Raw genomic sequence first — 57,671 nt, forward strand, 5'->3', positions numbered from 1 at the left:
GAGCGCACATCGCCGCACAGCGTCCATCGGCAAAGCGGGACAGATACCCCCAGTCACACCCTCCCGAACAGCCGAGCACATCGAGCGACTAACATGCGGCGCCATGAGCTCCCCCACTGGGCCCGCGTCCGGCCTGCCTGTACGAATGCCGCGTCCCCGCCAGCCCGGACGGCACCGCCGGCCGGAGCCCGCCGCCGCGCCTCTCGGCGCACCTCCGCTGGTGCTGGCCGTCCCGGGCACCCCGGACGACGGTGCCCGGCGGCTGGCCGAGGAGCTTATGAGCATCGCCCGTTCCGAGATGCCCGGACTGGACGCCCAGATCGGTTTCCTGGACGGGGACGGCGAGGAGTACCCGCAGCTCGAGGCCGTGCTCACCCGCGCCGCCCAGGAGAACCCGGAGCGGCTGCGACAGGCGGCCGAGGCCGCCAAGGCGCTGGCCGACGAGGCGGCGGAGGCGATCGCCGCGGCCGAGGCCGCGGGCGAGGTGATCGACGAGGTCCCGCCCATTCCCACGGTCCCCACCGACGGCCCGGCGGCCGTCGTGGTCCCGTTGCTCGCGGGCCCGGACAGCTCACAGCTGCGCCGGATACGCCAGGCCGTCATGGGCAGCGGCTCCGCGGCCGAGCTCACCGATGTCCTGGGACCGCATCCGCTGCTCGCCGAGGCCCTGCACGTACGGCTGTCGGAGGCGGGCCTGGCCCGCGCCGACCGCGCCCGTCTCTTCACGGTCGCGACCGCCGCGGACGGCATCATCCTGGCCACGGTCGGCGGTGAGGAGGCGGCCCAGGCCGGCGGCATCACCGGCATGCTGCTCTCCGCGCGCCTCGCGCTGCCGGTGATGGCCGCCGCGCTGGACGAGGACGGGGCCGTGGTCCGCGTCGCCGAGCAGCTGCGCTCGGCCGGCTCCACCCGGCTCGCGCTCGCGCCGTACCTCATCGGCCCGGAGGTCTCCGCGGAGCTCATCTCGGCGGCCGCCGAGGAGGCGGGCTGCGCGGCGGCCGAGGCGCTGGGCGACTACCCGGCCGTGGGCAAGCTGGTGCTGGCGAAGTACGCGGCGGCGCTGGGCATCGCGCTCCAGCAGCCGTCACCGGCGATGCGCTGATCCGACGGACGACGCGGCGGGGGCGGTGACCGGCACGGTCACCGCCCCCGTTCGGCATCCGCCCGGCGCCGTTCAGCCGAAGACCACGCAGGACGCCGCCGGGACCGGGACCGAACCGCCGCGCCGCGGCACCCCCGTCGAGGGGTCGATGTCGAACCAGGTGACATCGCCCGAGCGCTCATGGGCCGCGTAGAGCCGGCGGCCCGAGGGGTCGAGCGTCAGATGGCGGGGCCAGTGGCCGCCGCAGGGCGTGGTGGTGACCAGCTCCATGCGGTCGCCGGGCGTGTCGAGCGCGAGGGTCGCGATGCTGTCGTGACCGCGGTTGGCGGCCCATACGAAGCGGCCGTCCCTGGAGACCACGACCTCGGAGGGGTAGCTCTGGCCGTCCGTGCCGTGCGGGAGCACACGGGTCTCGCCCAGCGGTTCGAGGGCGCCGGAGGCCGCGTCCCAGCGGCAGGTCGTGATCGTCGGGGCGAGCTCGTTGACGACATACGCGCGGTCGCCGCGCGGATGGAACGCCAGATGGCGCGGGCCGCTCCCCGGCCGCAGCCGGACCTCGCGGTGCGCCCGCGGTCCGGGCAGCGCGTACACCCGCACCGCGTCGATCCCCAGATCGACGGCGAGCAGCCAGCCGCCGGACGGATCGGGCGCCACCGCGTGCGCATGCGGTCCGCGCTGCCGCTCGGGGTCCGGCCCGCTGCCCTCGTGCCGCAGCACCGCCGTCGGCTCCCCGAGCCGGCCGTCCGCCAGGACCGGCAGCGCGCTGACACTGCCGGAACCGTAGTTGGCGGTCAGCAGCTGCCCGCCGGCGAGCGCGAGATGGGTGGGCGCCGCACCGCCCACCGGCACCGGCTCCCCGAGCAGCGCGGGCGGATCCTGGCCGACGTCCCAAGCGGCGGCCGCTCCGTCGTCGGTCTCGCTGACCGCGTACAGAACGCGCCCGCCGGGGGCGAGCGCCAGCCAGGACGGGTTGGCGACCACGTCCGTGGAGTTCCGGCTCCGCACCGCGCCGGTCTCGTCGTCGACCTCCGCGACGGTGATCCCGGCACCGCCCTCCGAGGTGAACGACCCGATGTAGGCCCGCCGCCCGCCGCCTGTCACAGCCACCGCACTCCCCTTCCACCGACTCCGGTTCCGGTTCCCGCTCGGGGCCGACGGTAACAGAGCGGTCTAGACCAACACGCCGTCACGCCGGGGCGACGCGGCCCCGTCGGCACGGCCGGCCGGGCTCTTGGCATGCTGTTCCCATGAGCAGCATGCCCGCCGTGATCTTCGACCTCGACGGCACCCTCGTGGACAGCGAGCCCCTCTACTACGAGGCGGGCCGACGGACCCTCGAGCGGTATGGGGTCACCGGCTTCACCTGGGAGGAGCACTGCCAGTTCATCGGGATCGGCACCCGCGAGACCCTGGAGGCCCTGCGCGACCGGTACGGCATCGACGCGCCGGTGGAGGAGCTGCTCGCCGTCAAGAACGGGCACTATCTGGAGCTGGCCGCCGCCACCGAGGTCTTTCCCGCGATGCGCGCCTTCGTGGAGCGGCTGAGCGCCGCCGGGCATCCGCTGGCCGTCGCCTCCGGGTCCTCCCGTTCCGCGATCGAGAGCGCGTTGAAGGCCACCGGACTGGACGCGCTGCTGTCCGTCCGTGTGTCCGCGGAGGACGTCGGCCGGGGCAAGCCGGAGCCGGATGTGTTCCTGGCCGCCGCACGGCTGCTGGCCGTCGATCCGGCCGACTGTGTGGTGGTCGAGGACGCCGGTCCCGGGGTGGAGGCGGCGCGGCGGGCCGGGATGCGGTGCATCGCCGTGCCGTACGCGGGCGGACCGGCGCCGGACACCGACGCGTTCGCCTCGGCGGGGATGGTCTTCCCTGGCGGGCAGCCGGAGTTCGACGCCCAGCGGGCCTACGAGTGGCTCCACACCGCGTAGTCGACACGATCCGCATCTCGCCACCGGCCCGTCTCCCCCTGGCGGTCGCCGTACCGGCCACAACGGCACCAACAAGACTGACCCCCGCTACCGGCGGCGCGCTCCGGAGGGGAGAGTCTTCGCAACCGCTTCACCACATGTCCACGGACCGCCGGGACGAAACTGATCAAGTGCGGTTAGAGTGTGTGCTTCGTTGCAGTACCTCTACCCGTTGTCCCTCTAGGCGCCACGGAGACCCCCCATGTCCAGCGCGTCCCCCTCCAATGGGCGTCATCGCAAACCCAAGCCCATGAGCCTCGCGGTCCGCCGCGCGTTCATCGTCGCGGCCATCCCGGTCACCGGCGCGCTGCTGTCCGCTCCGTCCGCGCTCGCCGCCGACAAGAGCGTCAAGTCCACCGGTACGACCCGGTCCGTGGCCGCCGAGGGACTCGATCCCGCCGAGCAGAAGATCGCGGACGAGCTCAACACCCGGTCCCAGGACCCGGACCTCGGCACCACCTTCAGTGGCATCGTGCTGGACTCCGCGTCCGACAAGGTCATCTGGGAGCACAACGCCGAGACCGCGCTCATGCCCGCGTCCAACGCGAAACTCGCCACCGCCACGGCGGCGTTGACCATTCTCGGCCCCGAGCACCGGTTCACCACCAAGGTCGTCTACGGCCACGGCACGCTCACCCTCATAGGCGGCGGCGACCGCATGCTGACCACCGCCGACCTCACCGAACTGGCCAAGTCCGCGGCCGCGGGGGTCAAGCTCGCGGGTCTGGACTCGGTGAAGGTGCGGATCGACGACAGCCTCTTCGCCGAGCCGACCCTCGCTCCCGGCTGGAACGACTCCTACTACGACGACCAGATCTCGCCGGTGCGTTCCCTGGTGGTGGACGGAAAGCTGTCCGCGGACACCTCCCTCGACGCGGGGAAGGTCTTCGCCCGGCAACTCGCCGACCAGGGCGTCACCGTGGACGGCGAGGTCACCCGCGGCACGGCCTCGGTGACGGACGTCCCGGTGGGACGGCATCTGTCCCCGCGGCTGTCCGAGACGGTCAAGAAGATGCTCAAGGAGAGCAACAACGACATCGCCGAGACGCTGCTGCGCATGACCGCGCTCGGCGCCGGCCAACCGGCCACCTTCGAGGGCGGCACCCAGGTGGTGCGGGACGTCCTCAGCCATCGGTACGGCGTCTCGATGGCCAACTTCGAGCTGTACGACGGCAGCGGGCTGTCCCGCTCGGACCGCATCCCGGCCCAGACCATCGCGGACATCGTCGATCTGCTCACCGATCCGCGCTACCGCGGTCTGCTGCGCTCCATCGACGAGGGACTGCCCGTGGCGGGCGAGGCGGGCAGCAGCCTGGGCCCCGAGTGGGGCCGCTTCGACACCCCGGACTCTGAATGCGCCGTCGGCCAGGTCAAGGCCAAGACGGGCACCCTGACCGGCGCCATCGCCCTCAGCGGCCTGACCAAGGCGCAGGACGGCCGGTGGAAGGTCTTCTCCTTCGTCGAGAACGGGTCCACCGCCGACCCGGCCGCGATCAAGGACACCGTCGACGGCCTCGCCGCCACGGTCAACGGCTGCCGGGCGTAGCCCCCGGCCCCACGGCCCCCACGTCCTCCCGGCTCCACGGCCGCCGGGTACGGCCCCCGATCACGGGGCATCGCCCGGCGGCCGCCTCGACGGCGACCGCCGCCGCATCCGCCGCATCGCGGCTCAGCGGGGCAGCAGCAGGTGGTCGGAGCGCGCCGAGGCCACGGATGACATGACGAGCGAGGCCGCCCCGATGGCGCCCCCGTTCTCGCCGAGCGTGGTGCCCCGAACGTCGACGGTGTGCACCTCGCCGACGGTCAGCAGGGACGCGGTGATCGACGGGATGACCCGCAGATAGGTCCCGGCGAGCGCCGGCCAGTTGGGGCCGCCGAGCACGATCGTGCCGAGGTCCAGGATGTTGGCGAGGTTGCCCGCGACGCGCGCGATGGCGCTCGCCGACTTGCCCACGATGGCGGCAGCGGTCTGGTCGCCGCCATCGGCCAGGGCGCAGAGCCTGCCGAGCGCGGTCTCCACGCTCAGGAAGTCGTCCAGATCCACGGGCGGCAGCGTTCCGGCGTCGACGGCCGCGGAGACGAGGTGAACGGGGGCACAGGTGATGGCGATACAACCCCGGCCCCCGCAGGGACATCGGGGGCCGTCGGGGTCGCCGCTCAAGTGCCCGATCTCCCCGAGGTTGTCGGACGAGCCGCGCTTCACCTCGCCGTCCAGCACGATGCCCGCGCCGATTCCGGTGCCGAGGTAGATGAAGGCGAAGTCCGAGAGCGCGCCGCCGCCCGCCCAGAGTTCGCCCGTGGCCGCGGCGATGGTGTCCTTCTCCAGGACGACGGGGAGTCCCATGCGGTTCTCCAGTTCCTCGCGGAGCCGCACCACGCCCCAGCCGCGGAGGTTGGGCGGCCCCACGACCGAGTCGGCCATCACAGGGCCCGGCGTCGAGACACCGAGCCCGGACACCCGGGGCAGCGGGATGCCGCCGCGGCGCACGAGGTCGCCGACGGCGTCGACGATCGCCTCCAGCGCGTCATCGGGGCCGTCGGTGGTGGGGGTGGCGATCGAGGTGTGGTCCTCCACCTCGCCCGCGAGGTTCATCAGCACCAGGGTCATCCGGGCGGGGTCGATGTGCAGACCGACGGAGTACTGTCCCCGGGCCACCACCTGGAACACCGTCCGGCGCGCTCCCGTGTCGGCCTCCTTGCGGCCGGTCTCCTCGATCAGTCCCGCGCCGACGAGGCGGCGGCAGATGTTGGAGACGGTCTGTGCCGTGAGACCGGTGCGCTGCGACAGTTCCACCCGGCTGATGTTGGGGCTGCGCCGCACCAGGTCCAGCACGAGCAACTGGTTGTAGTCGCCCACCCGAGGGAGGTTGGACCCTCGTCGCTCCATATGCCGCTGTTCCTCTCCGCTTCTGGCGACCCATGGGCGCGTGCCCGCCGTGGCGGTGCCCCTCCGGCGCGTGCCCGCGCGTATCGCAGGAGCAGAGTTTAAGCGATTTCTTCACACCGTAAATCAATTTGATTGTGTTAGCGTGCCAGCCAACTGGTGGGCCCTTCACATGCGGTGAGCCCGGTTCCGGTGATGCCTCCTGAGGAGAAGCAGCATGAAGTTGAGGAAGTGGAGCCTGGCCGCCCTGGCCACCTGCCTCGTCGTTCCGCTGGCCGCTTGCTCCGGCTCCGGCCCCCGGAACGGCGTGGTGAAGCTGGTCCTGCGGCAGTTCGATCCCGAGAGCGAGACCAAGGGGCTGGCCGCCGCGATCGACAAGTGGAACGACAAGCACCCGAAGATCCAGGTCGAGCTGGAGACGCTGAGCCCGAACAACGTGCAGCAGTTCGCCCGTGAGGCCAACGCGGAGGACGGCCCGGACATCGACACCATCGGCTACAGCGACGTGGCGTTCCTGGCCAAGCCGAGGATCCTGCTCCCGCTGGACGACTACATCAAGAAGGACCCGCCGGCCGACTACCAGGACCTGCTCGCGAAGGACACCATCTCCTTCGACGGCAAGACCTGGGCCATGCCGTGGACGGCCGACACCATGGCGCTCGTCTACAACCCGAAGGCGCTTGCCGAGGCGGGTGTCGACAGCCCGCCCACCACATGGGCGGAGCTGGCGGCCGACGCGAAGCGGATCAGCTCGGCGGGTTCGGGCGACACCACCGGTTTCTGCTTCCCCGCCTCCGGCTCCGCGACCAGCGCCCAATGGTTCCCCATCAACTACTACCTCTGGTCGCACGGCGGCACCCTCATCGAGAAGGACTCCTCCGGGAACTGGCGGACCGGGGTGTCGCAGAAGCGGCTCGCCGAGGTGATCGACTACTTCACGAGCCTGTTCTCCTCGGGCGCGGCGCCCAAGGCCGACCAGGCCGTGCAGGACTACAGCGACCCCAGCATCGTCAACAGCCTGGCGAACGGCTCGTGCGCGATGAGCTACCTGCCGCCGTCCACGTTCGCCCCGCTGGAGAAACAGGCGAAGTCCGCGGGCACGACGCTGACGACCGCGGTGATGCCCTCGGGCCTCACCGCTGGCGCCACCCATCTCGGCGGCCGGGCACTCGGCATCAACCGCAACACCGCCCATCCCGATCAGGCGTGGCGGGTCGTGAAGTACCTGATGAGCGCGGAGACCTTCGCGACCTACGGCCAGTTCCCGGCCTCCAAGGCGACACTCCGGCAGGTCGATGTGCCCGCCTCGCAGCGCGCGTACGTCCAACAGCTGCCGCACGCCCGCTCGTTCGGCCGCTACCTCGGTTCGGAGGCGACGATCGCCTCGATCGAGCAGATCGTCAACCAGAACTTCTCGGCCGTCTACTCGGGCCAGAAGTCCAGCTCGAAGGCTGCCGGGCAGATCCTCGACGGGCTGACCGAGGCACTGGAGGGCTGAGCGTCCGATGATTTCCCGTCCGGTCTCCCGTCCCACGGCCCGTCGGCCCTACGTACTGACGATCCCGGCGCTCGTCGTCATAGCCGTGCTCTTCCTCTTCCCGAGCGTCTACAACGTCGTGCTGGCGTTCCAGAAGCTCACGCCGTACGACCTGCCCAGCGACGCCGAGTGGGTGGGCTGGGACAACTTCGAGTCGATCTTCACCGACCCCGAGATCGGCTCCGCCGCCTTCAACACGGTCTTCTGGCTCACGGCCCTGACCGTGGTGGTCCGCCTCGTCCTCGGCCTCGCGCTCGCGCTGCTGCTCCAGAGCCGGGTGCTGCACCGCTGGCGGCTGCGCGGCATCGCCCGCACGCTGGTCCTGGTCCCGTGGATGGTGCCGCCGGTCGTCGCGGTGGCCTGCTGGAAGTGGATCTTCGACGCCAACACCGGTGTTCTCAACCAGTTCCTGGTCAGCATGCACATCCTGGACAAAGGCGAGGCCTTCCTCGCTCAGACCAGCACGGCGTGGTGGGCGGTGGCCGCCATCGTCGTCTGGCGCGAACTGCCCTTCGTCGTGATCGTCTTCATGGCGGGCCTGCAATCGATCCCGCAGGAGCAGTACGAGGCCGCCGCGCTCGACTCGGCCGGACGCCGGCAGTCCTTCCGGTACGTGACGCTGCCCCATCTGCGCCCCGTGATGATCGTCGTCGTCCTCATGACCGTGATCCAGACGTTCAACAACTTCGTCTACGTCTGGCTCACCACGGGCGGCGGCCCCGGCACCTACACACAGGTGCTCGCGACACAGCTGTACTCCTCCGCGTTCGTGAGCAACGAACTCGGCCAGGGAGCCGCCATCGGCATCGTGATGACCGCGGTGATGGGCGTCTTCGCGCTGGTGTACCTGCGCGTGACGAGCGACCGGGAAGGACGGTCCGCGTGACTGCCGACGTGACGACGAAGGCGGCCGGCCGGGCGGCCGGGGAGGAACAGGTCGTCCGGCGCGACCGGGATCGGCGGCGCGCACGGGACCTGCTGGTCATCGTGCCGACGTCTCTCATCCTCTTCGTGCTGGTCTTCCCCGTGCTGTGGATGGTCCTCACCTCGCTCCGGCCCACGACGGCGCTCGCGGCCAGGACCCCGTGGAGCCAGTACTTCGACGGGCTGGGATTCGGCGCGTACGGAAGGCTGTTCTCCGGTTCCCACTTCGGCCGGTACCTGCTGAACAGCCTGCTCGTCTCCGCCGTGAGCACGGCCTGCACGATCGTGCTCGCCTGTCTCGCGGCGTACGGCCTCTCGCGGTTCCGCTTCCGGCTGCGCGGCACCGTCCTGGCCGTCGTGCTCGCCACGCAGCTGCTGCCCTTCGTCGTGCTGATCACGCCGCTCTACATCGCCCTCGGCGAGGTCGGCCTGCTCAACTCCTATGTGGGCCTGGTCATCGTGTACGTCGCCATGACGCTGCCGCTCGCGATCTATCTGACGCTGGGCTACTTCAACACGATCCCCGTCGTGCTCGACGAGGCGGCGCGCGTCGACGGCTGCTCGACCGTGGGCATCGTCTTCCGCGTGATCTTCCCGATCGCGCTGCCGGGCATCGCCACGGTCGTCGTTACGACCTTCATCGCGACCTGGGAGGAGTACTTCTTCGCGAGCGTGCTGATGACCAGCGACGACCTGAAGACCGTCCAGGTCGGACTGTCGTCGTTCTTCGGGGAGTACGCGAGCGACTGGGGCATGATCATGGCCGCCGCGACCGTGTCGACGATCCCCACCATCGTGCTCTTCTCCGTTGTCCAGAAACGTCTCGTCGCCGGAATGGCCGCTGGGAGCGTCAAGGAATGAATCCGATCAACACCCGACCGACCGCAGTTCCCCCACGTGCCGACCGGCCGAACGTGGTCATCATCTACGCCGACGATCTGGGCTGGGGCGACCTCGGCTGTTTCGGTGCCGAGGACTTCGACACCCCGGCACTCGACGGGCTCGCCGCCTCCGGTGTCCGCCTGCCGCAGTGGTACTCCAACTCGCCGGTCTGCTCACCGTCGCGGGCGGCGTTGCTCACCGGCAGGCACCCCGCCCACGCCGGTGTGGAGTCGATCCTCGGTGGGTCGCGGCACACCGCCGGACTACCGCCGCAGTCGACGCTCGCCAGTTCCCTGGGCGAACGCGGCTACGCCACCGGCATCTTCGGCAAGTGGCACCTCGGCGTCGACCCCGACTACGGGCCGCTCAAGCGCGGTTTCGACGAGCACTTCGGCTTCCTCGCCGGCTGCGTCGACTACTACTCGCACATCTACTACTGGGGCGAGCAGCACAACCCCCTGCACGATCTGTGGGAGGGCGAGGACGAGGTCTGGCTCAACGGCGAGTACCTCACCACCGTCATCGCACGCCGGGCCGCCGACTTCATCACGCGCAACGCCGACCGGCCGTTCTTCTGCTACGTGCCGTTCAACGCGCCGCACTACCCGATGCACGCGCCCGCCGAATACGTCGCGCAGTTCGCCCACCTCCCGGAGGGACGGCAGATGATGGCGGCCATGGTGAAGGCCATGGACGACGGCATCGCCGAGATCCTCGGCACGCTCGCATCGCTCGGCCTGCGGGAGAACACGATCGTCCTCTTCTCCTCCGACAACGGCCCCTCGATCGAGGAACGCAATTGGCTGAACGGGGAAGAGATCTCCTACAACGGCGGTTCGGCGGGCGGCCTGCGCGGCCACAAGGGCTCGCTCCTCGAAGGCGGCATCCGGGTGCCCACGATCATCTCGTGGCCGGCTCGACTGCCCGCGGGGCAGTCCAGCGACCTCGTCGGCTTCATGGCCGACGTCGTGCCCACCGTCCTGGAGGCTGTCGACGGAACGGCGCCGGCGGACGAGACGATCGACGGCCGTTCCCTGCTGCCGCAGCTGGCCAGTGGCACGACCGGGCCCGACCGCCGGCTGTTCTGGAAGCACGACGGCCAACTGGCGGTGCGCCACGGCCGCTGGAAGGTCGTACTGAACGCCTGCGACAGCCTGGAGGCGGACGTCGTCGTGCCCGAAGGGCTCTACGACCTCGACGAGGACCCCGGCGAGCAGCGCGACCTGTCGCGGACCCACCCGGAACGCTTCCAGCGGATGCGCGCGGAACTCACGGACTGGGCGGCACGCTGGACCGGCTGACACACCGCGCACCGGGGGGCCGGCCCGGCTCCCCCGCCTCGCCACCCCGCCCTGGGACAGCTTTCCCCACCGCACGGCCGGCACCGGCCGGCGGCAGCCCGCACAGACCGTGAAGCCCGTCGGGAGGACATATGCACGACACCACCGCCCAGATCGAGATGCGCATCGAGCGCTTCGTGCGGGAGCGCGTGGCACCCGCCGTAGAGCGCCGTCATATCGCGCTCGACGTGACGGCGTGGGAGGTGCCCGACGAGCCGGCGCCCTTCGCCGAGGGCGCAGCGGTCGTGGTCGAGGCGGTCAAGCTCGCCGAGGATCGCTCCGGGGACCTCGTGGTACGCCTCTATGAGGCCAGGGGCGGCCGTGCGCGGGCCCGCGTCGAGGTGTCCGAGCCCTACGCCCGCGCCTGGACGACCGACCTCCTGGAGCGCGAGCCCGCCACCGTGGGCAACTCCGCGGTGCGGTCCGCTTCCTGGGACGCGGGGGAGCCGGTGGACATCACGTTCCGACCGTTCGAGATCGTGACCTTGCGGGTGCGGCGGGCCTAGGGCGTGGTTCGAAAGTCCCGCCTGCCCGCGACGCCTGGCACGCGCGCTCGCCGCGTTGTCGCCCTAGCCGGTGGCCGGCGGGCCGACCGGCCCGTCGGCCACCGTCCTCCCACGCATCACGGGAAAACATGATGACCCCATCCACCTCATAACCGAAATGGCCTATTTCGCGCTTCTTGGCGCCAAGGGCCGTCAATAGGATGGCGCAGATCATCAATCAGGGGGGAAATGTGTTGCGTAAGCGATCGACATTGACCTTTGCGGGAATCGTGCCCGCCTTCAGTGAGATCGCAGCACCCGCGGTCGCCGATGGTCGAAGAGGTCCTGGTGGCCCCGTGGTGTACGCGGATTGCGCGACGCCGCCGTCTGGCGCCCTGAGTATGGCCGTGCAGGGCGCCGACCGCTAAAGCCCGTCGCGGGAGACCCTGGTCGGGAAATCTCCCGCGCTGATGGCTGCTGCTTCCGGACGAACCTCACCCCGCGGTAGCTCGCGCCGCCCGTGGAGACGATGACCGCGGCACAGGCCGCGCCGGACCCTTCCTGCGGACGGTGCCAACGCGCCTGGCCAGGACCACGGGCGGAAAGAGAACGGTCCATCGATCCGGACCGGACGGCAAGGTCGGCAAAACACCAAGCGAGGAGGGGACGTGCAGCCTGAACGTGTGTCGGAACTCGCGGATCTGTTATCACGCGCGCGCAGTGCCAGGGCGGGCATGGGCAATGCCGTCCTGGTCCGGTCCGTCTCGGGAATGCGCTGTTCCGCGCTCCTGGGCGAGGTGGCCGAACGCGTGCGGCGCTTGGGCAGCATGGTCTGGAGCCTGTCGTGTTCCCCTTCGGACGCCCACCGTCGGTTCGCGGTCGTCCGCCAGCTGCGGGCCGCCTCGCTCAAGGTCGCCGGCCGGGACGAGAACATCGAGGGCGAGGAACCGCTCAGCGGAATATCCGACGGCACCGGCCCCTTCGACCATCAGCTCTTCGAAGCCCTGTGGGAAGGCTTCACACAGGGCGCCCGCCGGCATCCGCTGGTCGTCATCGTCGATCACATCCAGTGGATGGACGAGACCTCGCTGCGCTGTTTCGGCTTTCTGGTACGCCGCCTGCACCATCTGCCGGTCTTGCTGATCCTGGCCTACCGTACGGACGAAACCCCGGTCGACCGCACACTGATCGACGACATCTCCAAGTGCGACCGATGTCAGTCCCTCACCCTCTCCCCGCTCTCCGCTCACAGCGTGCGCGACATGGTCGAGACCGCCTATTCCGGGCAGGGCTGCGACGACGAGTTCGTACAGGCCTGTGCCGAGGCCACCCACGGGCGTCCCTCCCGTCTGGAAAAGCTGCTGGCGTCCCTGACCGCCGACGCCGTGCCCCCTCGGGCGTCGCAGGTCGACCGGGTGCGGCGATGCGGTGAGCGGCTACAGGCCGAGGCCGCCGCCGCCCGGCTGCTACGCCAGCCCGCCACCCTCCGCGAGGTCGCCGAGGTCGCCGCGGTACTCGGCGAAGAAGGCGATTGCGCGGTGATCGCGGACATGCTCAACCTGTACGGGGACACGATCTGGGGACTCACCGCCGAGCTGACCCGGGTGGGGGTCTTTCGCCCGACGGGCACCCCCGAGCGGTACCGCTTCACCAATGCCGAGCTGTGGAGGCTGATCCACCGGGACATGTCCGCCGATGCGCGGCGCGCGCTGCACATGCGGGCCGCCCGGCGGCTGAACGACCTGGGGGCGCCGCTGCCGCAGGTCGCCGAGCACCTGCTGCAGGCCGACGTGGCCGAGGACGCGTGGGCGTGCGGTGTCCTGAAGAACGCCGCGGACGACGCCCTGAAGGCGGGCGACCCCAAGACGTGTGCCGAGTACGCGTGGCGGGTGCTCCGGGACTGGATCCCGGAGGAAGAGCGCGCGGAGGTGCTCTGGCTGCTGGGCCGCGCCGAGGTGCTCTTCGCGCCCGCGGCCGCCGACCGCCATCTGGACGAGGCGGTCCGCCTCTTCTCCGATCCGGCGCGCCAGGCGGCGGCGATCGTGGAACGCGCCTACGCACGGGTCCTGCGGCAGGGCAGCGCCGAGTCGGCGCTGCGCCCGCCCCGCACCGTACTCGCCCATGTCGACGAGAAGGCGTTCGCCGAGCTCGCCGATACGGAGCTGAGCCTGAGCGTGCAGTCCCTGACCAGTACGGTGCCCGAGGGGGGAAGGGCGCCGGTCGTGGCGGCGCCCGACCGGCCCGCCCTGAGCCACACACTCGGCGTCACTCCCGGCGAGCGGGAGCTGCTGGCAGCCATCGCCGGCGATCTGGCCTGCCGGTCCGAGCCCCGCGACGTCCCGCTGGAGCTGGTGCACCGGGCGCTGGCGGGCGAGCGGCCGGCGGACAGCGCCTCGCTGGTGCTGCTGCTGCGATGTATCACCGTACTGACGTGGGCAGGGCATCTGCGTGAGGCGCAGCGCTGGGCCGATCACATGCTGACCACAGCGCTGGACCAGGACGCGCTCTTCCCCCGGGTGATCGCTCATTGCCAGCGCGCCGAGATCGCGGTGCGGCTGGGAGATCTGTCCCTGGCGCTCACCGAGGCCAAGTGGGCGCTGGCCCTCACCACCGCCCATCATGAGGTGAAGAGCTGCCATGCCGTCGCGGTGACCGAGGTCGCCCGGGTGCGCGGGGCCATGGGTCACTGCGAGGAGTCCGTCGGCCTCCTCCAAGGGCTCCACGATCTGCCCGCAAGCGCCCTGGGCATCCGGGGTATGTTGCGCCTGCACTCGGGTGACCTCCGGGGCGCACTCGCCGACCTGCTGGAGTGCGGGCACCGGCTGGAGGCACTGGAGATCGTCAACCCCGCTCTGAGTGCCTGGCGCGGCTGCGCCGCGCTGGCGTGGAAACGGCTCGGAAACGACGCGGAGGCCCGTCGGCTCGCGGAGACGGAGGTCGAACTGGCCCGGCGCTGGGGCAATCCGGCGGTCATCGGCCAGTCGTTGCGCTCGCTGGGGGCAGTGAGCTCGGGGGCGGCGGCGGAGCGCGCGCTGGCCGAGTCCGTGTCCCTGCTCGAGCAGACCGACGCCCGGCTCCAGCTGGCGCTTTCCCTCGTCGCGGCGGGCCAGGCGCAGGGGCGCAACGGTGCTTACGCCCATGCCCGGCAGGCGCTGCACAGGGGAATGCTGCTCGCCGAGGAGTCGGGCGCGCGGTCGCTCACCGCCGAGGCGCACCAATCGCTGCTCGCCTCGGGGGGACGGCTTCGGCGCACCCCGGTGTCCGGGCTCCCGGCCCTCACACCGACCGAGCGTCGTATCGCCATACACGCTGCCCGGGGGAGAACCAACAAGAGCATCGCCGATCTGCTGCACATCACCCCGCGCACCGTCGAGGTCCATCTCACGCATGTCTACAGCAAATTGTCCATCCGCGGACGGAACGCCCTGCCCGACGCCCTGGGCGCGGTGCTGCGCCACGAGTGCTGAGGCGTGCGCCCGGCCGGCCGGTGGAGACGTCCGGGCCTAGGGCGTGTTTCGAAAGTAGCGCCGTCCGCCCGGAGGGCGGGCCCCGCGGCGTCTGGTGCGTGTGATCGCAAGGCGGAGGGTCGTCCTCGTAGTGGGCCTACTCGGACGATCCCGACAACGCGGCGAGCGCGCGTGCCAGGCGTCGCGGGGCAGGCGGGACTTTCGCAACACGCCCTAGCGGCGCCCCACCACGGCGAACCCCAGCAGCAGCACGAAGCCGTCACCGGCCACGAAGCTCTGCCAGGCGGTCATCGCCCGGAGATACGCCGTCATGCCGACCGCGCCCCGCTCGACCAGCGGCAGCAGCCGCTCCGGGGACAATTGCGGCGCCAGGGCCGCGAGCCCCACTTCGTCGCTGGTGTAGGCGAACGGCCGCACGGTCACGTCGGTGAAGCCGGCGTCCCTGAGCACGCGGGGCAGGCGCCGGGCGATCAGCCGGTCCCCGCCGGCCGCGGACTGCGCCGCGCCGAGTGCGCGGTACGCCTCTTGGGCCAAGCCCGACAGGTCGGGCTCCGCCGTCCCCCACAACCCGGCATCGACGTCGATCACGACGAGGTGCCCGCCCGGCCGCAGGACCCGGCGCAGCTCCCGTGCCGCGGCGACCGGCTCCCGCAGGTGCTGGAAGACGTACCTGGACAGCACCATGTCGAACGTCGCGTCCGCGAACGGTGTGTCGCCGATGTCGCCCAGGAGCAGCTCCAGTTCCGCTCCGGCCGCCGCGCGGGCGCGCGCCCGGTCCAGGAGTCCGGGGTGCGCGTCCAGTCCGACGACTCGGGATTCCGGCAGCGCGGCGCTCAGTTCGGCGGTCACCGCGCCGTTTCCGCAGCCCGCGTCCAGCACCGCCCCACCGCCGGAGGGCGCCAGCGGCTGGAGGATGCGCCACTCGTGCGCCCAGGTCAGCGTGGCCTGGTGGGCCAAGCGCTCGACCTCCTGCTCGAATCCGCCCAGTTCCCTTTCGGGGCGGTAGCTGTGAGCGCCTGGCGTCACCGGCTGTCCCGCCTCACCCATGGCGCCGCTCCACCCGCATCAGCAGACCGTCCCGCGGACGCAAGGTGACCAGCGCCTCGGGGACGACCGTGGTGCCGGGTGCCCGGGTCAGCCGGAGCCGCTGGAGGACGACCGTGAGGACGAGCATCGCCTCCGTCGTGGCGAAGGCCTGTCCGATGCAGACCCGGGGGCCACCGCCGAACGGCAGGTACGAGTGCCCCGCCCGGCTGTGCCGGCGCTCGGGCCGGTACTCCTCGGGCGCCTCCCAGTACTCCGGATGCCGGTGCAGCGTCCAGGGGCTGATGCACACCAGCGTGCCGGCGGGGATACGGAACCCGCCGAGGAGGTCGTCGTTCACCGCGAGCCGGGAGATCAGCCACACCGGCGGGAACAGGCGGATGGCCTCGTCCAGACACTGCCGGGTATGGACCAGCTCGGACAGGTCCGCGGCGGTCGGCAGCCGGGTACCCAGGACCCGGTCGATCTCGGTGCGCACCCGCGCCGCGTGCTCGGGGTACCGGTCGAGCAGGTGGAGCGTCCAGCTGAGGGCCTTCGCGGTGGTCTCGTGACCGGCCATGACCATGGTCAGGACCTGGTCGTGCACCTCCTGGTCAAAGAGGGCGTCGCCGTGCTCGTCCCGGGCGCCCAGCATCGCGTCCAGCAGGTCCCCGGGGTGCCCATGGGGGCCGGTCAGCCGCCGGGCCCCGATCATGGTGCCGACCACCCTGTCCAGGAAGCCCTTCGCGCCCGTGTACGCCCGGAGCCGGGCCCGGACGTCCTCGTCCTGGGGCGGGGTCCCGTCGAAGTGCCCGATGAACCGGTTGATGTCGTCGACCGCCTGCCCGAAACCACGTCCGGCCGCGGTCAGTTCGGAGCCGAGCAGCGCGGAGGCCACCACCCGCAGGGTGAGTGAGGTGAAGTCGTGGTCCACCCGGACGGCATCGCCCCGGTCGGCCGCCTCGCCCCAGGCGGTGGCCAGGTCGAGAGCCGCCTCGACCATCAGGCCGTCGAACGACTCCACCGCCACCCGCCGGAAGGACGGCGCGCACAGTCGCCGCTGCCGCTCCCACTGCGCGCCGTTGCTGGTGAGCAGCCCCTTTCCGAGCAGAGGGGTCAGCATGAAGTCGTCCGGCGTCCCGGCCTTGGTGTAGTTGGTGTAGTTGTCCTTCAGGATGTGCCGGGCGAGTTCGGGCGTATTGGCGAACCACACGGTCTGGCCGCGGGTGCGATGGCTGCAGAGGTCGCCGTACTCGGTGACCAGGTCCTGGAGGAAGGTGAGCGGGTCCGCGCGGATGCCGGCCAGCGCCAGGTCCTCCGCCGGCCCTGGGGGGCGGTCGTCGGAGCCGGCCGTCGGGATGGCGTCGGACCGGGTGGGGCGGAGCATGACACGTCTCCTTCGAAGCGGCGGGTCGGGGGTCGTGCGCCCGGCACGACCTGTTGCGGCCCGCGGTACCGGGCGGGCCGCGGGGCAGCGGTGGATCAGGACATCTGCCGCTGGACGAGGCGGTAGAACATGCCGTCCTTGTCCTTCAGCAGTTCGTCGGGACTGCCGGCCTGCACGAGCCGGCCGGCGTCCAGGACCAGCACCCGGTCCGCCCGCATCACCGTCGACAGCCGGTGGGCGATCACGATGCGGCTCGCGTTCAGCCGCCGCATGCTCTGCGTGACGATCTCCTGGGTGCGGTTGTCCAGCGCGCTGGTGGCCTCGTCGAAGAAGAGGATGCGGGGCCGGCCGATCAGCGCACGGGCGATCATGAGCCGCTGTCGCTGGCCGGCCGACAGCGTCGTCGCCCCTTCGGAAAGGACGGTGTGCATGCCCATCGGCATCCGTCCGAGATCCTCGTCGAGTCCGGCCATCTCGGCGGCCTCCCACGCTTCGTCGAGCGAGTAGTTGCCCATGCCGCAGATGTTGGACAGGACGCTGCCGGCGAACAGGTTTCCGTTCTGCAGCACGACACCGCACTGTCGGCGGACGGCCGTCACGTCGAGCGACGACAGGTCCATGCCGTCGTACAGGACCGCTCCGGTGGTGGGCTCGTCGAAACCGATGAGCAGCCTGAGCAGCGTCGACTTCCCGCACCCCGTCGGCCCCACGATGGCGACGAACTCCCCCGGCCGCGCCTGGAAGCTGACATCGTGCAGCACCGGCGGCTGGTCGTCGTGATAGCGGAAGCTGACGTTGCTGACCTCGATCTCGCCGTACAGGTCGCCGGGCGACTCCTTGGTGGCCGACACCTCCGGCACCTCGGAGATCACCGGTTGCAGGCCGTCGAAGAGCGGTATCACGGCTGACGCCATGGTGATACTCCCGGTGACCTGGACACAGGCCGCCAGCATCATGCCGTAGGCACTGTTGAACGTCAGGAAATCGCTGACGGAGAGCTGGTGGCTGGCCGGGCCGCCGACGAGCGCGAACAGCAGCAGCGAACACACCAGCAGATACCCGGAGTTGAAGACGGTGACCACGTTCTGCAAGCGGCGCGCGCGGGAGGACAGCCGCCGGGACTGGGCGAATCCCAGAGCCCAGTGGGCGTACGCCCGGTCCTCCGCCACGGCGACGCGCAGCTTGGACAGACCGCCGAGCATCTGGAAAAGGGTTCCGGCCAGCTTGTGGTCGTGCTCGGTCAGTCGCTGCTGCCATGTGGTCTGCTTGATCCCCACCACCAGGCAGACCCCGCCACCGGCGAGTGCCAGGGCCAGCGCCATCAAGGCCAGCGGGACGCTGTAGAAGAACAGCAGACTCATGTTGGTGACGAACAGCAGGCAGCCCAGTACCACCTGGTTGGTGATGCCGGACAGCACCTCCCGGATGGTGCTGACACCCATCGCGGAATTGCTCAGCTCTCCGGTGGAGACCTTGGTGAAGAACGCGGTGGGGAGCCGCAGGAGCCGGTCCCACACCGCGGCTTGCGCCCGCCCCTCGAAGCGCCCTTCCAACCGCAGCAGCGACAGGTTCTGGACCGCCGACAGCACCGCCGAGAACACCGCCGCGGTGAACAGGACCACGCACACCTGCGTCACCGGCCCCCGATCGGCACGGGGCACCAGGTCGCCGAGCACCTTACCGGTGAGCACCGGAACCAGCAGTCCGAGCAGTGCCGCGGCCAGTCCGAGTCCGACCATCACCCCCGCGTCCCGCGCGCTGCCGCGCAGACCGAACCGGACCAGCGCGCCCCGGCTCAGGGGTTCGTCCGGCAGCGGCGGGTAGAACATCCACGCGGTGTTCTCCAGCCGTGCGGCGTAGGCACGGCCGACCCGCACGGCCTTGCCGCCGGGCTGCCGGGCCTCGTACCGGCCCCGCCGCCAGATCAGCGCCACCGGGGTGCGCTTGGTGACGGCGTCGCCCGGCGGGCCCCCCGGTCCACCGGTGGTATCCGGACCGAGGTGGGCGAACAGCGGCCCCAGGTCCGTGCGCCACCATCTGCCGTCCAGACGGATCTGCCGGGTGCGGAAACGCGAGGACACCGCGATCCGCTCCACGGGGCCCAGCCGGGCGTCGGAGGCCTCCGACGTGGAGGCGCGGGTGATGTCGACGCCCGAGGCGTGCCCGACGATGCGGGCCACCGCCAGATAGGTGTCCTGGTCGGACGGGTCGAAGTCGCCGTCCCCCGACAGCCCGAACGGGTCGAGCACGGCCGTCAGAGCGCGGGAGGAGCGCTGTAGCGTCTCGGCGTCCAGTTTCCGGCGCTGTCGCATCTCGCGGCGGGCCGTGGACCGCCGGCTGATCATCCGATCGGTCAGCCGTCGCATGAGAAGGCGCTGCTGGGACAGGACCTCGTGGGCGAAGTCCGGGTCGGCCATGACCTCCGCGGTGCGCAGTACGCCCACCACCGCGCCCTTGGGAGAGCGCACCCAGTCCGCCTCGGTGACCAGGAACCGTTTCGTGGTGCCTCGGCCGGGCCAGCCGGATGTGGCGAACGCGTCGGATGCGGACGGTGGGGACGGCGGGGGTGACGGGGCTGGTGGGGGTGGTGGGGGTGGTGGGGGTGGTGGGGGCGGTGGGGATGGTGGGGTGGCGGCGGGCCGGGAGCGCGCGTCGGCCTCGTTGACGTCGGTCAGCGCCAGTCCGACCGAACCCTGGAGGACCTGGATCCAGACCGCGCCGTCGACCGAGCGTGCCATGGACCCGGCCGGCAGCCGGGTGCGGCGCGAAGGCCGGGACACCCCGCCGGCGCTGTCCGTTTCCAGCGGAACGAATTCCCTCGGCGGCAACTCGGTCCGCACGGCGTCGGCCAGTGCCACGAACCCGGCGTCCAGTCCGGCCGCCAGTTGCGCCGCCAGCCGGCTTCCCGGCCCGCCGTCGCGCGGCCAGGCGCCGTGTCCGGCAGTGCGACGCACGACGGAGAGCGCGTCGACCAGCGTGCCGTCGCGCACGGCTCCGCCGGGCAGCGGTTTGCCGACGAGGACCGGCCCGTCCGACCGGCCGCCGCACAGTACGGTGCCGGTCCCGACGCGGCACAGGAAGGTCCAGCGTCCGCTGTCCTCCTCGCTGACGGCGAAGAGGTCCAGCATGCCCTCGGTGACGAACCACAGGCGCCCGGGGTCGTCCAGTGCGAAGACGCCCTCTGTCCGAGGACCGAGGATCGCGGCGAGCTCGGAGAAATCCATCGCTTCCGAGCCGGACCAGATCGGGAAGTGGGATGTGGTCACTGCTTCATTGCTCCCGGATCAAGTCGGCGTACAGTCCCTCCGCCCCGACAAGGGTGTGATGCGTGCCGCGCTGCACGACCCGGCCGTGATCCAGTACCAGGATCTCGTCGCTGTCCCGGATCGTCGACAGCCGGTGGGCGATGATCACGCAAGCGCAGCCGAGCCGGCGGAGGTTGTCGTCGATGCGCTTCTCGGTCTCCGCGTCCAGGGCGCTCGTGGCCTCGTCGAGCACCATGACGCTGGGCCCGCGGACCAGTGCGCGGGCGATCTCCAGACGCTGCCGCTGGCCTCCGGAGAAGTTGGAGCCGCCCTCGGCGACGAAGCTGCCGAGGGTGCCCGGCCGGGAGGCCACGACGTCGTAGACGGCCGCGGCGCGCAGCGCGGCGACGATCCTGTCGTCGGGGATGGAGGTGTCCCACAAGGTGACGTTCTCCCGGACGGTTCCCTCGAAGAGGAAGATGTCCTGGTCGACGAAGGCCACCGCGCTGCCGAGGGTGTCGCGGGCGTACTCCCGGCGTTCCCGGCCGTCGAAAAGGATCTGGCCGGACCACGGCTCGTACAGACCGGCGATGAGCCGGCTCACCGTGGACTTCCCGCTCCCCGAGCCGCCCACCAGCGCCACGCGCTGTCCGGGCCGCACGCTCAGATCGAAGTCCCGCAGCAGCGGATCCCCCAGCGGGCTGTATCCGAAGGTGATACCGCGCAGCTCCACGCTCGCCACGCTGGTGGGCCGGCGGGAGGCCGCGGACGGCGAGGGTGCGGGTCGGTCCGGGGCCTGGCGCCGGGGCGGATCCTGCGGCGCCGGTGCCCGGCCGGGTCCGACCTTCGGCGCGCCGGCCGGGCCGCTGCCGGGCGTCACGGCACCGAAGTCGGCGGCCAGCGGGAACCGTTCGATGTCCTTGAGCCGGTTGATGTCGGCGGCCACGTCCTGCACCCGCGGCCCCAGGTTGGTCAGCTGGGAGACCGGACGGCTGAAGTTCGTCACCAGCGTCTGGAAGGCGACCAGCAGACCGATGGAGATGGCCCCGTCGATCGCCTTGAGACCGCCGATCAGCAGGATGCAGCCACTGTCCACCGCCGCCAGGAGCGGTGGTACGACGGCGAGCAGCGCGGTGGGCGTGCCGAGGACCTGCGATCCGGACACCACCTTGGCCTGGAAGCCCGCCCAGCGCCCGAAGTAGTCGTTCTCGGTGCCTGACGCCTTCATCGTCTCGATGAGCTGGAGGCCGTTGAACGACGCCGCTGTCAGCCGCGCCCGGTCCGCCCGGAGTTTGGTCACCGCGTCGCTGCGGAGCCGTGACACCAGGCGCAGCACCACGATGTTCAGCAGGGCCACCCCGACGCCGATCACGGTCAACTCGGCATCGTAGGTCCACAGCAGGATCGCGTAGAACACCACGAGCAGCGCGCTGACCGCCGCGGTCGCCACGTCCCGGGACAGGATCTCGGCGACTCTGTCGTTGGAGGCGACCCGCTGGGAGATCTCGGCCGGGTTGCGCTGCGTGAAGAAGACCACCGGCAGGCGCAGCAGGTGCCGGACGACGCGGGCGGAACTGCGGATCGCCGTCGACGACTCCACCCGCAGCAGATGTGCCTGCTGAAGCAGGGTCAGCACGACGGTCAGCCCGGCGGCCACGCCCATCGCGCCGATCAACGGTGTGATGAAGGAGTGATCGCCGTTGTTCAGTACCCGGTCGATGAAGGCCCGTGTGAACGCGGGAACCGCCACGCCGGGGATGATCAGCAGGATACTGGCCAGCAGCGCGAGCAGCAGTGCCCCACCGTTGCTGCTGTAGCGGGCGTACAGGTCCGAGAGGATGCGCGGGGGGCGTCCGCCGCGCTGGAAGTCCGGCCCGCGCTCGAAGGTGAGGACGATGCCGGTGAAGCTGTTGTCGAACTCCTCGAGGCTGACCGTGCGCTTGCCGGAGGCGGGGTCGTTGAGGTGGACCACCGGCCGTCCGAGCCGGGTGCCCATACCCTCGTAGACCACGAAGTGGTTGAAATTCCAGAACAGGATCGTCGGCGGCCGCAGCGTGCGGAGTTTTTCCACCTCCATCTGCCGGCCTCTGGCCAGCAGACCGTAGCTTCTGGCCGCTCGCAGCAGGTTCGACGCCTTGGCCCCGTCCCGGGAGACGCCGCAGGCGGTCCGCAGCTCCTCCAGCGGGACGAACCGCCCGAAGTGGCCCAGCACCATGCTCAGTGAGGCCGCGCCGCATTCGACCGCCTCCAGCTGGATCACGGTCGGGGTACGGACGCGCATCCGCTTTCTGGAGCGGCCCTCGCGCCGGCCGCGCCGCATCCCGTGGTGCGGCTGTTCGCCCGCCGCCTCGGAGTCGGCCTTCCGGCCCGGCGTGTGCTGTGGGGGAACGGATCGAGTCGTCATCGCGGCAGCAGCCAATCAATGGGGCGCTCACCGGGCAGCCGGCCGATGGCGCTGACCTGGGTCCAGGAGTTGATGCGGAACGGCGGTCCGGACGTTGTGGTCCAGCGGTAACCGCTGGGCACGTCGGCGTCGCGGTCCGGGTCGACGGTGATCCGGATCGGTCCGCCTTGCTCCAGGAGTTGTGTGGCCAGGAGTTTGTTCCCGCCCAGGAAGTCCTGCACCTGCTGTTCGGTCTGGGGGAATGGGTCCATGGCGGTGACCCGGCCGCGCATCAGGCCGAACGCCTGCGCGGGAGCCGACGCCACGTCCATGTCCACCCTGTCGCCGATCTTCAGCAGGCCCGCCTTGTCCGCGGGGGCGAACAGGACGGCCACCATCCGGTCGTTCTTGCCGTCGGTGCGCTCCACCGTCATGAACGTCGCGCCCGCGGCGACGTACTGCCCGTTGCCGACCAGCAGGGCGATCGCCCGGCCGGAGAAGGGGGCCCGGACGGTCTTGGTGGCTCCTTCGGCGTCGACCAGGGACAGCACCCGAGCGCCCTTGGTCACCACGTCCCCGGTGTCGACGAAGACGTTCGACACCGTCCCGCTCTGCGGACTTTCGACCTTGGACACCCCCAGTGGATGGGTGAGGATGCCCGGCACGCTCACGCTCCGGGCCAGTTCGCCGTTGAAGGACCACACCAGGCCGCCCACGATGATCGCCCCCACGACCGCCAGCACCGCCCAGGCACGCGGCCGGGTCAGGCGCACCGGGCTGTCCAGGTCGTCGGGTTGGCGCAGGTTCTCCAGTGCCTTACGCCGGAACTCCATCGCCGCCCTCCTTTCCGCGGCTGCCGAGCAGGAACTCGCCGACGGTCGACTCGCTCTCCCAGGGCACCCCGGAGGCGGCGGCGAAGGCGTCGGAGTCGCCGCCGCCGAGCCCGCAGCCGGCGAGCCCCATCGCGGTGGCCACGCTGTACATCACCTGGTAGAGCACCCCCACGTGTTTGAGCACCAGGGCGTAACCCATCGAGGAGTACTTCCACATCACCCTCCCGAAGCGTGCCGTGATCAGCAGCGTCACCTGCGGCGGAGCGGACATCTGCGCGGTCGCGCGGGACATCTCGGCCAGGCGGGTCAGCGCCGGACCGGGCTCGGCGACCAGCTCCAGCCGGTGTTCCTCGGGGTCGTAGTGGTACAGGCCCGGTGCCACACCGTCCACCTGGTGGATCAGCGGATAGATCTCCAGCTCGTACGCCCGGCCGCCGGACGGGTAGGGCCGGTCGCCCAGTTCCTGCGAACCGTCGTCGTACCTGCCCCGGTTCCGTGCGCTCCGGTACAGGAACTCGCCCAGCTGCCCGGCCGTGAGCGGCGCCGCGCTGTCGTGCAGCCGTAACGACCGCCGGTCCTCCAGTACCTCGGTGAGGGTCCGGTCGCTCGTGCGCAGCGCCTGGAGGTCCGCCCGGGGCAGCTCCACCGAGCGGCCGTCGAAGGGCGGCCGGACCGAGGGCAGCGGCTCGGCGAAGCCCTTGGCCCAGTAGGTGCCGCCGTACGGCAGGTCGTGGCGTCCGACGCGGGTACGGCTGTGGAACCACAGCTCGTGCGGCGACCACTGCGCGAAGCGGAAGTCTTCCTCGGCGGCGCCGCTCCGCGGAACCAGAAAGCCGTGCCGGGCCAGGGCGCTCAGCAGCGCGGGGACCGCTTCCGGCCAGTCCACCGGGTAGGTCCGCGCGCCCGCGGGGTCGCGAGGGTCCCGCTGTGCGGGCAGCGAGGCCAGCAGACCGGTGAGCGCCGGATCGTGCAGTTCGGCGGCGACGTGCGCCAGCGGCGACTCCAGCACCATGCCCGTGCCATCGGCGCGCAGCACGGCGAAGCGGGACATCCGCAGCTCGGCCGGGTCGCCGTCATGCCGGGACACGGGCGGAACGGCGGGGCCGAGCGGACGGAAGGTCAGCAGGGGCGACCCCGCGACCTCCAGGGTGGCGGAGAGCCAGCCGCCCGCCCGCAGCCTCCGCAGCAGCGTGGGAATCTTGAGCATGCCGAGCTCGCCCTCATGGCTCCGGACGACGTCCAGCAGCTCGTCACTGCCGACCGCTCGGGCGGCGAGCAGCTCCATGGCCGCCGTCAGTCCGGGTGACAGAGCACCCAGCGAGGTACCGCGCTGCCCGATGAGGATCTGGGTCGCGCCGCTGGGGACGGTGACGATCCGGGCGCCCGGGTGAAGCCGCAGGAGTTCACCGACACGCACCGGACCGGGGGCGGGTGAGGGGTTGCTGATGGCGCCGGAAGGATCGGGACCAGTCATGTCATCTCCAGGGAGACCGCGGTGGGGAAAGCCCTGAAACGGGGCGAGGGCGTGTTTGTGGGGGCGGGTCAGAAGAAGACGCTTCGCGGGTTCATCCGGTCCTCGGCGGTTGCCGCGGACAGCCAGCCCAGTTCCACTGGTACGGAGTAGAGTCGGCCCGGACCCAGCCGGCGCCAGAAGTGGCGCATGCCCGGGACCATGACCTTGGCGACCTTCAGCTCCAGGTCGGGCAGGCTCTGGTCGAGGACGATCACTTCGAGGCCGGCCTTGCGCACCCGCTCGACCCCGCCCCGGATGTCCGTGGCCAGGTCGCCGGAGAACAGGCCGGAGTAGCTGCCGGCCGAGGTGGTGGGGAGGTTCGGGGCCGGCACGACCCAGGGGTCCTGGGCGACCGTCACCTGCTGGAGCCATGCGAGCGTGTCCGGGTCGTCCTCCCAGTAGTCGGTGGACCCGTCCGCCTTGCGGTTGATCACCGCCGGCAGGAACTGGTTGACCTCGGTCAGGGCCCGCAGGACGGCGATCCGCACGTCCAGGTGCGCCCCGAATCCCAGCAGCACGTCCTCCACCGGGTGGTCGATCCGGCGCGAGACCGCGGCGAAGGTGGGGATGCCCAGGTCGGTGGTGATGTCCACCGCCTCCAGGGTGCGGTTCATGCCGGCGTAGAACTCACGGAGGGTGTCGATGTACGGCTCGTGCAGGCTGTCGAGATCGAAGCCGGGCCGCAGCGCGCGGTTGTACCACCACAGGCCGACCGCGTCGCGCTCGCAGAGTTCGTAGAACGCCTGGAGGATCGCCTCTTCGAGGGTGTTCCCGGCGGCGTTGCCGTTGCCGTCGCTGAAACAGTAGAAGTGGTCCACCAGGTCGGGGTGGCCGAACCAGGCGTATCCCGCCGGCACCAGTCGCTCCCGGTCGTGCGTCAGCGACCACGCCGCCGTCCAGTCGATCTCGCGGCCGGTGTCGAACGGTTCCGGCACGATGTGCAGCCGGCCCGCGCCGTGGCGGTTCCATTCCTCCCGGCCGGCGTACTGGGCCTCGGAGTACAGCAGCAGGTCGCCTGCGTGCACCGCCAGGTCGGGACCGAGCGCGTCGAAGCTGGCCCGGCGGGTGGGGCGGTCGTCGCGCCATACTCCCGAGTACCGTTCGATGGCCTCGCACATTCCGCTGACCCGGGCCTGGATGTCGGTGCGGCCCTTGCCGCCGCTCTGGCCGCGCAGGTTGCGGCGCAGCATGGCGAGGTTGTCACCGGGCATCGCGAAGTTGTGGCCGGCCGAATAGCTGTAGGTGACGCCGTTGTCGATGTCATTGAGCGGCCGCAGCGAGCTGACGGCGCCGGTCAGCCGGCTGATGTGCTTCTGCAGCCGCTTGTAGGTGTCGTCGGGGCGCATCGTCCGGTGCCCGCCGTCCGCGCTGAACCGCACGGCCTGCTCGGTCAGTTCGATCCGGGGGTCGATGTGCAGGACCGAGGGGTCTCCGCAGCCGGGACACTGCGGCTGCCGGATCAGCTGGTGGCGTTCGGTCCGCATGGTCGGGACATGCACCGAGATCAGGACTCCCCGGTAGTCGGCCGCCTCCGCCCCGATGATGCCGGCCACGGCGCCGACGACCATCTGTGCCGCAAGCCCTCCCGACCAGGGAGAGGCCGCCACAGAGGTGAGGATCGGAGCGTCGTCGCCCCGCTTGCGCTTGAGGTACGCCTCCACCTGCCGATTGCCTTCCAGCCGCCGGGCCAGGCACTGCCAGCATCCGGTGACGTCCGGCACCAGGTAGGGGCCGGTCCAGACATCGGCGCCGGTGGGCTTGGCCAGCAGCCAGGGGATGCCGGCCCCGCGCAGGCGGGCGTCGACGGCGGCGAGTTCGGGGTTGCCGTAGTCGTCGGCGAGCACGACGGCCAGGGTCGGAGCGGTGGCACCGGCCGCGGCGGCGGTGACCGGCCGCACCTCGATGCCGGTCGTCCGCAGCGCGGCCACCACCTCCGCCTCGTCCACCGCACCCACCGAGGCGATCTCCACCTGGGCCTCGTCCAGGCGCCGGGTGGCCTCGGCGGCGTCCACGCCCTGGGCCTCCCAGAAGGCGACCGAGGCACGGTCGGTCCCGACAGGACCTTCGGCGAGGTGGTGGAAGCGCTGGAACTTGCTGATGGCGAAGACGACTTCACCCAGCGTGAACCGGTCGGAGAGCTTCTGGGCTATCTCGGCGATCGTGTGGGTCCCGTCCAGGAAGGGCACCACCTCGGCGACCGCCTTGCCCTGCACCAGATAGTGGCCTTCCTCCGACACCAGGAAGACCCGATCCGGACTGACGACCTGCGGGACAAGGTGTGCCTTAAAGCGAGGCAGATCCACGGCGCCCTCCAAAAACATCTCGACGTGGTCCGACACTTTATTACCCGTCGGGACAGGTAAAGCAAGGAATTCAGAACGACCCTCGGCTATTCTTTCGGCGCTCCTCGGCTGCCCCTGCCGGGTGGCTTTCTTATCCGTAGGGGGGCCTCTCCCTATCCCTATGGGTCCCTCACCTCCGACCGCTCTGAGCTGCGATAACGCTATGGGTCGGCGGGTTCTGCGGATACCGGTGAGGCCGCAAAAAGATGAAGCCACAAGGGAAAAGACCGCAGTTGACTCGGCGGTGGTCGGCTCTGAATGATTTCCGCATCCACCCGAATCCGGCTCGGCCCGGAATCGACAAGCGATAAGGGGGACCCATGGAGCCCAGGGAGAGGTCGGCATTCGTCAGCTCTTACACCAAGGTGCTGACGGCTGCCTGGTCCAACGACGAATACGCGACGCGACTGGAGACGGACCCGCGCGCCGCACTGGCCGAGCAGGGCCTGGAACTGCCGGCCAACGCGAGCGTGCGCATCGTCCGGAACATCGGGGGCGACCCCGACCTGGAAGCCCAGGTGGCCCTCTGGGAAGCCGGCAAGACCAGTGGCGTCTACGAGCTGAGGGTGCCGAGCTCACCCCAGATCGAGGACCGCGAACTGTCCGAGGCCGACCTGGAGGCCGTAGCGGGCGGCGACAACACCTACTGCTGCTGCTGTTCTCCCTGCTGCTGCTGCACCTGACACAGCTACGGCGGCGCGGCGCCCCTCGCCCTCAGCCCTCGATCACGCTCTGAACCCCAAGGTGGTGCAGATGCCCGGACCGGAAGTCATCGGGGTGTCCGGACTGCGCAAGTCCTACGGAGCCGTACCCGTGCTGCACGGGGTCGACCTCCATGTGCGACGCGGCGAGATCTTCGCTCTGCTCGGCCCGAACGGCGCGGGGAAGACCACCACGCAGGCGATCCTCACGGGCTTCAGCAGCCGCGGCGCCGGGTCGGTCAGCGTCCTCGGCCAGGACCCCGTCGGCGCCGGGCCCCGGTGGCGCGCCCGCATCGGCATCGTCCCCCAGGACGTGGGGTCCTTCGACGAGCTCACGGTCAAGGAGGTCGTCTCACACTTCGCCTCCCTGTACCCCGACCCCTTCCCCGTCGACAGCGTGATCGAGCGGACGGGGCTCGGCGAGAAGGCGAACGAACGCACCGCTCGGCTCTCCGGTGGTCAGCAGCGCCGCCTGGACATCGCGCTCGGCATCGTCGGACGCCCCGAACTGGTCTTCCTCGACGAACCCACCACGGGACTGGATCCACAGGCCCGGCGCGTCACCTGGGACCTGATCCGGACGCTGGCCACGAACGGCACCACAGTGATGCTCACCACCCACTACCTCGACGAGGTCGAGGTGCTCTGCGACCGGGTCGCCATCCTGCTGCGCGGGAAGGTCGCCGCGGAGGGCGCGCCCAAGGACATCGGCGGGCGCGCCGATGGTGAGGCCGTCATCGAGTTCCACGCCGGAGGCGCGCTGCGCGGGGCGGACCTGCCGCCCGTTCAGCGGGCCGGGGCGCCTCCGCTCGGACGGGCGGAGGGCCAGGTCCGGATCAGCACGGACGCACCGGCCGCGACGCTGCGCGTCCTGCTCGACTGGGCGGCCCGGCTCGGGAGCGACGACCTCCCGGGGCTGACCGTCACCAGGCCCACGCTGGAGGACGTCTACCTCCGGATGATCGCATCGGCCGACGCGACGACCGCGGCGCCCGAGTCCCGTCGGGAGAACACCGGATGACTGGTGGAAGGGAAACCACGGCCGTGGGGGATCGATCCGGACTCCGCCCGCGCCCACAGCGGATGCCCTCGATCGGCAGGGTGGCGGTGGCCCGCGCCGGCATCGAGCTGAAGTGCTACTTCCGCAACCGGCAGGCGGTGATCTTCACCTTCGCCCTGCCGCTCGTGCTGCTGCTGATCTTCGGCGTGATCTACAGCGGCGACGCCCCCGGCACCCACACCCCCATGAAACAGGTGCTGATCGCCGGAATCATCGCCTCCGGCATCATGAGCACCACGTTCTCCAGTCTCGCCGTCGCCATCGCGATCGAGCGCGACGACGGCACCCTGCGCCGGCTGGCCGCGACCCCCATGTCGCCGGCGTCGTACTTCCTGGCCAAGGTCGCCCAGGCCTTCGTCACGGGAGTGCTCGAGACCGTGGTGCTGCTGACCGTCGGCGTCGGCCTGTTCGGCCTGCACCTTCCGAACACCGCGGCACGCTGGTTCACCTTCGCCTGGGTCGTGGTCCTGTCCATCGTCGCCTGCTCCTTCCTCGGCATCGCCTACAGCCGGGTGGCGCCCAACGCGCGCGCCGCGGCGCCTGTGGTGCAACTGCCGTACCTGGCGCTCCAGCTCGTCTCGGGCGTGTTCTTCGTCTTCACCTCCCTCCCCGGCTTCATGCAGGTGGTGGCGGGATGCTTCCCGCTCAAATGGATGGCTCAGGGCCTGCGGTCGGCGTTCTTGTCCGACTCCTTCCAGCGATCCGAGGCGGCCGGCAGCTGGGAGCACGGGCGTACGGCCCTGATCCTCGGCGGGTGGTGTGTGGCCGGACTCCTGCTGAGCCTGACGGCCTTCAAGTGGGAGCGGGCCAAGAAATGAACGTGCTCCCGAGCCCCCGAACTCCCGGCCTCGAGGCGGGATCGTCCGGGCGTCGGCCGTGACGCCCGGAACACTTTCACAAAGGAGACCCATGGAACCCAGAGAGAGGTCGGCATTCGTCAGCTCTTACACCAAGGTGCTGACGGCTGCCTGGTCCAACGACGAATACGTGACACGGCTGGAGACGGACCCGCGCGCCGCACTGGCCGAGCAGGGCCTGGAACTGCCGGCCAACGCGAGCGTGCGCATCGTCCGGAACATCGGGGGCGACCCCGACCTGGAAGCCCAGGTGGCCCTCTGGGAAGCCGGCAAGACCAGTGGCGTCTACGAACTGAGGGTGCCGAGCTCACCCCAGATCGAGGACCGCGAACTGTCCGAGGCCGACCTGGAAGCCGTAGCGGGCGGCGACACCTACTGCTGCTGCTGCTCACCGTGCTGCTGCTGCACCTGACCTGATCGTGCACCGCATGAACCCGCTGGCCGTAACGGACGAGGAACTCGTTCGTTACGGCCAGCGGGCCCAAAGAGCCGGGCAACGCAACCGAGACGGGGAAGTGTTCGAAAAATGACGTCAGCCGACCTGCCGGCCGGGCTCGGCCCGCCCTCCGCCGTGGCTGGACGGCGCCACGTGCACCTGGTCGAGATGACCGTGATGCCCGGCGTCCGCTACAGCATCGTGCTGGGCTACCTGCAAGCCGCCGCCGAGGCGGCCCCGGACCTCGCCGCGGCCTGTTCCTTCACCAAGCATGTGCACATGCAGGGCGGGGACGCTTTCGAGGCCGCCTGCGCCAAGGTGCTGGGCGCGCTGGAGGACCCCCTGGCGGTCGCCTTCACCGTCTACTTCTGGAACCGGCCCAGCACGCTCGAACTGGCCCGGCGGATCAAGGAGCGCTGGCCCCGCTGCCGCATCGTGATCGGCGGCAACGATGTGACGCACCAGCAGGTGGTGTTCACCGAGGCGCCCTGGGTCGACGTCCTCGTCCACGGCGAGGGGGAGTTGCGCTTCCGCGATCTGCTGCGCGTATTCCTGCGCCACGAGGAGCCGGCCACCGCCGACGCCGAGTTGGCGGCCCTGCCCGGCATCAGCTACCTCTCCGCCGACGGCGAGGTGGTCACCACCCCCGAAGCCCCCCGGATCGCGGACCTCGGCGCATTGCCCTCGCCGCTGCTGGGGAACACCTGGACCGACGAGGACATCGCGCGGTCCCGGATGCTGGTGTACGAGACCAACCGGGGCTGCCCCTATTCCTGCGCCTTCTGCTACTGGGGCGGGGCCACCAACTCCAAGATCCGCCAGTTCCCCATGGACCGCATCGAGGCGGAACTGGAGCGCATCGTCCGGGTCGCCGCCGACGGCACCCAGCTGTTCATAGCCGATGCCAACTTCGGCATCGTCGCGCGCGACGTGGACATCGCACGCCACATCGTGGAACTGTGCCGGCGCCACAACAAGCGGCTGCTGGTGATGACGAACTGGGCGAAGAACACCAACGGCCGTGTGGTGGAGATCGCGGGGATCCTCTACCGGGCCGGGCTGACCGGGGCCATCACCCTCTCGGCGCAGTCCTTCGACGCCGAGGTGCTGCAGATCGCCAACCGCCGCAACATCCGGGTCGACAACTACCGCCGTATGCAGACCCAGTTCCGGGCCCAGAACATCCCCACCTACACCGACCTCATCTGGGGCCTGCCCGGTGAATCCCGCGCCACCCACCTGGCCGGGATCGAGGAGGCGATCGCCTCGGGCGGCTCACCCGTCATCTACCCTCTGCTGCTGCTCAACAACACCGACTACACCCACGACCGCTTCCGGGACGATCACGGTCTGCGCACCGGGTACCTGCCCTGCGACCCCGGGAACACGGACCTGATGGCCGACGTCGTGATCGAGCACTCCCGGATGACGTTCGAGGACTGGCTGAGCGGGATGGCCTTCCGGATCCCGCTGACGCTCTTCCACAAGTGCCTGCTCCGCTCGACGTTGCGCGTCCTCGCCGAGGTCTCCGGCGTGCGCACGGTGGACCTGGTGGAACTGCTCGGCCCGTTCCTGCGCGAGGGGGGTGGGGACGACCCCTTGATCGCCTTCCTGATGGCCGACTACGCCCGTGCCTGGCGGGAGCCCGCCGCCTTCAACCGTGACCTGCTGTACGGGTACGTCGGGCGTCCGGTGATCCACGAAGAAGTCCACTACCAGGCGATGCTGCGGCGCATGGTGGGCGATGAGGGCCGCGCGGCCCACTACGCCCGAGCCGCCGTGGACTTCCTGTACGAAGCGCTCACGTCCGGAGGGCACCCGCTACCGGACCGCGCCGACCTCGACCTGGTCACCGACCTGGACCTGGCGGCGGCAGCCGTGTTCCGTGCGGGGATCCACGGGACGGCGGAGCACCACGAACTCGCCCTGCCGGAAGCGCTGTTCGACCTGTTGAGGCGTTACGGCGACGTGCCGGGCGGAGCGCCCGCGGCCGTTTCCGGCGACCATCTGGTGCGTGTCCGGATCGAGGTGCCCGAGTCGAGAACGCGGTACCCTTTCAGCGCGTACGCGCTCTCGGTCTGGCACGGCAGCGGACGGCCTCTCCACGATGTCGACATGCGCCTCGATGTGCACACCCGCCGGACGGGGAGGCTGTCAAGACGATCGCGGTATCACCCACAGCCTAGGAAGACCCCGGCGGCTCCGGCCGCCGAACCCACCCCTCGGGAAGGATCCCTGCCGTGAACCGAAACCTGCGTAATGCCACCCCGGTCGCCTATGCGGCGCTCATCCTCTTGGGCTTCTTCATCGACACCACCGTCGGAATCGCCGTGATCATCGTCGGTGGCATCCTCATCAGCGTACTGTACACCGCCACCAGGGGCGGCCGTGCCGCGGACGCCACACCGCGCCGAGCCCGTCGGCAGCGCAACCGCAGCTGAGGCGGCACGGCGGGCACGGGACATGCCCGCCGCCTTCCTTGTACTCCTGACGGAACCACAGGACGTTGCCGTTGTGCACGCCGATGCGGCCCAGTGCCCCGGAGCACTGGCGGGCGGCGCCCACGCAGTCGGTGGAGAGGAGGCATGGTGAACAGCGATCGGGACGACGGGGCCGGTCCTGTCGACGACCACGCAGAGTCCGACCGCGCCGATGAGGGCACGTACGAGTTCACCTACGTCGGGCCGCGGCTGCAAACCTGGTACATGGTGAGCGCGGCGGACGGCGCCGAGCCGGAGAGCGCGGAGCCCCAGGACGAGGCGCCGGGGCCGTCGGCACCCGGTGCGGTACCGCAGGCGCAGCAGCCGCAGGCGCAGCCGCAGCCGCAGCCGCAGCCGCAGCCGCAGCCGCAGCCGCAGCCGCAGGCCCAACACCAGCCCGGTCACAGCGGTCACGGCTTCCCGCAGCCGAACGACCCCGGCCGGCCCGTAGCGCCCGTCTGGCCCGTACCGCCCGGCCAGCCGGTACCGCCGATGGGCGGCCCGCGGCCGGACGCCGGGCCGGGCGCCCCACAGGCCCATCGGCCCGAAGTGGACCAGCGGCAGCGCACCGGCCAGGGCGGCGCCCCGCTCGGCCACACCGCGGCGGTCGAGCTGAGCTCCGATCGCCTGCTGCGCAACCAGCCCAAGGCGAAGAAGCCGGGGGCCAACGCCCGGCCGAGCCGCTTCAAGCTCGGCGCCAAGAAGGAGGCGGCGGAGCGGCAGCGCAAGCTGGAGCTGATCCGCACCCCCGTCCTGTCCTGCTACCGCATCGCGGTGATCAGCCTCAAGGGCGGTGTCGGCAAGACCACGACGACCACCGCCCTGGGAGCGACACTCGCCAGCGAGCGACAGGACAAGATCCTGGCGATCGACGCCAACCCGGACGCCGGCACGCTGGGCCGCCGGGTGCGCCGTGAGACCGGTGCGACGATCCGCGAACTCGTGCAGGCGATCCCGTACCTGCACACCTACATGGACATCCGCCGGTTCACCTCTCAGGCGCCCTCCGGCCTGGAGATCATCGCCAACGACGTGGACCCCGCGGTGTCGACGACGTTCAACGACGAGGACTACCGGCGGGTCATCGAGGTGCTGGGCCGCCAGTATCCGGTGATCCTCACCGACTCGGGCACCGGGCTGCTCTACAGCGCCATGCGCGGAGTGCTGGACCTGGCCGACCAGTTGATCATCGTGTCGACGCCGTCGGTGGACGGCGCGTCGAGCGCGAGCACCACCCTGGACTGGCTCGCCGCGAACGGCTATGCCGAACTGGTCTCCCGCAGCATCACCGTGATCTCCGGGGTGCGCGAAACCGGCAAGATGATCAAGGTCGAGGACATCGTGGCGCACTTCCGGACCCGTTGCCGCGGGGTGCAGGTGGTGCCGTTCGACGAGCACCTGGCGGTCGGCGCCGAGGTGGACCTGGACATGATGCGGCCCAAGACCCGGGAGGCGTACTTCGACCTCTCGGCGATGGTGGCCGAGGACTTCGTGCGGGCGCAGCGGGCACAGGGCCTGTGGACCGGCGACGGCGGCAACCAGCCGTCGGTGCAGCCCCCGCCAGTGCCGGGCCGGTACGCGGCGCCCGGTCCCTACGGGGGCGCTGCGACCGGCTACCCACAGCCGTACGGGCCCCAGCCGCAACAGGGCCACGGCTACCCGCCGCCCCCGCCGCCTCGGCCCGAATCCAACGGCTGATTCCGGAGCGTGAGCGAGCCGCCGCCAGGCGACCTCTAGCCGAGGAAACTCAGCCGCACCTGACGGTCGGGGTTGTCCTTGTTCGTGTCGACCAGGCACACCGACTGCCAGGTGCCCAGGGCGAGCCTGCCGCCGATGACCGGGAGGGTCGCGTGCGGGGGGACGAGGGCGGGGAGGACGTGGTCCCGGCCGTGGCCGGGGCTGCCGTGGCGGTGGCGCCAGCGGTCGTCCGGGGGCAGCAGGTCGCGCAGCGCGGAGAGCAGATCGGTGTCACTGCCGGCGCCGGTCTCCAGGATCGCGATCCCGGCCGTGGCGTGCGGGACGAAGACGTTGAGCAGGCCGTCGCCGCCGTCCGCCACGTCCCGTAGATACGCCTCGCAGTCGGCGGTGAGGTCGGCGACGGTCTCGGTGGAGCCGGTGGTGACGCTGATGGTGTGGGTACGGAATGTGCTCATGGCACCATCCTGGTACGCCTCCGCGGAAAACTCCCGTCGTAAAACTCCCGCAACAAAGGTCCGAGGAGCAAGACACCGTTGACCGGTTCCGGACGTCCTCGCTAGCTTCGACGTCATGTCTACGTCAGCCATGCTCACCACGCGCGGTCATATCGACCTGCTGCGGGTGGCGTCCGCCGCGTGTCCCGGCCCCCGCTGACCTTCTCCCCTCTCTCCCCGCTTCCGTCTCGTTCCGCTCTGCCGTGCTGACCGTCGTGTCGTACGGGCATCGAGGCGTACCCCTTTTGTGGAGCCCCCATGTCCCCGGTTCTCGAACCGGTCGTACCGCTGTCCGCGCGCCGTCGCACCGTGCCGCGCTGGCTGCGCCGCACGACCGGACCGATTCTTCTGCTGGTGCTCTGGCAGGTGTCCAGCGCCACCGGTGTGCTGCCCTCCGACATCCTGGCCTCCCCCGGCACCATCGCCCGTACCGCCTCCGACCTGCTGGCGGACGGCACCCTGCCGCACGCCATGCTGGTGTCGGTGCAGCGGGTGCTGATCGGCCTGCTGCTCGGCGGGGTCGTCGGCGTCTCGCTCGCGCTGGTCTCCGGGCTCTCCCGGCTCGGGGAGGACCTGGTGGACGCGAGTGTGCAGATGCTGCGCAGCATCCCCTGGGTCGGCATGATCCCGCTGTTCATCATCTGGATGGGCATCGGCGAGGCCCCGAAGATCGCGCTCATCGCACTCGGCGTCACCTTCCATCTGTATCTGAACGTCTACGCGGGCATCCGCGGCGTGGACGCGCAGCTCATCGAGGCCGGGACCGCGCTGGGGCTCGGCCGCTGGGGGCTGATCCGCCATGTGGTGCTGCCCGGTGCGCTCCCCGGGGCCATGACCGGGCTGCGGTACTCCCTCGCCACCGCCTGGCTGGCGCTGGTCTTCGGCGAGACGATCAACGCGGATGACGGGATCGGTTTCCTGCTCAACCGCGCACGGGAGTTCTTCCAGACCGATGTGATCGTGGTCTGCCTGATCGTCTACGCCGCCCTCGGCCTGCTCGCCGATTTCATCGTCCGCACTCTGGAGAGGCTGCTGCTGCAATGGCGACCGAACTTCACCGGCAAGTGAACTCCCCGGAAAACGGCGCGAAGGGCGAGACCGGCGACGCCGCGGTGCGGATTCGCTCGCTGACCCGGTCGTTCGACGGCCGCGCGGTCATCGACGACCTCCAACTCGACATCCGGGCGGGCGAGTTCGTGGCGCTGCTCGGCCGCAGCGGCTGTGGCAAGTCCACGCTGCTGCGGGTGCTCGCCGGGCTCGACCGGGAGATCGAGGGCGAGGTGCTGGTGCCGCGCCGCAGGGCCGTCGCCTTCCAGGCGCCACGGCTGATGCCCTGGAAGAAGGTGTGGCGCAATGTGCTGCTCGGGCTGCCCGGCCGCCCCGGGCGGGCCGTCGCCGAGCAGGCGCTCACCGAGGTCGGTCTGGGCCACCGTGCCGACGCCTGGCCCAAGACGCTCTCCGGTGGTGAGGCACAGCGCGCCTCGCTCGCCCGTGCGCTGGTGCGCGAGCCGGATCTGCTGCTGCTGGACGAGCCGTTCGGCGCGCTGGACGCGCTCACCCGGATCACGGCCCAGCAGCTGGTCGCCGAGTTGTGGCAGCGGCGCGGCTGCGCGGTGCTGCTGGTCACCCACGATGTGGAGGAGGCGCTGCTGCTGGCCGACCGCGTCCTGGTGATGGACGGGGGTGTCATCGCGCATCAGGTCCGGGTGGACCGGGACCGGCCCCGCGACATCGCCGATCCGCTCCTCGCCGAACTGCGCGCCGAACTCCTGGACCGGCTGGGTGTGAAGGCGCCCGAGCCGGCCGTCCGCACGGTCGGCTGAGCCGGTCCCGGCCCAGCCGATCCGGGCCCCGTGCGACCCGTACCGCTCGTACCACCCGCACCACTCGTACCACCCGCACATCTGCTCGCACTCTCGCGAACCTGTCGAACGGACCCTGCTGACATGAGACGGCGAATCGTCCCCGCCCTGTCCCTCCCGCTCGCCCTGCTGCTGTCCGCATGCGTCAGCTCGACGTCGCACAACGGCTCCGGCTCCGCCGGCAACACCGACGGCAAGGGCGATGTGACCCTCAACGTCGGTGACCAGAAGGGCAACGACGAGGCGGTGCTGCGCGCCGCCGGGCAGCTGAAGAACCTCCCGTACAAGATCAAGTGGTCCACGTTCACCTCCGGTCCGCCGATCCTGGAGGCCGTGAGCGCCAAGGCCGTGGACATCGGCGGGGTCGGCAACACCCCGCCCGTCTTCGCCGCGGCCGCCAAGTCCCACATCAAGGTCGTGGCCGCCAAGCACGGCACCTCCGACGGCGAGACGATCCTGGTCAAGAAGGGTTCGCCGGCGAAGAAGGTGGCCGACCTCAAGGGGAGGTCGGTCGCGGTCGCGCAGGGCAGCTCGGCCCACTACCAGCTGGTCGCCTCGCTCCGTAAGGCCGGGCTCTCGATCAAGGACGTCAAGGTCAGCTTCCTGCAGCCCGCCGATGCCCTGGCCGCCTTCAGCCGCGGCAAGGTGGACGCCTGGGCCATCTGGGACCCGTACACCTCCCAGGCGCTGCGCCAGGCCGACGCGCGGGTCCTCACCACGGGCCAGGGCGTGGTCAACGGCCTCAACTTCCAGGTCGCCAACCCCTCCTCCCTGAAGGACGGGAAGAAGGCGAAGGTCATCAAGGACTATCTCGGGCGGCTGCGCCGGGCCCAGGACTGGGTCTACCAGCACCCCGAGGAGTGGGCGAAGGTGTGGGGCAAGGAGACCGGGCTGCCGTACCAGGTGGCGCTGGACTCCGTGAAGCGGACCAACGGCACCCGGGTGTACGTCGCCGTCGACAAGCGCGCCATCGCCTCGGAGCAGGAGATCGCGGACACCTTCGCACAGCTGAAGCTCACCCCGCGCAGCTTCCGGTTCGCCGATTACGTGGACACCCGCTTCAACGGCGACCTGCCGCCGTCCACCTCGGCGCCCCGCACCTACCAGAAGGGCTCCTGACCCGCACCGTCGAGGGCTTGTGTTCGTGTGCGCTCCAACTCCTAGGGTCCGCGGGCATGGAGACCACGGAGCACACCAGGACACTGGGCCGCAGCGGCATCGAGGTGAGCGCGCTCGGCTTCGGCTGCTGGGCCATCGGCGGTGAGTGGCGGTCCGCCGACGGGCAGCCGCTGGGCTGGGGCAAGGTCGACGACGAGGAGTCCGTACGGGCGATCCGGCGCGCGCTCGACCTCGGCGTCACCTTCTTCGACACCGCCGATGTGTACGGCACCGGCCACAGCGAACGCCTGCTCGGCCGCGCCCTCGGCAGGCGGCGCGCCGATGTCGTCGTCGCCACGAAGTGGGGCAACCTCTTCGACGAGCGGGCCCGCGTCCGCGTCGGACAGGACGACTCCCCCGAACACGCACGCCGCGCCCTGACCGCCTCCCTGCGGCGCCTGGACACCGACCACATCGACCTGTACCAGCTCCACATCGCCGATGCCGACCCCGAACGCGCCGCCGCACTCCGCGATGTGTGCGAGGAGTTCGTGCGCGAGGGGCTCATCCGCGCCTACGCCTGGAGCACCGACGACCCCGCACGGGCCGCCGTCTTCGCGCAGGGCCCGCACTGCGCGGCCGTCCAGCACTGTCTGAACGTGCTCCAGGACGCGCCCGAACTCCTCGCCCTCTGCGCGGAGTCGGACCTCGCGAGCGTCAACCGCAGCCCCCTCGCCATGGGATTGCTCACCGGCAAGCACACCGCCGGACGCGCCCTGGAGGCCGGTGACATCCGCAGCGCGCCACCCGCCTGGCTGCCGGGGTTCACCGCGGACGCCGGTGCCGATGCGGACTGGCTCCGGCGGGTCGACGCCCTGCGGTCCGTGCTCACCAGCGACGGCCGTACCCTCGCGCAGGGCGCCCTCGCCTGGATCTGGGCCCGCAGCCCGCGGACGATCCCGATCCCCGGCTTCCGTACGGTCGCCCAGGCCGAGGAGAACGCGGGGGCCATCGCGAAGGGACCGCTCACCGCCGGGCAGACGGCCGACATCGACCGCACCCTGGGGCGCCCAGCCGCCAGGCGGCGTCAGGACTGAAGCACCACGGTTTCCTCGGCGACCAGGACCGCCACCGAACTCATATCGATGAACCTGCCCTCGTCCGGGTGCACCAGCTCCCGGTAATTCTCGGACGCGAAGAAGGCGTCGTGATCCGCCCAGCTGTCGAACCAGATTTCCGTGAGGCCGTCGTAGGCGGGGCGCGGATAGCCGTCGGCGGGCACCGGGTGGGAGACGGTGTACTTCTTCACGTACTGCCGCGCTTCCGGAATGGAGGTGAACAACGGGGCGTGGCGGTTTCGGTGGTGCTCGACGAATTCCTCGAAGGTCATTCCATCGATGCGGTTGATCATGAAAGCGAGCTTGATCATGGGCTTCCTCTTTGTTCCTCGCTCGCGGTCGCGAGCCGTGGGGGTAACCTAAACGCTCACATCGATGTCATGGGCAAGTCGCCGTGACCCAGTGCACACGAGGAGGTGGGGAGATGCGGATCGGTGAACTGTCCGCCCGGACGGGAGCCAGCCGTCGATCACTGCGCTACTACGAGCAGCAGGGCTTGCTGGTGGCCACCAGGTCCCCCAGCGGCCAGCGGTACTACGACGACGCGCACGTCCAGCGGGTGTCGCTCATCCAGCAATTCCTCGCCGCCGGAATGTCCAGCAGAACCATCGCCCAGATGGTCCCGTGCATGACGGAGCCCACCATGGACCGGGCCCGGCAGGCCCTGGCCGCGATGAACAGGGAGCGAACCCGGCTGTCGGCCGCCATCGACGAGCTCACCGCCGCCAGAGAAGCGCTCGATCACCTCATCGGCGTCAACGAGGACTTCCTGGCGGACGGGACGGCTGACCGCGCCTCGGCCTGACGTGACCGACACCGTGCCCGGGAGTCACCCGCGCATCGGCTCGGCGGCCGGCTCCGCGGGCGACTCGGTGGTCGGCCCGGTGGTCGGCCCGGTGGTCGGCCCGGTGCGGGTGCCGCGGATGACCAGGCTGAGGCAGCCCAGTGCCACCAGGGCCACTCCGGAGAGCATCACGGGGTAGGTGAGCCAGTTGGACAGCGTGGCCAGCAGGGCGGGCAGCAGGAAACCCGCGTAGGCGAGGGTGTAGTAGACGCCGGTCAGGCCGGCCAGGTCCGCCGCGCCCGCCATCCGCTGGATCTCCAGCAGCCCGGAGACCACCGCGATCCCATAGCCCGCGCCCAGCGCGACGGCGGCCGCCACCGCCAGCCACGGGGAGCGCAGGACGGCGTTGAGCGCGCACAGCGCGGCGCCGAGCAGCATCACCGCCATCGCCACCACGGGGGCGCGCCCCTTCCCGGTCCCGGTCGTACGGTCCAGCCGCTTGGCCACCGGCTGAACGGCCGCGCCGGTTCCCAGGGTCAGTACCGTCAGCGCGGTCGCGTAGGCGAGCCCCCAGTGGCCCACCCGTGTTTCGACCAGTTGTGGCATCACCGCGTAGGCCAGTCCGGCCGCGCCGAACACCCACGGTGCCATCGGGAGCACCACCAGCCGGAACCGCCGGCGCGCGGGTGCGGGGACGCGCAGGTCGTCGATCAGCCCTCGCAGCACTCCCCGGTCCGCGCCGGCCGCCCAGGCGTCCGGCGCCCGGGTCTCCGGCACCCGCAGGAGCAGCGGCGGGACGGCGACGGCGATCACGATGTGCACGACGTACGGGGTCACCATGGGCCAGGGTCCCCACTGGGCGAGGGCGCCCGCGACGCCCGCGCCGAGGGCGAAGCCCGCCGTCTGGCAGAGCGCGGCACGGCGGGCGGCGAGCCCGGTGTCCGCGCCGGTGGACAGCTCCTTGACCCAGCTGCTGCCGACCGACATGGCGATGCCGACCGCGACCCCGGTGATCAGCCGGCCGGCGTAGATCGCCCAGGAGCCGTCGGCTCCGAAGCTCAGCACCAGGCTGGCGAGCACCGAGGCCACGGTGCCGAGCATGAGGACCGGCCGGCGGCCGCGCCGGTCCGACACCGGCCCGGCGAGCAGCAGCCCGGGTATCAGTCCGACGACGTAGGCGCCGAGGAAGGCGTCCACGCTGAGGGTGGAGTAGCCGCCGAGCCGGCGGTACATCAGCAGCAGGGGGGTGAACTGGTTGCCGCCCCAGCCGCAGACGAACATCGCTGCGGCGACCGGTCGCCACGCGCCCGAGCGGCGCGGGGTGGCAGGCGGCTCGACGACCCGCTGGGTTTCGAGCATGGTGAGGTACGGATTCCTTGTGCGCGTGGGTCGCGGCGGCGCCCTTGCCGCCGGTGGATCAGCGGTCGCTGCCGGATCGCCCCGGCGAACCGTGGGTCGCGGTGAGGTGGGCCCGCAGGGCCACCGCGAAGGTGTCGGCGGCCCCGGCCAGGAGATGGCCGAGCAGCGTCTCGTGCTCATCGGCGAGCACATGCAGCCGCTGCGGCCGGGGCCGCAGCGCGGAGACGCTCATCCGGCGCTGCCGATCGCCGAGCGTGGAGTAGAAGCGGCTGGCCAGGCGGTTCCCGGAGGCGTCGACGATGCCCCGGTGGAATGCCTCGTCCGCCGCGGCGAAGCCGTGGACGTCCCCGGCCCCGGCGAGGTCGCGCTGGTGCGCGATCAGGTCGCGCAGGCGCTGCTCGCCGTCGGCCGTCAGACCGTCCCGGGCGATCCGCTCCGCGGCGGACCGCTCCAGGGCCTGCCGCAGCTCCAGCACGTCCGCGGCCTCGCCCGGGGGCACCGGCACGACGACCGCGCCGCGCTTGGGGTGCAGGGCCAGCAGTTCCTCCGATTCCAGCCGGAGGAACGCCTCACGCACCGGCGTGCGGCTCACCTGTACGCGTGTCGCGATCTCTCCCTCACTGATCAGCGTGCCGGCGGCGAGCTCTCCGCTGAGGATGAGCTCCTTCGTCACCGAGTACACCGTCTGTGCTGCTGATGAGCGCCCTGTCGTCGCGGCCATGGGCCCACGGTAGCACTCATAGATACAAGCTTGTATCCATGCCCGGAAGCCAGTACCCGGGGTGCCGCCGGACACTGGCTCCGATCACCTCGCTCGCAGGCTGCTCACGATGTCGCCCGGCCCGGCACGCCGAGCCGTCGCAGCACCTCGTCCAGCGTGTCGTCGCCGCCCACGTTCCCGGGGACCACCACGTAGGGGAGGACACCGGACGGGGTCCGCAGATCCCAGACGCTGACACCTGCCAGCATTTGTCCGCGCACCCGCGCGGTGCTGGTCCGCAGCCCGGTGCGGGCCACCTCGGCGGAGGTGATGCCGCCTTTGGCCACCACGGCCGCGACCGCTCCGGCCAGCTCCCGTACGGCGGTCGTCAACCCCGTCATGACACGTTCTCCGTGGTCCAGCGTGTTGTTGCGCGCCGACCGCTCCCGCTCGCTCGCCAGTACCGCCACGCCCCGGGTCCGCAGCTGCTCATGAGCCCGCTCCACCAGGTCGCGGCCCGCGGCAGCCGGGTCGGTGAGCGCCCGGTCGGTGTCCAGGAGCAGAGGGCGGGCGGCCCAATGGCGTTCGACCGTCGCGAGCTGCCGGGTGGCCCCGGAGGTGTGCGAGCCGCAGACGACCAGTACCGGACCGGCCGGGCGCCGCAGAGGTGCGGGCAGCAGACCGGGGCTGACCGCTGCCGAGCAGCGCGCGGCGAGCGGGGCCGCGCAGCGTACGACGATCCGGCGCCCGGCCGCCCATGCCCGCTCCAGCCCTTGGTGCACCAGGTCGATGTCCTCGTCGGTGACGGCATCGGGCGCGATCACCGTCCCGGGCGCCGCCTCCCCGAGGGCGCGCGCCACGGCGTCGCCCGCGGTCGCGCGCAGTTCGGCCAGCGGCACCGTCAGGACCTTCCGGCCGCCACCGGCCTCGGCGACGTAACCGGCCATGGTGCTGGATCGGAAGCCGAACACCGGGTCGCGGGCGTATTCCGTCTCTCCGGCCGGTACATCGGTTCCGCCGATGCGCACCCAGTGGATGCCGTCGCGCGTGGTCCGTCCGCCGGCCGGGAAAGCGGGCAGGAAGAGCAGTACGGAGTCGGGCGAGGCGAAGACATCGCTCTCGGCGAAGACGTGGCCGCGCAACGTGGAGTCGCCGCGCAGGACGAAGCGCACGTCGGTGCCGAGGCGGCGGGCGGCTTCGGCACCGGCCTCCCGGATCCGGCCGACGAGGGTGACCGCCGCGTCCTCGGGGATGGCACGGCTGTTGGTCAGGATGTAGGCGGCGTCGTCGTGCCGGAGCGTGTCGGTGAGCAGGTCGGTGTCGTGGTCCAGGAGTACGGGCACGTCCGAGGCGGATTGCGTACCGGTGGGGTCGTCGTCCAGAACGATGGTCTTCATCGGGCGGCTCCCATGGCGACGAGGGCGTTGATGACCGTTTCGGAGCGGGTGGCGACCGCGTCCGTCCAGGTACCGAGGCCACGAAGTCGGCGTTCGCCTCGGGCCCGCCGCGGGATCCGTCGGCCAGGGCCGAGTCGGCTCCGGCCGCCGCGGCGGCGACGATGAGATCGGCGTCGGTGGCGTGGTCGAGCTGGACGCACACCGGTACCGCGGCGGCGTCGGCCAACGACCGCAGGGCCCGGATGAGGTCGAGCCCGTGGCGTCCGCCCGCGGTCCTGGCGGAAACCAGCAGGGCGACCGGGCTGTGGAGTCGTTCGGCGGCGTCGACGACACCACCGGCGGTGGCCAGGTCGTAACAGGTGAAGGCCGGCAGGGCGGCGCCGGCGGCCCGGCGTTCGGCCGCCGTCTCGGCGAGTTGGGCGCGCATGATTCCTCACGGGACGATGAGCCGGGGCCGCGTGGGCGCGGCCCCGGCGGGTGGGGGCGGGCGGGTGTCAGCGAGTCGGCGCCACCGACAGGCCGGGGAGGGGCTGCTCGGCGGGCCGGCGCCGGGTCTCCGGGGTGACCAGGCTCGCGAGCACGCCGATCCCGCCGCAGGCGCAGTACAGGACGGCGACCCCGGCCCAGCCCCAGGCCCCGGAGAGGGCCGCCGCGATGAACGGGATGAACCCGGAGATCGCCGCGGAGAACTGGTAGCCGATGGAGGCGCCGGAGGTGCGCAGGCGGGCGTCGAAGAGTTCGGAGAACCACGCGCCCTGGGTGCCGGCGAGCGCGTCGTGGCACAGCGCGAGTCCGCACACGAAGGCGGCCACGATCGCGAGCGTGTGCCCGGTGTTGACGAGCAGGAACATCGGGAAGCCGAAGGCCAGGGTCAGCAGGCTGCCGGTGAGGTAGAGCGGCCTGCGGCCGACGCTGTCGGAGAGCCGGCCGAACAGGATGGTGGTGCAGACGCCGAGCGACGCGGCCAGGACCAGACCGGTGAGGGCCACGGCATGGCCGGCGATGCCCTCGGAGGTGATGTAGCTGAGCAGGTACGTGACGATCGCGTAGAAGCCTCCGGTCTCCGCCAGCCGCAGCCCGATGACCCGGAGCACGGTGCGCCAGTCGTCGCGCAGCACTTCGGCGACGGGGCTCTTGGCGATGGTGTCGGTCCGCTGGAGGGCCTGGAACTCGGGCGATTCGGAGACCTTGAGCCGGATCACCAGGCCGGCCGCGATGAGCAGGGCGCTGAGCAGGAACGGGATGCGCCAGGCGAGGTGGCTGTCGAACCGCGCGGCGATGAGGAACGCCACGTTGGCCAGCAGCAGCCCGAGCGGGACGCCCGCTTGCGGGATCGCGGAATACAGTCCCTTCCGGTGGAGCGGGGCGTGTTCGTACGTCATCAGGATCGCGCCGCCCCACTCGGCGCCGAATCCGATGCCCTGGAGCAGGCGCAGCAACACCAACAGGATCGGCGCGAGGGCGCCCACCTGGTCGTAGGTGGGCAGGAAGCCGATCGCGGTGGTCGCCACGCCCATCAGCAGCAGCGCCCCGACGAGGACGGGCTTGCGGCCGAGGCGGTCACCGAGGTGCCCGCCGATGATGCCTCCGATGGGACGCATCGCGAAGCCGACGCCCAGGGTGGCGAATGAGGCGAGGGTGGCGGCGAGCGGGGATTCACCGGGGAAGAAGGCATCGCCGAAGTAGAGTGCGGCGGCGGTTCCGTAGGCGAGGAAGTCGTAGTTCTCGACGGTGGTGCCGACGGCGCTGCCGAGGGCGACACGGAGTTTGTCGGGGGATCCGGTGTCGGGTCCGGTCGGCGTCTGACCGCGGGGAGCGGACCCCGGGGAGGAGGTGGACATGTGCGGCTCCTGATGTGCGTGGCCCGGGTGGTGTCCCCGGACCCTGTCCCCCGGCTCACCGCCCGGCCGCTCCCCCGGGCGCCCTGAGCGGTGGCGAACCGCTACGGGGCCGGAGTCCGCGGTCCGGACGCGGTGCCGAGGCCGTAGGTTCCTGCGTAGAAGTCCGTGATGTGGGCACGGACCAGCGCGACGGCGCCTTCGTCGTCATGGCGCTCGATCGCGGCGAGGATGCTGCGGTGTTCCTTCCGTACGGTCTTGGCGGTCTCCCGCCAGTCCGCGAGCCGCTCGTAGGCGTCGATCATGCGGCGCTGGATGGCGCTGCGCATCGATCCCATGAGATGAGCGGTCAGGGCGTTGCCGGCCGACTGGGCGATGGCCACATGGAACTCGGCGTCCAGGCCGTTGAACTGACGCGCCGTCAGCTCAGGGTCGTCCATCCGGTCGAGGATGTCCCCGAGCCGGGCAAGGTCCTCGGGACCCGCGTTGCGCGCCGCCTCCGCGGCCACCCAGACCTCCAGGGCCAGACGGCTCTGGAGGACGTCGGTGTCGCTGAAGTGGCCCAGGGCGAGTTCGAGCCTGAGCAGATCGGCGAAGCCCGATCCGGGGTGTCCGACGAAGACCGATCCGCCTTCCGGACCGCCACCCGTCCTGACCTCGACCACGCCGAGCGCCTGGAGGACCCGGAGCGCTTCCCTCAGGGAGGGCCGGCTGACCCCCAGCAGCTGGGAGAACTCCCGCTCACTGGGCAAGCGGTCGCCCGGTCGCAGGAACCCTTCCATGATCCGTTGCTCGATCTGAGCCATCACCTGTTCGTAGGTGCGGACCTTCCGGACGGGTTCCCAGGGTTCTTGTCGCCGCTCGCTCACTCGCGCTCCCTTACAGACGGTGGGGCCTTCGGCGGTTCCACCCTAAGACAGCGCCGGTACACCGCCGGTCCACCGACTGAAGCCCGCGCCACCGCCCGGCGGTCACCCCGTCGGCACGCCGCCGGCGAGGGCGGAAGCCTCCAGCTCACGGCGCAGCCGCACGGCGGTCATGGACTCGTCGACCTCGACGTCGTCGAAGCTGAGCACCGCTCCTGCCGGTACGTCGTTCTTCAGCGTGAATCCGTGGGCGAGCCCCATCGGCAGCGCCCGGTGGGCGAGCGAGGCACGGGCGGGGGCGAGTTTTCCGTGGACCATGTAGCCGCCCTCGCCGTCGAGCACCTCACCGCCCTTCAGATCGCGCTTGGCCACCGACACCACATCACCGTGGAAGCCGCCCGCGACGCCCGTCGCCTCGCCCCGCAGCACCGCCGAGGCGATACTGACGCCCAGCTCCAGACCGATCATGTGGTACGGCCGGTACAGAGCGCCGTACCGCCCCGTCGGGTCGGTACGGACGCCGTATTCGGCGAAGCACCGCATCGCGTAGTCGGTCCGCGCCGCGAAGGTGATGTAGACGCCCCAGCGCAGGTCGCGTTCGACCTCACTGCCGTCCCGGTTGAGGCTGGAGATGACCTCCACGGTGCCGGTGCGGGTCAGCGAGCCACCGAGCTCCTTGGGGCGCAGGACGGTGGAGAGGTCGTCCACACCGACCGGTGGGAAGAACAGTCCCTCCTCCTGGGGCTCCAGTCCGGTCGCATTGGCGACGGCCGCCATCTCGATGGCCGACTTGGTGCCGTCGAGGAACGAATTGAACATCTTGGGGTTGAAGTCACCCGAGGCGAGCTGCTCGGCGGTGAAGCCGTAGTGGTCCCACACGGTGTCGGGGGTGGAGAGGTGGTACTCCGGCAGGTACTTGGTCCCCTTGCCCGCCGCGACCACCTCGAAGCCGACGGTGCGGCACCAGTCGACCAGCTCGTTGATCAGGGCGGGCTGATCACCGTACGCCATGGTGTAGACGACACCGGCCTTGCGGGCCTTCTCCGCCAGCACAGGACCGATCATGCAGTCCGCCTCGACATTGACCATCACCACATGACAGCCCGCCTCGATGGCCCGCCCGGCATGGTGGGCGCCCGCGATCGGGTTGCCGGTGATCTCCAGAACCACCTCGAGGCCGGGGGCATCGATCAGGTCATCGGCACTGTCGGTGACATGGGTGCCGCCGGTTCGCAACGCCTCGTCGAACGACGCCGCCGCGTACCGCTCAGCGGGCCAGCCCGTCCGGTGCAGGGCGGATCGGGCGCGGTCCACGTCGAGGTCGGCGACGCCGACCACGTGAAGGCCGGCGGCGCCGACCGCCTGGGTGAGGAACATCGAGGCGAACTTGCCCGCCCCGATGACACCGACCCGGATGGGGCCGGATTCCCGCGTCCGCCGCGCGAGGAGGCTGTGGAGGTTCATGCCGCTCCCTGAGTCGTCTTCATGGATGGCCGGCAGCCGGGCGTGGTCCGAGCGCGATCCGAGCTTGGTCTGACCATCTGACCGACTGTCCATCTGGCCGTCACTATGGCAGCGGCCATCCAGCCGGTCAAGGGATCCGCGGGAACATGCGGCGGGCGCCCCGGACGGGGGCACGGCATCCGCCGGGCACCCCGGTCCAGACAGCGGAAGGCCGCTCCCACGACCCGTGGAAACGGCCTTCTGCCTGCGAAAAACTGGTCGGGGCGACGGGACGGCGGCGACAGGATGCGCGGCTACCCGCCCGCCACCAGGGCCGGCTCGAGATCTCGCGACCGGGCGACGCGCCCGGTGTCCGTGGCCGTCGCCTTCGCGCGCCGCTTGGCGCGGTCAGTGGCCGGCCGCCACTTCGTCGAGGAACAGGTGGTTGCGCTCCAGCACCGTGAGCAGGTTCCGCAGCAGCGGGGAATCGTCGTCCTCCCGCCACGCCAGGTCGAGCCGGACGCTCAGCGCGTCCTCGATCGTCTTGCACCGCACGCCCTCGCGGGGTGCGGAGCGGATGGAGTCGGGCAGGACGGCGATGCCGAGGCCGGCGGCGACCAGCGCGAGGGCGGCGGAGGTCTCGGTGACCTCATAGGCGGGGCGCGGATAGAAGCCGGCCGCCAGGCAGCCGCGGACCACGGTGTCGTTGACGACGGAGCCGAGTGCGGCGCCGTACATGACGAAGTCCTCGTGCCGCAGCTGCTCGACGCGGACGGTGTCCGCCTCGGCGAGCCGGTGCTGCTCGGGGACGGCCACGACCAGGGCCTCGGTGGCGACGGCGCGGTGTGCGATGCCTTCCTGGCGGACCGGGGGCCGCAGCACGCCGACGTCCAGGCGGCGCTCGATCAGCCCCGCCTCCTGTGCGGGCGTGAGCATCTCGGTGTGCACCTCCAGCATCACGTGTGGCATCTCGCGCTTCACCAGCCGTGCGAGCGCGGGGAGTTGCCGGTAGGAGGCGGAGCCGGTCAGGCCGATCCGCAGCACGCCTTCCGCCCCCGAGGCGAAGCGCGCCACGCGGGCGACCGCCTCGTCGACGGCCTTGAGGATCCGCTCCGCATCGGTGCGGAACACCTCACCGGCGCCGGTCAGCGCGACCTGCCGGGTGGTCCGGCTGAACAGCTCCACGCCCAGTTCGGTCTCCAGCCGGCGGATCGCCTGGGAGAGCGGGGGCTGGGCCATGTGCAGCCGTTCCGCGGCCTTGCCGAAATGCCGGGTCTCGGCGACGGCCGCGAAATACCGCAGGTGCCTGAATTCCATCCGGCGCCCCTTTCGTGGCTCCGGGGCCCTCGATTACGCCACAGCGTAGGAGCGCCTCACATACGACACAAATACCTGGTGCCACTTTATTGAGACGCCGCGCATATCAATAACCCCCTGGGTCAACCCTGGGCACATGCCCGGGGCCGACTCTTCACTCGGCTGTCATGGTGCTGCAAAGCGGCCGTAATACGCCGTCGCCGACCGGATCGCCCGGCCGGCGGGACACGGATCAGCGGAGGAACGGGACCATGGCCGAGGCTTTCAGCCGTGCGCGGACCATCCTCGACGGCGCCCTCGTGGAGGACCCGGACACCGGCACATACCGGGTCCGGCGGAGTGTCTTCACCGACGAGGAGCTCTTCGAGCTGGAGATGAAGCACATCTTCGAGGGCAATTGGGTCTATCTCGCGCACGAGAGCCAGATCCCGGAGGCCGGTGACTACTTCACCACCCATATCGGCCGCCAGCCCGTCGTGATCTCCCGCGACAAGCAGGGGGAACTGCACTGTCTGATCAACGCGTGCAGTCACCGGGGCGCGATGCTGTGCCGCCGAAAGACCGACCACCGCACCACCTTCACCTGCCCGTTCCACGGCTGGACGTTCAGCAACAGCGGACGGCTGCTGAAGGTGAAGGACCCGCGGGATGCCGGTTATCCCGAGCAGTTCAACAAGGACGGCTCCCACGACCTGACGAAGGTCGCCCGCTTCGAGAACTACCGCGGTTTCCTCTTCGGCAGCCTCAACCCGGACGTCAAGCCGCTGACGGAACACCTGGGGGACGCGGCCGTCGTCATCGACATGATCGTCGACCAGTCCCCGGAGGGCCTTGAGGTGCTGCGCGGCTCCTCCACCTACCAGTACGACGGCAACTGGAAGCTCCAGGCGGAGAACGGCGCCGACGGCTACCACGTCTCCGCCACCCACTGGAACTACGCCGCCACCCAGGCCCGCCGCACCTCCGGCGAGTCCAAGAACGACACCAAGACGATGGACGCGGGCGGCTGGTCCAAGCAGCAGGGCGGCTTCTACTCCTTCGACCACGGCCATCTGCTGCTGTGGACCAAGTGGCTGGACCCGGCCAACCGGCCCCTGCACAGCAGGCGTGCGGAACTGGCGGAGCAGGTCGGGCCCGAGCGCGCCGACTGGATGATCGGCGTCTCCCGGAACCTGTGCCTGTACCCCAATCTGTACCTGATGGACCAGTTCAGCTCGCAGATCCGGCACTTCCGGCCGATCTCCGTCGACAGGACAGAGGTCACCATCTACTGCATCGCCCCCAAGGGCGAGCCCGCCGAGGCCCGCGCCCAGCGCATCCGGCAGTACGAGGACTTCTTCAACGCCACCGGCATGGCCACCCCGGACGACCTGGAGGAGTTCCGCTCCTGCCAGAAGACGTACCTGGCCACCGCCGCTCCCTGGAACGACCTCAGCCGTGGCGCCGTGCACCGGATCGAGGGCCCGGACGAGGCCGCCAAGAAGATCGGCATCAACCCGGTCGCCAGTGGGGTGCGCACCGAGGACGAGGGCCTCTACCCCATCCAGCACGGCTACTGGCTCGACACCCTGCGCAAGGCCCTGGACCTGGAGGCGGCGAAGTGACCACGGCGACCGGCGAGACCACCCTCGAGGACATCCGGCGGTTCCTCTACCGCGAGGCCCGCCACCTCGACGACCGCGAGTTCGAGAAGTGGCTGGAGTGCTACCACCCGGACGCCGAGTTCTGGATGCCGGCCTGGGCCGACGACGACGAGCTGACCCGCGACCCGCGGCGCGAGATCTCGCTGATCTACTACCCGAGCCGGGCCGGTCTGGAGGACCGCGTCTTCCGCATCCGCACCGACCGCTCCAGCGCCACCAGCCTGCCCGAGCCGCGCACCGGCCACAACATCACCAACGTCGAGATCACCGGCCGGGACGGCGACCTGCTGCACGTGCGGTTCAACTGGTTCACCCTCTCCTACCGCTACCAGACCACCGACACCTACTTCGGCACCTCGTACTGCACGCTCGACCTCTCCGGACCCGAGCCCCTGATCCGGCGGAAGAAGGTGGTGCTGAAGAACGACTACGTGCACCACGTCGTGGACGTCTACCACCTGTGAACCAGCCGCCCAGCACCCCTCCCGAAATGAGCACCAGCATGTCCTTCCAGGTCGCCCTGAACTTCGAGGACGGCATCACCCGGTTCATCGACTGCCGCCCGGACGAGACCGTCGCCGAAGCCTCCTACAAGGCCCGTATCAACATCCCCCTCGACTGCCGCGACGGCGCCTGCGGCACCTGCAAGTCGCTGTGCGAGTCGGGCCGTTACGACGGCGGCGACTACATCGACGAGGCGCTGTCCGACGACGAGGCGGCGGCCGGCTACTGCCTCCCCTGCCAGATGACCCCGCACAGCGACCTCGTGCTGCGCATCCCCTCCTCCTCGGCCGCCGCGAAGACCGGCGCGGCGACGCACACCGCCACCGTCACCGACATCCGGCGGCATTCGGCCGGCACCGTCGAGTTCGCCCTGGAGGTGGACGACCGCGACGCGCTGGACTTCCTCCCCGGCCAGTACGTCAACGTGGCCGTCCCCGGGACCGACCAGGCCCGCTCGTACTCCTTCAGCTCCGGCCCGGACCAGCGGCAGATCTCCTTCCTGGTGCGGACCGTGCCGGGCGGCGCGATGTCCGAGTACCTCGGCGAGCGGGCCCGGCCCGGCGACCGCGTCGAGTTCACCGGCCCCATGGGCAGCTTCTATCTGCGCGAGATCACCCGCCCCGCCCTGCTGCTGGCGGGCGGCACCGGGCTGGCGCCGCTGCTGTCGATGCTGGAGGGGCTGACCCGCAAGCCCCCCGCGCACCCGGTCCACCTGCTCTACGGCGTCACCACCGACCAGGACCTGGTCCACCTGGACACCCTGGAGGACTACGCGGAGGTCATCCCCGGCTTCACCTTCGACCACTGTGTCGCCGACGCCGCCAGCACCGCCCGCAACAAGGGCTTCGTCACCGGCCTGATGGACGCCTCCACCCTGCACGACGGCGATGTGGACGTCTACCTGTGCGGCCCGCCCGCCATGGTCGAGGCGGTGCGCGGCCACATCGCGTCCCTCGGCGTGACCCCGGCGAGCTTCCACTACGAGAAGTTCACCCCGGCCCTCGCGCGCGAGACCGCGGAGGCGGCGTGAGCGCGCACCCCGGCCGGTTCGCCAGCAGGAGAGTCGTGGTCACCGGTGCGGCCCAGGGCATCGGGCTGGCCGTGGCCCGGCGGCTGGCGGCCGAGTCCGCCGAGCTGGTCCTGGTGGACCGCTCCGAGCTGGTGCGGGAGGCCGCCATCGAGCTGAAGGCCGAGGCGGTCACGGCCGACCTGGAGACGTACTCCGGGGCCGCGAGCGCCCTCGGCCCGCACCGCCGGGTGGACGTCCTGGTCAACACCGTGGGCGGCGCCATCAACTTCAAGCCGTTCACCGCGTTCACGGCCGAGCAGATCCAGGCGGAGGTGAACCGCTCCCTGATGCCCACCCTGTGGTGCTGCCGCGCGGTGCTGCCCGCGATGGTCGAACAGGGCCACGGCACGATCGTCAACGTGTCCTCGGCGGCCACCAGAGGCATCCACCGCATCCCCTACTCGGCCGCCAAGGGGGGCGTCAACGCGCTCACCGCCTCGCTCGCCCTCGAGTACGCCGACGCCGGCATCCGCGTCGTCGCCACCGCGCCCGGCGGCACCCAGGCGCCCCCGCGCCGCATCTCCCGCGGCACACCGGAGCGCCGCACCGAGCGGGAGGAGGCGTGGTTCCAGGCCCATATCGACCAGACGCTCGCCTCCTCCCCGATGGGACGCTACGGCACCCTGGAGGAACAGGCCGCGGCCATCTGCTTCCTCGCCTCCGACGAAGCCTCGTACATCACCGGCACCGTGCTGCCGGTCGCCGGTGGTGATCTCGGATGACCGGGGTCCACGGTGTTAGCGTGCTGGTCCATGAACGACCGCGACGACCGCGCTGAGCTGCGGCGACACCTCATCGGGCGGGTCGCCGAGAGCGCCGCGCTGACCCGCGCGGTCGACGCCGTCCGCGCCGGCCGGCCCGCCGTCCTGCTCGTCGAGGGCCCGGCGGGCATCGGCAAGACCGCCCTGGTCGACCATGTGCTCGCCACCCGGGAGACCTGCGCAACGGTGCGGGTCGCGGGCGTCTCCTGGGAGTCGGACCTGCCGCTGGGCGTCGCACGGCAGCTGCTGCGCGCCGGCGCCCAGCGGTCCGTCCTGGAGGCGGCGGACCTGCTCCACGGCCGGTGGACCGCCGACCAGGAAGACGCCCCCCTCCTGGTGGTCGTGGACGACGCGCACTGGGCCGATGTGGAGAGCCTGCGCGCGATCCGCTCCGCGCTGCGCCGGATGACCAACCAGCGCGTCCTGGTCGTGCTCGTCGCCCGGGACGAGGTGCACCAGACGGCGGAACCGCACGCGGACACCCCGCTGCCGGTGCTGCGCACGCTGGAGTTCCTGGACGGCTGCCGCGACGACGCGGTGCGCCCCGGCCCGCTGACCCCCGAGGACGTCAGGACCCTCGCGCACGACGCCCGTGGCCTCGCCCTGGATCTGCCCGCCGCCCGCCACCTGTGCCGCCACACCCGGGGCAACCCCCGCCACATCCGGCAGCTGCTGACCGAGATCCCGCCGGAGACGTGGCAGGACTGGCGGCCCGAGCTGCCCGCCCCGGCCCGGTACACCTCGGCCGTCCAGCACCGCCTCACCCGCTGCGGCCCGGCCGCCCGAGCGCTGGTGGAGGCGTGCGCCATCCTGGACGACGACGCCCCGCTCGCCGAGGCCGCCGCACTGGCGGACATCGCCGATCCGCTGCCCGCGGTGGACGAGGCCCGCGCCGCCGGACTGCTGGTCGCGGGCGTCGAACCCGGCCGTATGCTGCTCTCCTTCGCCCACCCGCTGACCCGGGCGGCCGTGCTGACCGGGATCGGCCTCGCCCGCCGCGCCGACCTGCACCGCAGCGCCGCGGCGAGCACCGAGGACCGCGGCCGCCGGCTGGCGCACCGGGTCGCCGCCACCCCCTCGGCCGACGCGGCCCTCGCCGAGGAACTCGACCGGCACGCCACCGAACGGGCCCGAGCCGGTGAGTGGGCGGCCGTGGCCGACACCCTGGTCCTCGCCAGCCGGCTCAGCCCCGGCCGGGCCGCCCGCGAGGACCGGCTGCTGCGCGCGGTGGACGCCATGATCGGTGCCGGGGACGTCCCCCAGGCCACCGTCTTCGCCGGGCAGCTGGAGAGCTTCCACGCCGGCACGCTGCGCGAAGTCGTGCTCGGCTACCTGGCGATCATGCGGGGCCGCCCGGCGGAGGCCGACGCGTTCCTGACCCGCGCCTGGCGGAGTTGCGACCCGAAGCTCCAACCGGACCTGATGGCCAGGATCTGCCAGCGCCGGGTGCTGCACGCACTGGGCCGCTGGGACGGAGCCGACCTGGTGACCTGGGCCCGGCGGGCCGTGGAGGTGGCCGATCCCACCGATCCCTCGGCCATCGAGTCGGAAGCCGTCCTGGGCCTCGGACTCGCGGGGTCGGGCCGCTACGAGGAGGCGGTGGCGGCCTACGAGGCGGTCGCCGCCCGGCTGCCCGGAGGCGCCCAGCCGCAGCGGTTCCACCTGGGCCGGGGCTGGGTCGACCTCGCCCTGGACGCCCCGGAGGCCGCCCGCCGCCGACTGGAGGCCGCCGTCCCCACCGGCTACCGGATGGGCTCCACCCGTATCTCGCTGTGGGCGCAGGGCTTGCTGGCCCGCACCCAGTTCGCCCTCGGCACCTGGCCGGAGGCCCTGGAGACGGTGCAGCGGGCCGCCGCCCGGCTCGCCGAGGTGCGCATCGAATTCGTCCGCCCGCTGGTGCACTGGACCGCGGCCCAGATCCACGCGCTGCGCGGGGACTGGGACGCGGCCGACCGGCACCTCAACGCCGGCGCCGCCGCCCCGCACCAGTACGAGGTGATGCTGGTGCCGTCCTGTCTGGCCCGCGCCCAGGTCGCCGAGGCACGCGGCGACTACCCACGGGTCCTGGAGGCGCTGTCCCCCATCGTCCACTTGCCCTCCCGCGCCTCGATCGACGAACCGGGCTTCTGGCCCTGGCAGGACGTCTACGCCAACGCCCTGGTGATGACCGGCCGCCTGGAGGAGGCCGACGCGTTCCTCGCCCCGTACGAGGAGCTGGCCGCCCGCCGCGGCCACCGCTCCACCCAGGCCCGCCTGGGGCTGGTCCGCGGCAGGCTCACCGGGGCGCTCGGCGACATCGACACCGCCCGCACCCGGTTCGAGCAGGCCCTCGCCCACCTGGAGTCCCTGCCGCTCCCCTACGACCGCGCCCGGGTGAACTTCTCCTACGGCCAGACCCTGCGCCGGGCCGGTAAACGCCGCGAGGCCGACACCGTGCTGACCAACGCCCGCGACACCTACGTCACCCTCGGCGCCCGCACCTACGTCGCACGCTGCGACCGGGAGATCCAGGCCGGCGGCGTCCACACCGCCCGCGTCACCCCGGGCCTGTCCCACCTCACACCCCAGGAACGGGCCGTCGCCCGGCTGGTGGCGGCGGGGGCAACCAACAAGCAGACCGCGCTGGAGTTGTACATCTCCGTCAAGACGGTGCAGTACCACCTCACCCATGTCTACTCCAAGCTCGGCGTCCACTCGCGCAGCGAACTGGCGGCGCGCTTCAAGGAGCCGCCCCAAGGCGCTTGACCCGGTGTCCGGTTGCTGGCACCTCGCGGTCGGCCACCGGTAACTGCTGGTCGTCCCGCGCCCCGTTCGGAGCGCGCGTATTTTTTTCTGGCTCTTGACAAAAATCGGCGCTGGTTCGCATGCTGTGCGGCATGCCCTCTCAGGACGGCCTCTGCCACGCATCATGCGGGCACCCGAAGAGTTCGCACGCGAACTGCCGCGCCACCACGGCCGCGGCGCGATGTCGCTGACGCGTGGGTAAGACACCGCGGAAGCTCCTGGGGGACGACCCCGTCGTTCCCTGATCTCCCTTCCCCTTCCCTCCCCTCTCCTCCCCTCGACTCTTCTCTCACACCACCCTGCGCGGGCGCGGCCGTCCGGCGGACACGCCGGGGCCGTCGCTCGGCATGGACGCGCGCCCGCCACGACGAAGAAGGACATGACTGATGACCAGATCCGAGAACCCCTCGCCCATCGGCAGACGGACGTTGCTGGCCGGAGTCGCCGCCGGCTCCCTGGGAGTGGCGGCGGGACTGCCCGCGACCGCTGCCCAGGCCGCGCCGGTCGAGGCCGCGCCGAAGCGGCGTTACCCGTCCAACTGGCCCGCACTCGAGCCCTACGGCCTCGCGGACACCCGGCTGGACCTGTGGCCGCGCGAGGACAACTCCTTCGTCCTCCCCCTCGAGTTGCGCCCCCGTGACAAGGAGCGCGGCCAGGTCTGGATGCGGGACACCTACGTCAACTGCTTCGTCGTGGACGGCCGCCCGCTCTACGTCGCCACGGGCACCACCCGCGTCCCCGGACTGGAGGTGGCCGGCCCGTGGAACGACGGCATCTTCGTCTGGGTGGCCCGGTCCCTGCGGGGGCCGTGGCGGCTGGCCGACACGACCCGCATCCGGCCCGGCGCCGAGCGGGGCAAGGTGTGGTCGCCCGAGTTCGTCGGCGAGAACCGGCCCGGACGCACGGTCGTCGCGCCGTGGCAGGAGTACTGGTACGACGACCAGTTCGGCAAGCGCGGCCAGGCCTGGGCCCCGGAGGTGCACTACTTCCGCGGCAAGTGGTACATCGTGGCGTGCATGGGCGACCACTCCCAGAAGGTGGGCTCGTTCCTGCTGGTGAGCGACGGCGGGGTGGAGGGCCCGTACCGGCTCATCGAGGGCAACCTCGAAAAGCCCTTCGGTGAATCGTTCATCGGGGGACCGGCTTTCATCAAACCCGGCGCCTACTACCACATCGACGGCAGCCTCTACACCGAGGATGACGACGCGTGGCTGGTGCTGCACAACAACCTGTACGCGAAGTTCCGGCCCGACATGGAGGACATCGTCCCGGCGACGAACCTCCCGGCGTTCCAGCAGACGCCCTACTCGCCCGAGCCGTATCTCGAAGGCGCGTACGTGTTCAAGTACGGGGGCAAGTACTACCTCGTCCAAGCCGCGTGGAACAGAACGTCCGTCAACCCCGACGGCACCACGCGATACGCGTACGACACGGCCGGCACCGGCCGTGTGCAGTACCAGTACGACGCCGTCGTCGCCGTCTCGGACCACTTCGAGGGCCCGTACTCCCAGCGGTGGACCGCGGGGGTCGGCGCCGGCCACAACAACTTCTTCGAGGATCACGACGGCCGGCTGTGGGGGACGTTCTTCCGCAACCCCAACGTCGGCTACTGGTCCGACGCGTCGCGCCTGGCCGACGCCGCCGTGCCCGGTGTCGTACGGCTGGAGTGGACCGGCCCGAAGGGCAATCGCCTGTACGTCCAGCGCCGTAACCGCGGGCATGCGATCGGCGGTTGACCACCCGTGCGACGGCCGGTTCTCCCTGCACGGGGGAACCGGCCGCCGCCGTCTCGGCACCGGCGGCTCTTGACAGTGCCGCCACCCGCCACATACGTTCACGCCACACCCATCAGGAGCGGCCGAGAGACCTGGCTCGTCGACGCCGCGGCAACGAGGTGTCGCGATCCGCGGCGGTGCCGGGTGTGAACACCAGGACCGATGGGAGTCATGGTGAGGGCATCGCGCGTCAGGCTGGTGCGAACCGCGGTTCCGCTGCCGGTCTGGACGAAGCGTCGGCACGTGGACCTGTGCCGCACCCACGCGGCGCTCTGTCGCTGACGGTTCGCCCCCTCTTTCCCCTCTTCTTTTCACT

At 71.0% G+C, this 57,671-nt stretch carries 46 protein-coding genes and 1 pseudogene; 28 read left to right on the forward strand and 19 right to left on the reverse strand.

Annotation, left to right across the window (positions count from 1 at the left end):
- Window positions 1-103: 103 nt before the first annotated feature.
- Complete coding sequence (locus PS467_RS07435) at window positions 104-1,102, forward strand: sirohydrochlorin chelatase family protein (RefSeq protein ID WP_311034549.1); 999 nt, start codon at window positions 104-106, stop codon at window positions 1,100-1,102.
- Window positions 1,103-1,174: 72 nt separating this feature from the next.
- Here PS467_RS07435 and PS467_RS07440 read toward each other — a convergent pair whose 3' ends face one another.
- Complete coding sequence (locus PS467_RS07440) at window positions 1,175-2,209, reverse strand: lactonase family protein (RefSeq protein WP_311034550.1); 1,035 nt, start codon at window positions 2,207-2,209, stop codon at window positions 1,175-1,177.
- Between the two features lie 140 nt (window positions 2,210-2,349).
- Here PS467_RS07440 and PS467_RS07445 point away from each other — a divergent pair, with 140 nt between their 5' ends.
- Window positions 2,350-3,027: an HAD family hydrolase gene (locus PS467_RS07445; protein WP_311034551.1), complete on the forward strand. Its 678-nt coding sequence runs from the start codon at window positions 2,350-2,352 to the stop codon at window positions 3,025-3,027.
- Between the two features lie 241 nt (window positions 3,028-3,268).
- Window positions 3,269-4,612 carry a D-alanyl-D-alanine carboxypeptidase/D-alanyl-D-alanine endopeptidase gene (gene dacB / locus PS467_RS07450; RefSeq protein WP_311034552.1) on the forward strand — a complete coding sequence of 448 codons (1,344 nt, stop codon included), beginning with the start codon at window positions 3,269-3,271 and terminating at the stop codon, window positions 4,610-4,612.
- Window positions 4,613-4,735: 123 nt separating this feature from the next.
- Here the strand turns inward: dacB and PS467_RS07455 are convergent, their stop codons facing one another.
- Window positions 4,736-5,953 (reverse strand): ROK family transcriptional regulator, encoded by a 1,218-nt coding sequence (locus PS467_RS07455; protein ID WP_311034553.1) that lies wholly within the window; start codon window positions 5,951-5,953, stop codon window positions 4,736-4,738.
- 214 nt (window positions 5,954-6,167) lie between these two features.
- Here PS467_RS07455 and PS467_RS07460 point away from each other — a divergent pair, with 214 nt between their 5' ends.
- From PS467_RS07460 to PS467_RS07485, 6 genes are all read left to right on the forward strand, one after another.
- Entirely contained in the window at window positions 6,168-7,448 is a 1,281-nt protein-coding gene (locus PS467_RS07460; RefSeq protein WP_311034554.1) for an ABC transporter substrate-binding protein, read from the forward strand.
- A 7-nt stretch (window positions 7,449-7,455) separates the two neighbouring features.
- Window positions 7,456-8,373 carry a carbohydrate ABC transporter permease gene (locus tag PS467_RS07465; RefSeq protein WP_311034555.1) on the forward strand — a complete coding sequence of 306 codons (918 nt, stop codon included), beginning with the start codon at window positions 7,456-7,458 and terminating at the stop codon, window positions 8,371-8,373.
- Window positions 8,370-9,272 (forward strand): carbohydrate ABC transporter permease, encoded by a 903-nt coding sequence (locus PS467_RS07470; RefSeq protein WP_311034556.1) that lies wholly within the window; start codon window positions 8,370-8,372, stop codon window positions 9,270-9,272. The genes PS467_RS07465 and PS467_RS07470 overlap by 4 nt, the downstream gene beginning before the upstream one ends.
- Window positions 9,269-10,594: a sulfatase-like hydrolase/transferase gene (locus PS467_RS07475; RefSeq protein ID WP_311034557.1), complete on the forward strand. Its 1,326-nt coding sequence runs from the start codon at window positions 9,269-9,271 to the stop codon at window positions 10,592-10,594. Before PS467_RS07470 ends, PS467_RS07475 begins: the two co-directional genes overlap by 4 nt.
- A gap of 131 nt (window positions 10,595-10,725) precedes the next feature.
- Complete coding sequence (locus PS467_RS07480) at window positions 10,726-11,139, forward strand: glycosyl hydrolase-related protein (RefSeq protein WP_311034558.1); 414 nt, start codon at window positions 10,726-10,728, stop codon at window positions 11,137-11,139.
- A 647-nt stretch (window positions 11,140-11,786) separates the two neighbouring features.
- Entirely contained in the window at window positions 11,787-14,585 is a 2,799-nt protein-coding gene (locus PS467_RS07485; RefSeq protein ID WP_311034559.1) for an ATP-binding protein, read from the forward strand.
- 213 nt (window positions 14,586-14,798) lie between these two features.
- Here PS467_RS07485 and PS467_RS07490 read toward each other — a convergent pair whose 3' ends face one another.
- The 7 genes from PS467_RS07490 to PS467_RS07520 form a co-directional block, all read right to left on the reverse strand.
- Complete coding sequence (locus PS467_RS07490) at window positions 14,799-15,632, reverse strand: methyltransferase domain-containing protein (RefSeq protein WP_311034560.1); 834 nt, start codon at window positions 15,630-15,632, stop codon at window positions 14,799-14,801.
- Window positions 15,625-16,995 carry a cytochrome P450 gene (locus PS467_RS07495; protein WP_311034561.1) on the reverse strand — a complete coding sequence of 457 codons (1,371 nt, stop codon included), beginning with the start codon at window positions 16,993-16,995 and terminating at the stop codon, window positions 15,625-15,627. Before PS467_RS07495 ends, PS467_RS07490 begins: the two co-directional genes overlap by 8 nt.
- 95 nt (window positions 16,996-17,090) lie before the next feature.
- On the reverse strand, window positions 17,091-20,261 hold the full coding sequence (locus tag PS467_RS07500) for an NHLP bacteriocin export ABC transporter permease/ATPase subunit (RefSeq protein ID WP_311034562.1): 3,171 nt from the start codon (window positions 20,259-20,261) through the stop codon (window positions 17,091-17,093).
- Window positions 20,262-20,265: 4 nt separating this feature from the next.
- Window positions 20,266-22,644 carry an NHLP family bacteriocin export ABC transporter peptidase/permease/ATPase subunit gene (locus tag PS467_RS07505; protein WP_311034563.1) on the reverse strand — a complete coding sequence of 793 codons (2,379 nt, stop codon included), beginning with the start codon at window positions 22,642-22,644 and terminating at the stop codon, window positions 20,266-20,268.
- A complete protein-coding gene (locus PS467_RS07510; RefSeq protein WP_311034564.1) occupies window positions 22,641-23,456 on the reverse strand; it encodes a biotin/lipoyl-containing protein in 816 nt (271 codons plus the stop codon). The genes PS467_RS07505 and PS467_RS07510 overlap by 4 nt, the downstream gene beginning before the upstream one ends.
- A complete protein-coding gene (locus PS467_RS07515; RefSeq protein ID WP_311034565.1) occupies window positions 23,440-24,930 on the reverse strand; it encodes a SagB family peptide dehydrogenase in 1,491 nt (496 codons plus the stop codon). The genes PS467_RS07510 and PS467_RS07515 overlap by 17 nt, the downstream gene beginning before the upstream one ends.
- Before the next feature lie 68 nt (window positions 24,931-24,998).
- Complete coding sequence (locus PS467_RS07520) at window positions 24,999-27,272, reverse strand: TOMM precursor leader peptide-binding protein (RefSeq protein WP_311034566.1); 2,274 nt, start codon at window positions 27,270-27,272, stop codon at window positions 24,999-25,001.
- 359 nt (window positions 27,273-27,631) lie between these two features.
- Here PS467_RS07520 and PS467_RS07525 point away from each other — a divergent pair, with 359 nt between their 5' ends.
- The 7 genes from PS467_RS07525 to PS467_RS07555 all read left to right on the forward strand — a co-directional run bounded on the left by PS467_RS07525 (window position 27,632) and on the right by PS467_RS07555 (window position 34,543).
- The gene (locus PS467_RS07525; protein WP_311034567.1) at window positions 27,632-27,994 is read left to right on the forward strand and encodes a hypothetical protein; all 363 of its coding nucleotides are present in this window, start codon (window positions 27,632-27,634) and stop codon (window positions 27,992-27,994) included.
- 70 nt (window positions 27,995-28,064) lie between these two features.
- On the forward strand, window positions 28,065-29,033 hold the full coding sequence (locus PS467_RS07530; protein WP_311034568.1) for an ABC transporter ATP-binding protein: 969 nt from the start codon (window positions 28,065-28,067) through the stop codon (window positions 29,031-29,033).
- A gap of 23 nt (window positions 29,034-29,056) precedes the next feature.
- Window positions 29,057-29,890, forward strand: coding sequence for an ABC transporter permease (locus PS467_RS07535; RefSeq protein ID WP_311034569.1), 834 nt, complete (start codon window positions 29,057-29,059; stop codon window positions 29,888-29,890).
- A 91-nt stretch (window positions 29,891-29,981) separates the two neighbouring features.
- A complete protein-coding gene (locus PS467_RS07540) occupies window positions 29,982-30,341 on the forward strand; it encodes a hypothetical protein (protein WP_268970772.1) in 360 nt (119 codons plus the stop codon).
- A gap of 114 nt (window positions 30,342-30,455) precedes the next feature.
- Window positions 30,456-32,609, forward strand: a complete 2,154-nt coding sequence (locus tag PS467_RS07545) for a radical SAM protein (RefSeq protein WP_311034570.1) — start codon at window positions 30,456-30,458, stop codon at window positions 32,607-32,609.
- Complete coding sequence (locus PS467_RS07550; RefSeq protein WP_311034571.1) at window positions 32,606-32,806, forward strand: hypothetical protein; 201 nt, start codon at window positions 32,606-32,608, stop codon at window positions 32,804-32,806. Before PS467_RS07545 ends, PS467_RS07550 begins: the two co-directional genes overlap by 4 nt.
- A 144-nt stretch (window positions 32,807-32,950) precedes the next feature.
- On the forward strand, window positions 32,951-34,543 hold the full coding sequence (locus PS467_RS07555; protein ID WP_311034572.1) for a MinD/ParA family ATP-binding protein: 1,593 nt from the start codon (window positions 32,951-32,953) through the stop codon (window positions 34,541-34,543).
- A gap of 35 nt (window positions 34,544-34,578) precedes the next feature.
- Here the strand turns inward: PS467_RS07555 and PS467_RS07560 are convergent, their stop codons facing one another.
- Window positions 34,579-34,998 carry a YjbQ family protein gene (locus PS467_RS07560; RefSeq protein ID WP_311034573.1) on the reverse strand — a complete coding sequence of 140 codons (420 nt, stop codon included), beginning with the start codon at window positions 34,996-34,998 and terminating at the stop codon, window positions 34,579-34,581.
- Window positions 34,999-35,128: 130 nt separating this feature from the next.
- On the opposite strand from PS467_RS07560, the gene PS467_RS42020 reads away from it, so the two are divergent.
- From PS467_RS42020 to PS467_RS07580, 5 genes are all read left to right on the forward strand, one after another.
- Window positions 35,129-35,197: a putative leader peptide gene (locus PS467_RS42020; RefSeq protein ID WP_361413247.1), complete on the forward strand. Its 69-nt coding sequence runs from the start codon at window positions 35,129-35,131 to the stop codon at window positions 35,195-35,197.
- A gap of 98 nt (window positions 35,198-35,295) precedes the next feature.
- Complete coding sequence (locus PS467_RS07565) at window positions 35,296-36,105, forward strand: ABC transporter permease (RefSeq protein ID WP_268970777.1); 810 nt, start codon at window positions 35,296-35,298, stop codon at window positions 36,103-36,105.
- Window positions 36,078-36,860 carry an ABC transporter ATP-binding protein gene (locus PS467_RS07570; protein ID WP_311034574.1) on the forward strand — a complete coding sequence of 261 codons (783 nt, stop codon included), beginning with the start codon at window positions 36,078-36,080 and terminating at the stop codon, window positions 36,858-36,860. The genes PS467_RS07565 and PS467_RS07570 overlap by 28 nt, the downstream gene beginning before the upstream one ends.
- Window positions 36,861-36,983: 123 nt before the next feature.
- On the forward strand, window positions 36,984-38,018 hold the full coding sequence (locus PS467_RS07575) for an ABC transporter substrate-binding protein (protein ID WP_311034575.1): 1,035 nt from the start codon (window positions 36,984-36,986) through the stop codon (window positions 38,016-38,018).
- Between the two features lie 56 nt (window positions 38,019-38,074).
- The gene (locus PS467_RS07580) at window positions 38,075-39,094 is read left to right on the forward strand and encodes an aldo/keto reductase (protein WP_311034576.1); all 1,020 of its coding nucleotides are present in this window, start codon (window positions 38,075-38,077) and stop codon (window positions 39,092-39,094) included.
- On the opposite strand, the gene PS467_RS07585 is transcribed toward PS467_RS07580, so the two are convergent.
- Window positions 39,085-39,426 carry an EthD domain-containing protein gene (locus tag PS467_RS07585; protein ID WP_311034577.1) on the reverse strand — a complete coding sequence of 114 codons (342 nt, stop codon included), beginning with the start codon at window positions 39,424-39,426 and terminating at the stop codon, window positions 39,085-39,087. The two genes, PS467_RS07580 and PS467_RS07585, sit on opposite strands and share 10 nt — an antisense overlap.
- Window positions 39,427-39,539: 113 nt before the next feature.
- Here PS467_RS07585 and PS467_RS07590 point away from each other — a divergent pair, with 113 nt between their 5' ends.
- Window positions 39,540-39,920 (forward strand): MerR family transcriptional regulator, encoded by a 381-nt coding sequence (locus tag PS467_RS07590; RefSeq protein WP_311034578.1) that lies wholly within the window; start codon window positions 39,540-39,542, stop codon window positions 39,918-39,920.
- Between the two features lie 24 nt (window positions 39,921-39,944).
- Here the strand turns inward: PS467_RS07590 and PS467_RS07595 are convergent, their stop codons facing one another.
- The 8 genes and pseudogenes from PS467_RS07595 to PS467_RS07630 all read right to left on the reverse strand — a co-directional run bounded on the left by PS467_RS07595 (window position 39,945) and on the right by PS467_RS07630 (window position 48,819).
- Window positions 39,945-41,258, reverse strand: a complete 1,314-nt coding sequence (locus tag PS467_RS07595) for an MFS transporter (protein ID WP_311034579.1) — start codon at window positions 41,256-41,258, stop codon at window positions 39,945-39,947.
- 58 nt (window positions 41,259-41,316) lie between these two features.
- Entirely contained in the window at window positions 41,317-41,979 is a 663-nt protein-coding gene (locus PS467_RS07600; RefSeq protein ID WP_311034580.1) for a GntR family transcriptional regulator, read from the reverse strand.
- A gap of 104 nt (window positions 41,980-42,083) precedes the next feature.
- Window positions 42,084-43,355, reverse strand: coding sequence for a four-carbon acid sugar kinase family protein (locus PS467_RS07605; RefSeq protein WP_311034581.1), 1,272 nt, complete (start codon window positions 43,353-43,355; stop codon window positions 42,084-42,086).
- A gap of 85 nt (window positions 43,356-43,440) precedes the next feature.
- Window positions 43,441-43,782, reverse strand: a pseudogene (locus PS467_RS07610) (class II fructose-bisphosphate aldolase); the annotation flags it as partial.
- A gap of 67 nt (window positions 43,783-43,849) precedes the next feature.
- Window positions 43,850-45,196: an MFS transporter gene (locus PS467_RS07615; RefSeq protein ID WP_311034582.1), complete on the reverse strand. Its 1,347-nt coding sequence runs from the start codon at window positions 45,194-45,196 to the stop codon at window positions 43,850-43,852.
- A 101-nt stretch (window positions 45,197-45,297) separates the two neighbouring features.
- Window positions 45,298-46,062 carry a FadR/GntR family transcriptional regulator gene (locus tag PS467_RS07620; RefSeq protein ID WP_311034583.1) on the reverse strand — a complete coding sequence of 255 codons (765 nt, stop codon included), beginning with the start codon at window positions 46,060-46,062 and terminating at the stop codon, window positions 45,298-45,300.
- A 102-nt stretch (window positions 46,063-46,164) separates the two neighbouring features.
- Window positions 46,165-47,523 carry an NAD(P)H-dependent oxidoreductase gene (locus PS467_RS07625; RefSeq protein ID WP_311034584.1) on the reverse strand — a complete coding sequence of 453 codons (1,359 nt, stop codon included), beginning with the start codon at window positions 47,521-47,523 and terminating at the stop codon, window positions 46,165-46,167.
- 387 nt (window positions 47,524-47,910) lie between these two features.
- Window positions 47,911-48,819 (reverse strand): LysR substrate-binding domain-containing protein, encoded by a 909-nt coding sequence (locus PS467_RS07630; RefSeq protein ID WP_311034585.1) that lies wholly within the window; start codon window positions 48,817-48,819, stop codon window positions 47,911-47,913.
- Between the two features lie 251 nt (window positions 48,820-49,070).
- Here PS467_RS07630 and benA point away from each other — a divergent pair, with 251 nt between their 5' ends.
- The 6 genes from benA to PS467_RS07660 all read left to right on the forward strand — a co-directional run bounded on the left by benA (window position 49,071) and on the right by PS467_RS07660 (window position 57,316).
- Window positions 49,071-50,423, forward strand: a complete 1,353-nt coding sequence (gene benA, locus PS467_RS07635; protein ID WP_311034586.1) for a benzoate 1,2-dioxygenase large subunit — start codon at window positions 49,071-49,073, stop codon at window positions 50,421-50,423.
- Window positions 50,420-50,926 (forward strand): benzoate 1,2-dioxygenase small subunit, encoded by a 507-nt coding sequence (benB, locus tag PS467_RS07640; RefSeq protein ID WP_268970787.1) that lies wholly within the window; start codon window positions 50,420-50,422, stop codon window positions 50,924-50,926. Before benA ends, benB begins: the two co-directional genes overlap by 4 nt.
- A gap of 26 nt (window positions 50,927-50,952) precedes the next feature.
- A complete protein-coding gene (benC, locus tag PS467_RS07645) occupies window positions 50,953-51,996 on the forward strand; it encodes a benzoate 1,2-dioxygenase electron transfer component BenC (RefSeq protein WP_311034587.1) in 1,044 nt (347 codons plus the stop codon).
- The gene (gene benD / locus PS467_RS07650; protein WP_311034588.1) at window positions 51,993-52,757 is read left to right on the forward strand and encodes a benzoate diol dehydrogenase BenD; all 765 of its coding nucleotides are present in this window, start codon (window positions 51,993-51,995) and stop codon (window positions 52,755-52,757) included. Before benC ends, benD begins: the two co-directional genes overlap by 4 nt.
- Before the next feature lie 30 nt (window positions 52,758-52,787).
- Window positions 52,788-55,541, forward strand: coding sequence for a helix-turn-helix transcriptional regulator (locus PS467_RS07655; protein ID WP_311034589.1), 2,754 nt, complete (start codon window positions 52,788-52,790; stop codon window positions 55,539-55,541).
- 425 nt (window positions 55,542-55,966) lie between these two features.
- Window positions 55,967-57,316: a family 43 glycosylhydrolase gene (locus PS467_RS07660; RefSeq protein WP_311034590.1), complete on the forward strand. Its 1,350-nt coding sequence runs from the start codon at window positions 55,967-55,969 to the stop codon at window positions 57,314-57,316.
- The last annotated feature ends 355 nt before the right edge of the window (window positions 57,317-57,671 follow it).

This window comes from Streptomyces luomodiensis, from assembly GCF_031679605.1.
In the GTDB taxonomy this organism is placed as follows: domain Bacteria; phylum Actinomycetota; class Actinomycetes; order Streptomycetales; family Streptomycetaceae; genus Streptomyces; species Streptomyces luomodiensis.

Excerpts from the sequence above, each read along its gene's own strand:
- PS467_RS07435 (WP_311034549.1), top strand. The coding sequence starts at position 104 with ATGAGCTCCCCCACTGGGCCCGCGTCCGGCCTGCCTGTACGAATGCCG.
- PS467_RS07445 (WP_311034551.1), top strand. The coding sequence starts at position 2,350 with ATGAGCAGCATGCCCGCCGTGATCTTCGACCTCGACGGCACCCTCGTG.
- dacB (WP_311034552.1), top strand. The coding sequence starts at position 3,269 with ATGTCCAGCGCGTCCCCCTCCAATGGGCGTCATCGCAAACCCAAGCCC.
- PS467_RS07455 (WP_311034553.1), bottom strand. The coding sequence starts at position 5,953 with ATGGAGCGACGAGGGTCCAACCTCCCTCGGGTGGGCGACTACAACCAG.
- PS467_RS07460 (WP_311034554.1), top strand. The coding sequence starts at position 6,168 with ATGAAGTTGAGGAAGTGGAGCCTGGCCGCCCTGGCCACCTGCCTCGTC.
- PS467_RS07465 (WP_311034555.1), top strand. The coding sequence starts at position 7,456 with ATGATTTCCCGTCCGGTCTCCCGTCCCACGGCCCGTCGGCCCTACGTA.
- PS467_RS07475 (WP_311034557.1), top strand. The coding sequence starts at position 9,269 with ATGAATCCGATCAACACCCGACCGACCGCAGTTCCCCCACGTGCCGAC.
- PS467_RS07480 (WP_311034558.1), top strand. The coding sequence starts at position 10,726 with ATGCACGACACCACCGCCCAGATCGAGATGCGCATCGAGCGCTTCGTG.
- PS467_RS07490 (WP_311034560.1), bottom strand. The coding sequence starts at position 15,632 with ATGGGTGAGGCGGGACAGCCGGTGACGCCAGGCGCTCACAGCTACCGC.
- PS467_RS07495 (WP_311034561.1), bottom strand. The coding sequence starts at position 16,995 with ATGCTCCGCCCCACCCGGTCCGACGCCATCCCGACGGCCGGCTCCGAC.
- PS467_RS07505 (WP_311034563.1), bottom strand. The coding sequence starts at position 22,644 with ATGACGACTCGATCCGTTCCCCCACAGCACACGCCGGGCCGGAAGGCC.
- PS467_RS07510 (WP_311034564.1), bottom strand. The coding sequence starts at position 23,456 with ATGGAGTTCCGGCGTAAGGCACTGGAGAACCTGCGCCAACCCGACGAC.
- PS467_RS07515 (WP_311034565.1), bottom strand. The coding sequence starts at position 24,930 with ATGACTGGTCCCGATCCTTCCGGCGCCATCAGCAACCCCTCACCCGCC.
- PS467_RS07525 (WP_311034567.1), top strand. The coding sequence starts at position 27,632 with ATGGAGCCCAGGGAGAGGTCGGCATTCGTCAGCTCTTACACCAAGGTG.
- PS467_RS07530 (WP_311034568.1), top strand. The coding sequence starts at position 28,065 with ATGCCCGGACCGGAAGTCATCGGGGTGTCCGGACTGCGCAAGTCCTAC.
- PS467_RS07540 (WP_268970772.1), top strand. The coding sequence starts at position 29,982 with ATGGAACCCAGAGAGAGGTCGGCATTCGTCAGCTCTTACACCAAGGTG.
- PS467_RS07545 (WP_311034570.1), top strand. The coding sequence starts at position 30,456 with ATGACGTCAGCCGACCTGCCGGCCGGGCTCGGCCCGCCCTCCGCCGTG.
- PS467_RS07555 (WP_311034572.1), top strand. The coding sequence starts at position 32,951 with ATGGTGAACAGCGATCGGGACGACGGGGCCGGTCCTGTCGACGACCAC.
- PS467_RS07560 (WP_311034573.1), bottom strand. The coding sequence starts at position 34,998 with ATGAGCACATTCCGTACCCACACCATCAGCGTCACCACCGGCTCCACC.
- PS467_RS07565 (WP_268970777.1), top strand. The coding sequence starts at position 35,296 with ATGTCCCCGGTTCTCGAACCGGTCGTACCGCTGTCCGCGCGCCGTCGC.
- PS467_RS07570 (WP_311034574.1), top strand. The coding sequence starts at position 36,078 with ATGGCGACCGAACTTCACCGGCAAGTGAACTCCCCGGAAAACGGCGCG.
- PS467_RS07575 (WP_311034575.1), top strand. The coding sequence starts at position 36,984 with ATGAGACGGCGAATCGTCCCCGCCCTGTCCCTCCCGCTCGCCCTGCTG.
- PS467_RS07580 (WP_311034576.1), top strand. The coding sequence starts at position 38,075 with ATGGAGACCACGGAGCACACCAGGACACTGGGCCGCAGCGGCATCGAG.
- PS467_RS07585 (WP_311034577.1), bottom strand. The coding sequence starts at position 39,426 with ATGATCAAGCTCGCTTTCATGATCAACCGCATCGATGGAATGACCTTC.
- PS467_RS07590 (WP_311034578.1), top strand. The coding sequence starts at position 39,540 with ATGCGGATCGGTGAACTGTCCGCCCGGACGGGAGCCAGCCGTCGATCA.
- PS467_RS07595 (WP_311034579.1), bottom strand. The coding sequence starts at position 41,258 with ATGCTCGAAACCCAGCGGGTCGTCGAGCCGCCTGCCACCCCGCGCCGC.
- PS467_RS07600 (WP_311034580.1), bottom strand. The coding sequence starts at position 41,979 with ATGGCCGCGACGACAGGGCGCTCATCAGCAGCACAGACGGTGTACTCG.
- PS467_RS07605 (WP_311034581.1), bottom strand. The coding sequence starts at position 43,355 with ATGAAGACCATCGTTCTGGACGACGACCCCACCGGTACGCAATCCGCC.
- PS467_RS07615 (WP_311034582.1), bottom strand. The coding sequence starts at position 45,196 with ATGTCCACCTCCTCCCCGGGGTCCGCTCCCCGCGGTCAGACGCCGACC.
- PS467_RS07625 (WP_311034584.1), bottom strand. The coding sequence starts at position 47,523 with ATGAACCTCCACAGCCTCCTCGCGCGGCGGACGCGGGAATCCGGCCCC.
- PS467_RS07630 (WP_311034585.1), bottom strand. The coding sequence starts at position 48,819 with ATGGAATTCAGGCACCTGCGGTATTTCGCGGCCGTCGCCGAGACCCGG.
- benA (WP_311034586.1), top strand. The coding sequence starts at position 49,071 with ATGGCCGAGGCTTTCAGCCGTGCGCGGACCATCCTCGACGGCGCCCTC.
- benC (WP_311034587.1), top strand. The coding sequence starts at position 50,953 with ATGAGCACCAGCATGTCCTTCCAGGTCGCCCTGAACTTCGAGGACGGC.
- PS467_RS07655 (WP_311034589.1), top strand. The coding sequence starts at position 52,788 with ATGAACGACCGCGACGACCGCGCTGAGCTGCGGCGACACCTCATCGGG.
- PS467_RS07660 (WP_311034590.1), top strand. The coding sequence starts at position 55,967 with ATGACCAGATCCGAGAACCCCTCGCCCATCGGCAGACGGACGTTGCTG.